Origin of the sequence: Micromonospora sp. URMC 105, assembly GCF_051386295.1 — a bacterium.
In the GTDB taxonomy this organism is placed as follows: domain Bacteria; phylum Actinomycetota; class Actinomycetes; order Mycobacteriales; family Micromonosporaceae; genus Micromonospora.
The window spans coordinates 1-56365 of sequence record NZ_JBPQTL010000015.1 but is presented as its reverse complement, the minus strand read 5'-3'; the positions used below and the strand labels follow the sequence as shown (position 1 = coordinate 56365).

The following is a 56365-nucleotide window of genomic DNA, read 5'->3' as shown; positions in this document are numbered from 1 at the left end:
CGACCAGGTCCCGCCAGTCGGTGGTGTACGCGTCCCAGCCGAGCCGGTCGGCCGCGTCGGCGACCTTTCCGGCATTCCGGCCGCAGATCCGCGCCATCCGGACCCGTGCCGGCAGCTCGAACACCCGGTTCACGGTGCGCCACGCCTGCGAGTGCGCCGCGCCCATGAACTCGTAGCCGACCATGCCGACCCGCAGTTCACTGTGCTGTGTGGACAAGGTGGGTCTCCCCCCGTGTGTCAGAACCCGAGCTTGAGGTAGTTGCCCGCGTTCTCCTTGGTGATCGTCTCGGAGGCGAGCACGATCTCCTTGGGCACCTGGAGTTCCACCAGGTCGGACATGCCCTTGCCCTGGCCGATCAGGCGAGCCAGGGAGATGGCCGAGGAGGCCATCGACGGGCTGTAGGTGACGGTGGCCTTGAGGACCGTGTTGTCGGACTGGATGTCCTCCATCGCCTTCTTCGAGCCGGCGCCGCCGACCATGAAGAACTCCTTGCGGTTGGCCTGGTTGACCGCCGCGAGGACACCGATGCCCTGATCGTCGTCGTGGTTCCAGAGCGCGTCGATCTTCGGCAGCGCCTGGAACAGGCCGCTCGCCTCCTGCTGCCCGGAGTCGGCGGTGAACCGCGCCGCCCGCCGGTTGGCGACCTTGAGGCCGTTCGCCGCGAGGGTGTCGGCGAAGCCCTTCGACCGCTCCTGGGTCAGCTCCAGCTCGTCCATGCCGGCGATCTCGCCGATCACCGGGTTGCTGACGCCCTTGGCCTTGAGCTGCGCCACGATGTACGTCGCGGCGGCCACCCCCATGCCGTAGTTGTCGCCCTTGATCTGCAGCCGGTAGGCGCGCGCGTCGGGGAAGGCCCGGTCCAGGTTGACCACCGGGATGCCGGCCTTCATCGCCTCCAGGCCGAAGGCGTTGAGCTCCTTGCCGTCGTGCGGCAGCAGCACGATGACGTCGGGCTTCTGCGAGATCAGCGTGGACAGCGCGGCCCGCTGCGCCGCCGCGTCCGCGCCGGCCTCGACCGACTTGAACTCCACGTCGGAGTACGCCTGGGCCTGCGCCTTGGCGTTGTTGGTGATGGCGGCGATCCATCCGTGGTCGGCGGCCGGGGCGGAGAAGCCGACGACCACCTTCTTGCCCGGTTCGGCGTTGCCGCCGGCCGCCGCCGCCTTGGTCTGCGCGGCGGTGGGCTCGGACTCGTTGCTGGTGCAACCGGCCAGGAACACGCCGGCGCCGACGGCGGCCCCGCCGAGCAGCAACCGGCGGCGGGACAGGTCACGACTGTGCTGGGTCATGACGACCTCCAAGAGTGACAGTGGTGTGGCGAAATTGGGTGTGCGGATCCCGGCCACCGTTGAAAGGTGGCCGCCGGGGTGCGGTGGGTCGGGAGGAGGGCGGCGCGTCGCCGCGCCGCGGACTCCTCAGGAGGTGGTGGCCCGGTTGCGGCCGAGGAACTGGGTGAGACTGCGGAACTGCACCTGCTGGACCAGGACGGCCACCACGATGATGCCGCCCTTGACCATGTTCTGGGCCTCGGTGGTGAGGCCGTTGATGGCGAAGAGATTGGTGATCGTCGAGAAGATGATCACGCCGAGCAGAGAGCCGATGATCGTCCCCCGCCCGCCGCTGAGCAGCGTGCCACCGATGATCGCGGCGGCGATCGCGTCCAGCTCGTACAGGTTGGCCATGGCGGCCTGGGCGGAGTTGGCCTGCGCGGTGAGCATCACCGCGGCGATGCCGCAGCAGAGGCCGGAGAGCGCGTAGAGCAGCAGGGTGTGCCGGCGGACGTTGATGCCGGCCAGCCGGGCCGCCTCCGGGTTGCCGCCGACGGCGACCGTGCGCCGGCCGAAGGTGGTGCGGTTGAGCAGCACCCAACCGGCGGCGACCACGGCGGCCAGGATGTAGACCAGCAGCGGGATGCCGAGCAGCCGGTTGCTGGCGATGTCGTTGATGAAGGTGTTGTTCGAGACCTGGGTCTGCTTCTCGGAGATCTCCGCGGCCAGACCACGCGCCGCGACCAGCATCGCCAGCGTGGCGATGAAGGGAACCAGCCGCCCGTACGAGATGAGCAGGCCGTTGACCAGCCCGACCGCCAGGCCCACGGTGAGCGCGCTGAAGATCATGCCGCCGGCGCCGTAGCTCTGGGTGGCGACCGTGGTGCACCAGACCCCGGCGAGCGCGACGATCGCGCCGACCGAGAGGTCGATGCCCCCGCCGATGATCACGAAGGTCATCCCGACGGTCACCACGCCGACCACCGAGGCCAGCTTGAGGATGGTCAGGGTGTTGTCCCACACCCAGTCCGGGTTCGAGTAGAGGTCCGAGCGGGTGGCGGCACCGATGGCCACCAGCACCACCAGCACCGCGATCAGGCCGAGGTTGCGCTTCGCGCCCTCGCCGCCGTCGCCGTGCCACCAGGACAGCCGGCCCGGTGCGGCGGCCTGGTGGGTCGCCGCCGCCGTCTCGGCCGGGTCGACCGGCGGGGACTGCGCCGGCAGGTCCGCCCGGCTCTCGGGCGTCGCGGTCTCGCTCATGCCGCCACCTCGCTCCGCTGTATGCGCTCGTTCATGCCGGCGCGCCTTCCATCAGGGACCCCGCCATGACGAGGTCGAGCACGGTGTTCTCGTCCAGTTCGCCGGCGGGCGCCTCGCGCACCATCCGGCCCTCGCGCATGACCAGCACCCGGTCGGCCAGGCCGAGCACCTCGGGCACCTCGCTGGAGACCAGCAGCACCCCGACCCCCTGCGCGGCCAGGTCGCGGATCACCCGGTAGAGCTCGGCCCGGGCACCGACGTCCACCCCGCGGGTGGGCTCGTCGAGCAGCAGCAGCCGGGTGTCGCCGAGCAGCCAGCGCCCGACCACCACCTTCTGCTGGTTGCCGCCGGAGAGCGTGCGGACCGGGCGGCGCACGTCCCGGGGACGCAGTTGGAGGCTGTCGGCGATCCGCTCCGCCTCGGCCCGCTCCCGTCCCGCGTCGGTGAAGCCGAGGCGGGCGTACCGGGTGAAGGTGGAGAGGGTGACGTTGCGGTGGATCGGCTCGCCCAGCAGCAGCGCCTGGCTCTTGCGCTCCTCGGGCGCCATCCCCATGCCGGCCCGGACGGCCGCGCCGACGCTGCCCGGGCGCAGCACCCGCCCGTCCACCCGGACGGTGCCGGTGTCCGCGCGGCGGGCGCCGAAGATGGTCTCCAGCAGCTCGGAGCGGCCGGAGCCGACCAGACCGGCGATGCCGACGATCTCGCCGGCCCGCACCCGCAGCGACACGTCGGCGAACTCACCGGCGCGGCCGAGCCCGTCGACGCGCAGCAGCTCCGGGCCGGTGTCGGTGCCGGCCGGGCGGTCCGGGAAGACGTACTCGATGGTGCGGCCGGTCATCTTCGAGACCAGGTCGCGGGTCGGCGTCTCGCGCGCCGGCAGGTTCGCCGCGGTGGTCCGGCCGTCCTTGAGTACGGTCACCCGGTCGCCGATCTCGCGGATCTCCTCCATCCGGTGCGAGATGTAGATGACCGCGATGCCCTGCGCGGTGAGCTCCCGGATGATCCGGAACAGGTTGCCGACCTCGTCGTGGGCCAGCACCGCGCTCGGCTCGTCCATGATGATCAGTCGCGCCTCGTGGGAGAGCGCCCGGGCCATGCTGACCACCTGCTTGCCGGCGGCCGGCAGGGCGCGGACCATCCGCCCGGGCGGGATCTCGCCGTGGCCGAGCCGGCCCAGGATCTCCCGGGTACGGCGGGCCATCAGCCCGCGCCGGACGAAGCCGAACCGGCGCGGCTCGTGCCCGAGGAACGCGTTCTCCGCCACCGAGAGGTCCTCGACCAGGTCGAGTTCCTGGTAGATGGTGGCGATCCCGGCGCGCATGGCGGCCTGCGGGTCGGCGAAGGCGGCGGGCTGGCCGCACCACTCGACGTGCCCGGAGTCCGGCCGGTGCACCCCGGCGAGCACCTTGATCAGGGTGGACTTGCCGGCGCCGTTCTGCCCGAGCAGGCAGTGCACCTCGCCGGCCCGCACCTCCAGCTGCACCCCGTCCAGCGCCCGTACGCCGGGGAAGGTCTTCACCACGTCGGTGAGGCGCAGGACCACCTCGCCCGCAACGGTGTCGGCGGGCGGCGTCACCAGCGGCCCCTGCTCACTCGTCGCACTCATGGCGCCACCTCGATCGGGGGCTGCGGGGCTCGCACCACCGGCTCACTCCTCGCGTTCATGACGCCTCCCCGAAGGCGACGTCGCTGGCCAGTACCGCGGCGCCGGCGACGCCGGCGCGGGGGCCCAGCTCGGACAGGACGACCGGCAGGTTGCCGGTGGCCAGCGGCAGCGACCGGCGGTAGACCACGCTGCGGATCTCGGCGAGCAGGATGTGGCCGAGCTGGGCCAGCCCGCCGCCGATCACGATCATCGACGGGTTGGTGAAGCTGACCAGGCCGGCGAGCACCTGGCCGACCCGCCGGCCGCCGTCGCGGATCAGCTGGATGCAGGCGACGTCCCCCTCCACCGCGCCCTCGGCGACGTCGCGGGCGGTGACCACGCCCCGCGCGGCGAGCCGCTCGGCGAGCGCCGGGGAGGTGCCGGCCCGGGCGGCGGCGATGGCCTCGCGGGCCAGCGCGGCGCCGCTGAAGACCGCCTCCAGACAGCCGACGTTGCCGCAGGAGCAGACCGCGCCGTGCGCGTCGACCTGGATGTGGCCGATGTCCCCGGCACAGCCGTCGGTGCCCCGGTAGACCTCGCCGCTGAGGTAGATCCCGCACCCTATTCCGGTGCCGATCTTGACGAACAGGAAGTCGTCGATCGAGTGGGCGACCCCGCCGTGCCGTTCCCCGATGGCCATGATGTTGACGTCGTTGTCGACCACCGCCGGGCAGCCGTGCTCCCGGGTGAGCAGCTCACGCACCGGGAACCGGTCCCAGCCGGGCATGATGGGCGGCGAGACGGGCACCCCGTCGCGGAAGCTCACCGGCCCGGGGACCCCGACGCCGACGCCGTCCAGCTTCTCGTACGCCCCGTCGACCCGGGCCTTGTGCAGCAGCTCGTTGACCCGGTGCAGGATCACCTTCGGGCCGGAGCGGATGTCGGCCGGCTCGGCGTACGCGGCGACCGGCTCCAGCCGGCCGTTGACCACCTCGACGTCGATCGAGCTCGCACCGAGGTCGACCGCGGCGAAACGGAGCCGCGGGTCCAGTTCGACCAGGGTCGAGCGGCGCCCGCCCCGGGAGGCGGCCAGTCCCGCCTCGGCCACCAGGCCGAGGCCGACCAGTCGCTCCAGTTCGGCCAGCAGCCGGGGCCGGGGCATCTGGAGGCGGTCACCCAGCTCGGCCCGGGAGGCCGGCCCCGCGTCGCGGAGCAGCCGTAACAGCCGTAGGTGCAGGGGTTCTGCCGTCCGCACGGGATCCACCTCCGCGTCGGGGTTCACATCGATGCAACGTCGATGTGTTGTGTCCGACACAGTAGGAGCCTTCCGTGGCCCCTGTCCATAGCTTCAGTCAATCTGCCGCCAACTTTTGTCCGTTAGGACAAAAGCTATGAGTGGATCAAGAAAAGGGGTCGGCCCCGCCGCGCTGGAGCGTGACGGGGCCGACCTCGAGGTCGTTGCGGGAACTAGCGCTTCCCGGCGTTGCGCTTCTTCCTGAGCTTGCGGTCGTCGCGCAGCTCGACGTAGGGCTCCTCGTCCGGCGAGTGGCCCGCCGAGATGGCCCGGCCGCGCTCCAGCTCCGCGTCGAACTCGGCGCCGAGCAGGATGGCGATGTTGCTCAGCCAGAGCCAGACCAGGAAGACGATCACACCGGCCAGCGCCCCGTAGGTCTTGTTGTAGGAGGCGAAGTTGCTGACGTACAGCGCGAAGAGGCCGGAGATCACCAGCCAGATCACCACGGCCAGCACCCCGCCCGGGCTCACCCAGCGGAACCCGCCGTGCCGGGCGTTCGGCGAGGCCCAGTAGAGGATGGCGAACATCAGGCTGACCAGGAGCAGCAGCACCGGCCACTTGGCGATGTTCCACACCGTCACCGCGGTGGAGCCCAGGCCGATGGCGCTCCCCACCTGCTCGGCGAAACCGCCCGTGAAGACCACGATCACCGCGCAGGCCAGCAGCATCACGCCGACCACGGCGGTCACCGCGAGCCGGATCGGCAGCGTCTTCCAGATCGGCCGGCCCTCGGGCACGTCGTAGATGCTGTTCGAGGCGCGCATGAAGGCGGCGATGTAGCCGGAGGCGGACCAGAAGGCCGCCAGCAGACCGACGATCGCGGCGATGCTGGCCAACCCGCCCGAGGCGCCCGCCTGCTCGATGGCGCCCTCGATGATCGTCCGGATGTTCTCCTCCGGCACCGCCTGGTTGACGGTGTCCTTGACCCCCTGGGTGGCGCGGTCGCCGAGCAGACCGAGCAGGGAGATCAGCACCAGCAGCCCGGGGAAGATGGAGAGCACCCCGTAGTAGGTCAGGGCGGCGGCCCAGTCGGTGAGGCTGTCGTCCTGGAACTCCTTGACGGTGCGCTTCAGGGCCGCCACCCAGCCGGAGCCGGGCAGCTCGGTCGGGCTGTCCGGCCCGTCGTCGGGGCCGACCGGCCGGCTGCCCCGCGCGTCGCGGTCGCCCCGGTCGTGCGTACGGGCCCGGGCGGCGGACGCGCCGCCCGGCTCGTCGCGGTCGCGCCCGGCCCGGGCGGACGTGTCGTCGGAGGCCATTCGCCCCTCCTCGTGGTCAACGGGTTGTCCCCCTCGACATGCCCCGGGGAAGGTGCCCGTTAACCCCTCACTTGTACAACAGGCCCACCATCCGGCGGGACGCCACGGCCAGCCCGATCCCGGTCAGCGCCAGCAGGTAGAGCACGTCCAGCAGCCACAGCCCACCCGATCCACCGACGCAGATGTCGCGGACCAGGTGCACCGAGCGGTAGAGCGGGGTCACCTCCACCGCCCAGCGCAGCAGCGCCGGGTAGTCCTCGGCCGGCACGAAGGTGCCCGAGAAGAGGAAAAGGGCGAACTGCGCCGAGCCCATCAGGTCGAAGTCCTGCCAGCTGCGCATGAAGGTGGACAGCGCCATGCCGATCGCGCCGAAGGTGAAGCCGACCAGCACCGCCGCCGGGAACGCCAGCACCGCCCGGCCGACGGTGGTCAGGTCCATCGCCACCATCACCGCCAGGAAGGCCGCCGAGTAGGCCGAGCCGCGCACCATCGCCCACCCCAGCTCCCCCAGCGCGATCTCGAAGGGCCGGACCGGGGTGGCGATGATGCCGTCGTAGAGCTTGAGGTACTTCATCTTGCCGAAGAAGTTGAAGGTGGTCTCGGCGAGCGCCCCGGTCATCGCCGACGCGGCGAGCATGGCCGGGGCGACGAACGCGGCGTACTGCACCACCCGGCCGTCGGGCAGGGTGAACCCGTCGATCAGCCGGCCCACCCCGACACCGATGGAGAAGAGGTAGAGCACCGGTTCGACGAACCCGGAGAGCAGCAGCAGCCAGTAGACCGACTTGAGGGCCGCCACGTTGCGCTCGACGACCGAGGCCGACCGGCGGGAAGTGCCGGAGACGTCGAGCAGCCGGGGCAGGACCAGAGTGACCACCGGATCCTCCTAGACCACGAGCCGGCGACGGAAGAGCCGGGCGGCCAGCAGCCAGCCGCCCACCGCCCAGGCCGCGAGGTAGAGCAGGTGGCCGGCGACCGACCACTGCGGAGCCACGCCGAGGGTGGCCGCCCGGCACAGGTCGACGGCGTGCCAGAGCGGCGTCGCGTACGCCAGCCAGCGCAGCACGCCGGGCAGCGTCTCGACCGGGAAGAAGATCCCGGCGAAGAGCGTCATCGGGATCACCGCGAAGCGGAACAGCATGGCCAGCCAGCTGTCGCTGTCCACCGCCGCCGCGTAGGCGAAGGTCGGCGCGGCGACCGCCAGGCAGAGCAGCGCCACCACCGGCAGGGCGGCCACCGCCCAGCCCGAGTGCAGCGCCCCGAACAGCGCCGTCACCAGCAGGAACGCGGCACTGGCGGTGAGCGCCCGGAACAGCACGAAGGCCAGGTGCCCGGCGAGGATGTCGACGATCCGCAGCGGCGCGGCGCTCTGCGCGGAGTAGGTCTTGATCCATTGGAAGTTGCTGAACACCGGCCAGGTCGACTCGCCGATCGTGACCTGGAGCGCGGTCGAGGCGAGCAGCCCGGGCACGATCCAGTCGAGGTAGCGCACCCCGTCGACGCCCTGGTCGACGTAGGCCCCGACGCCGAGGCCGAAGCCGACCACGGTCAGCGTCGGCAGCAGGAAGGACGAGAAGACCCCGGCCCGCCAGGTGCGGCGGTAGCCGGTCAGGTAGTGCGCCAGCACCGCCAGCGCCGGCACCCTCGGCAACGCCGGCCGGGGCCGTTGCGCCACGCTCACGCCATCACCCCCGTCGTCGCCGTCCACCACGGCCTTCCTACCCCGGGGGTACGACAGGCCGTGGCCACCCTACGACCCGGGTCAGCCCGTGTCGTGCCAGTTTCGGCGCCGTCGTGAGCGTGGTACCGCCGGGCGACGCCGGAGACGAAGGCGCGCCAGGCGTCCGGGCCGAAGGTCAGCGCCGGACCACCGGGGTCCTTGGAATCGCGTACGGCCACCACGCCGGGCAGGTTGTCGGCGACTTCCACGCAGTTGCCGCCATCGGGGCCGCTACGGATGCTCTTGCGCCACCGGGCACCGGTCAAATCCATGTCTCCGCCACCTCCGCCATTACGCCAACGGGGAGGGCCACTACCGCCGGTCGGCGGCGTACGCGACGAAGGCGCGCCAGGCGTCCGGGCCGAAGGTCAGCGCCGGACCATCGGGGTCCTTGGAATCGCGTACGGCCACCACGCCGGGCAGGTTGTCGGCGACTTCCACGCAGTTGCCGCCCTGGCCGTTGCTACGGCTGCTCTTGCGCCACCGGGGGCCGGTCAGATCCATGTCTCCGCCACTTCCGCCATCAACTCAAGGGACTGCTGCTGCGATAGTGCCTCACCACGGATCGACTCCCACACCTCGACCATCTGCCGCACGTACTCGGCGCGGTCGATCACCTGCCCGTGGAGTTGCCCCTCCTGGTAGACGACATCCTCGCCCTGCGACGAAGTACCGATCACGAAGGGACCGTTGATCCCAGGGTATGCACCGGCAGTCAGCGGCACGATCTGGATTCGAACCCTAGGGAGGGCCGAGCCGATCTTCATCAGGTGTCGCGATTGCTCGCGCATCACCTCCGGCCCGCCGATCCTGCGGCGTAGTACGTACTCGTCGATGACGGCGGTAAGCAGCGGTGGTCGGTCCCGGGTGAGCAGCGCTTGACGGTCGAGCCGGGTAGCCACCTGCTGCTCGATCTCGTCCGGCGCGAAGAGCCCGCCGCCGGCCAGCAGCGCCCGGGCGTAACCCTCGGTCTGCAACAGGCCGGGCACGCACAACGGCTCGAACGTGCGCAGCGCGGTGGCCTCCTGCTCGATGCCGGCCCAGTCGCGGAACCAGGGCACCACGGTCTCCCGGCTGATCCGCCGCTGGATGCGCTCGAACCGTCCGTCCGCCCCGAACACCGCGTCGCACCGGCGGGCGAAGTCGAGGCTCGGCCGGCGCTCGCACGTCTCCACCTTGGCGACCAGGGCACCCGAATAGCTCAGCGCCTCGGCCAGCGCGGTCTGGGACATGGCACTGGTGGCCCGGGCGAGCCGCAACTCCTCCGCGAAGTGGTCCAGTATGGACGAGCGTTCCACGGACAGCCTCCGTACATCCTCGTACCGCCGGGGAGCGGCCGCCGTACGCCCTGGTCGTCGGCGCGCGGAGTCTCCCACCGTAGTCGCGTCCTCACCAGACTGTCACGCAGCGGAACCGCTCACGGGATCGGACGGCGGGCGGAACCAGGCCGGGGGCGCCCGGCGACGGCGAGGTCCAGGGCGCCCCCTTCCCACCTCGACGGAGGCTCCCCCATGCGACTCAGGTTCCGGCCCGGCCACCGCCCGACGCCACCCGCCGCGCTCCCCCGGCGTACCCCCGACGCGGAGCCGGCGTGGCCGACCCCACCCACGACGGCCGCCCCGGCCACCCCGACGAGTGGAACACCATGGCTGCATCCGACCCCTGGAGACACCCATGGTGTTCCACTCGTCGCCACATACCCGTCGATCATGGAGTTGGCGGTGGCGTCGGAGATCAACGCCGCCGCTAACTTCATGATCAACGCATGGGGGCCGGCCGAAGCCAGATCCCTGGCGAACGATCCAGGGACCGACGGCGCGGGAGGCCCGGGGCGGCTGACGCGCGCGCAGGAACGGCGGGCCGACGGCGGCCACCGGCTGCCGTCGCCGCGCAGGGCCGGGGAGGGCCTGCGCTGATGCCGCGCTACCGCCCGCACGTCGCGGCCCGCCCGTCCTGGCGCTGCCGGGTCTGCGGCGCCGCGTGGCCCTGCTCCCCGGCCCGGCTGGCGCTGCTCGGCGAGTACCGCGAGAACCGGACGAATCTGCTGATCTACCTCGGCACGCTGATGCACGAGGCCATGGCCGACCTCGCCGCACTGTCCGGGCAGGACGCGCCGGAAGGGCTGCCCGACCGCTTCCTGAGCTGGGCGAGGGCGCGTTGACGCGACAGGCCGCCCGGCAACCGGACGAGAGCCTCGGACTGGGGTTGCCGCGATCTTCGCGTCGCGAGGGGCGCGCTGATCAGTCGACGAGGGTGCGCCCGGTCAGGTGCAGGAAGACGTCCTCCAGGCTGCTGCGCCGGACCAGTACGTTGGCCGGGGTGAGCCCGAGCGCGTTGATCTCGGCCACCGCGGCGTCGCCGTCGGCGACGTAGAGCAGGATCCGGTCGGGCAGCACCTCGACCCGTTCCCCCAGCCCGTCGAGCTTGCCGGCGAACGCCTCCTGCGACTCGGCCGCGAAGCGCAGCTCCACCACCTCCCGGGTGGAGTGCCGCTCGATCAGCGCGCGGGGCGAGCCCTCGGCGACGATCCGCCCGCCGTCCATCACCACGAGGCGGTCGCAGAGCTGCTCGGCCTCGTCCATGTAGTGGGTGGTCAGCACCAGCGTCACCCCCTGCTGCTTGAGCCGGAACAGCCGCTCCCACACCAGGTGCCGGGCCTGCGGGTCGAGCCCGGTGGTCGGCTCGTCGAGCAGCACGATCTCCGGCTCGTTGACCAGCGCGCGGGCGATGGTCAGCCGGCGCTTCATGCCGCCGGAGAGCGGCTCGACCTTGCTGTCGGCCCGCTCGGTGAGCTGCACGAAGTCGAGCAGCTCGGCGGCGCGCGCCCGGGCCACCGCGCGGGACACGCCGAAGTAGCGGGCGTAGGTGGTCAGGTTCTCCCGGACGGTCAGCTCGGGATCGAGATTGTCGAGCTGGGGGCAGACCCCGAGCCGGGCCCGGATGGCCGGGCCGTCGCGTACCGGGTCCATGCCGAGGATGCACAGCTCGCCGCCGCTGGGCGGGGAGATGCAGCCGATCATGCGCATGGTGGAGGACTTGCCGGCGCCGTTGGGGCCGAGGAACCCGAACGCCTCGCCGGGGCGTACCTCGACGTCGATGCCGTCGACGGCCGTGAAGTCGCCGAACCGCTTCACCAGCCCCCGGGCCTGGATGAGTGGTTGAGCACTGGTCACCGGCCGACCCTACCGGCGACGTCCGACACCTTTCGACCGGTTTCCGGCCCCGCCACGAGGGGCGCGGATCCGGCTACGTAAAGTAGTTCACACTACGGAAAGTGACCGGCCGGTGCGTTCTGGCGCACCGGGCCGCCGCGCCGCCGGCCGGGCGACGAGCGGGGCGATGTGGGCCATAGTGGACAGAGCGTTTTCGGACACCCCCCGACCACCCACGCCTGTCAACAGTTCGGCCCCAGCTCTTTGTTAAATCCTTCTTTATTCAGCTTCCTCTGAGTAATGGAAATGGATCGCCATTACCCACTGCAATGATAAGCGGCAATGTTCCATGGTCTAGATAATTGGCGTATCGTGCCCCCTCGTGTCGTCCGTACGCTTCTCCGACGGTCCCACCCCACAGTCGCCGCAGGCCGGCTCCAGCGGGGCGGGAACCGCCCTGGAGGACGCTCCGGCACCCCTGTCTTCGCAGGTGAAGACGGGTCTGCCGACCCGCGTCGAGGTGCCGGACACCCGCGAACTCGCCGCGCAATTCGAGGACGAGAAACCGGGGCGTGCGCTCACCGGACCGGTCGGGCTTCTGGTCACCGGCACCACCGTGGCGATCGCGCTGCTCGCATTCCTCCAGGTCGTCCAGCCGTTCGCGCAGGGCAGCAAGTACTACCTGATCATTTTCCTGGCCGGCGTACTGCCGATGGTGTTCCTGGCGTACCCGGCGGACCTCCCGACGCGACCCCGGACGCGACCCGCGCCGACCCTCGCCGACCGGAGCGGTCCAGCCGGTCGGGCCCGCTCGGCCGGGCCGACCCTGCCGGACTGGGCGCTGGCCGGGACCGCCCTGGTCGTCTGCCTGTACCCCGTGCTGCCGTTCACCGTCGGCGGCGGTGGCGGCGGATACGACGCCTTCCTCGACCGCCAGGGTCTGCTCGTCGGGCTCGACCTGGCGATGGGCACCGTGCTGCTGCTCCTGCTGCTGGAGGCCTGCCGGCGCACCACCGGCTGGGTCCTGCCCGCCGTCTGCCTGCTGTTCCTCGGCTACGGCTACTACGGCGGGCTGCTGCCGCAGTCCTGGCCGGTGGCGCACGCCGGGCTCGACTTCGGCCAGCTGGTAGACGCGTTCTACAACTCCGACAACGGGTTCTACGGCACCCCGCTCGACGTCGCGGCCTCGTACATCGTGCTGTTCACCATCTACGGCGCGGTGCTGGACCTCTCCGGCGCCGGACGGTTCTTCGTGGAGCTCTCCGCGGCCGCGTTCCGCCGCTCCCGAACGGCCGCCGGGCGCACGGCGGTCGCCTCCGGCTTCCTGCTCGGCACCGTCTCCGGCTCGGGCGCGGCGACGACGATCGGCATCGGCGCGGTCACCTGGCCGGTGCTGCGCCGGGCCGGCTACCCGGCCGAGCGCGCGGGCGGGATGCTCGCCGCCGCCGGGGTCGGGGCGATCCTGTCCCCGCCCACCCTCGGCGCGGCCGCCTTCATCATCGCCGAGTACCTGGGGGTGTCGTACCTCCAGGTGCTCGGCTGGGCGATCGTCCCGACCGTCCTGTACTACCTCGGCATCCTGCTCTCGGTGGAGATCGACGCGCGGCGCTCCGGCGTGCGGCCGGTGGTCCTGGAGACCGGGTCGCCCTGGCGGCTGCTGGGCCGCTTCGGCTACCACTTCCTGTCGCTGCTGGTGATCACCGGGCTGCTCGCGCTGGGCGTCTCGGCGACGAAGGCGGTGGTGGGCGCGACCGTGCTGGCCGCCGCGCTGTCCTTCCTGGACCGCCGGTACCGGCTCACCCCGGCCCGGCTGGTCGAGGCGCTCGGCACCGGCGTGCGCGGCGTGCTCGCGGTCAGCGCGGTCTGCGCCGCGGCCGGCATCATCACGGCGACCACCACCAAGACCGGGCTCGGCCCGCAGGCCGCGGCGCTGTTGATCTCCGCCGCGCAGGCGGTCACCTCCGACCCGGCCCTGGTGCTGGCGCTCACCGCGCTGCTGGCCGCCGTCGCGCTCACCCTGCTGGGGCTGGCCGTGCCGGTCACCGCCTCCTTCGTGATCGGCTGGGTGATCATCGGCCCGGCCCTGCTGGACCTGGGCGTCGCCGCACCGGCCGCGGCGATGTTCGTCTTCTACTTCGCGGTCCTGTCCGAGGTCTCGCCGCCGACCGCCCTCGCCGCGGTGGCCGCCGCCGCGGTCACCGGCGGCCGGCTGGTGCCGACCATGTGGCAGACCCTGCGGTACGCCCTGCCGGCCTACCTGATCCCGATCGCCTTCGTGATCACCCCGACCGGTCTGGGGCTGCTCGGCATCGGCGGGCCACAGCGCATCGCCGTGGCCGCGGCGGTCTGCGCGCTCAGCGTCGCGGTGCTGGCCGTGGCGGCGGGCGGCTGGCTGCCCGGCGTCGGGCCGGTCGGCGTACCCGAGCGGATCCTCGGCGCACTGGCCGGGCTGACGCTGCTCTGGCTCGAACCCGTACCCGTCACGGTCGGCGCGGTCCTGGCCGCCGCCGGGGTGGCGGGTGTGCTCGTACGACGCGGCTCCGCCGGCCGGACCGGCGAGCCGTCCGCAACGCCAACGGTGCACCATGGGGAGGAAAAACAGTGAGACGGATCAACGTGCGGATCGCCGCGGGAGTGGGCGCGCTCGCCCTCGTCGCGACCGGCGCCGCCGGTTGCGGGGGCCAGCAGGACGGCGCGGCGAAGGACGACGCCGCCAGCGAGGTCACCTGCAAGGTCACCGACAACACCCGGGTCGGCATCGCCACCGGCAACGCCACCGGCGTCTACTACCCGGTCGGCAACGCCCTCGCCGGCCAGCTCTCCGCGACCACCGAGGGCAAGCTCACCGGCACCGCCGCCGAGACCGGCGCCTCGGTGCAGAACGTCGAGCAGCTCGTCGCCGGCCAGTACGACGTCGCCTTCTCGCTCTTCGACACCGCCGTCAACGCGGTGCAGGGCAAGGGCAGCTTCACCTCGCCGCAGCCGGTCCAGGCGCTGGCCCGGATCTACGACAACTACACCCAGGTGGTCGTGCGGGCCGACTCCGGCATCGCCTCGGTCGCCGACATGAAGGGCAAGAAGATCTCCACCGGCTCCCCGAAGTCCGGCACCGAGGTCATCGCCAACCGCCTGCTCATCGCCGCCGGCCTCGACCCGGCCAAGGACGTCCAGGCCCAGCGGCTGGACCTGACCAAGACCGTCGAGGGGGTCAAGGACGGCAGCGTCGACGGCTTCTTCTGGTCCGGCGGGGTGCCCACCGGCGGGATCACCGACCTGTTCACCACGGCCGGCGACAAGGTGAAGTTCCTCGACATCACCCCGTTGCTGCCCAAGATGACCGAGCAGAACGCCGCGTACCAGGCCGGGACGATCCGCGCGGACGCCTACCGGACGGCGACCGACACCCCGACCATCGTGGTGCCCAACGTGCTGCTGGTCCGCAAGGACCTCAACGCGAATGTCGCCTGCGCGGTCGCCCGCACGGTCTTCGAGAAGAAGGACGCCCTGGCGCAGGCCAACCCGGCCGCCAAGGGCATCAGCCTGGACAACGCCCGCAAGACCGATCCGGTACCGCTGCACCGCGGCGCGGCCAAGGCCCTGCAGGACCTCGGCGCGAGCTGACCGACGGCGCCGGGTCCGGGCCAGCGCCCGGGCCCGGCGTCCCCGACCACCCCGGGAGACCCGCGTGCCGCTCCCCAGCCCCGCCCGCGTACGCCGGCACAACCGGCCGACGGACCACACCGACCGGCTCTGGTCGGTCCGCACCCAACTGCTCGCGCCCATCCTGGTCGCCACCGTGGGCCTGGTGGTGCTGGGCGCCACCCAGACCGGCACCGCGCTGGACGCCTCCGCCGACGCCGACCGGGCCCGGGTGCTCGCCGGCACCGCCACCGCCACCGTGCGCCTGGTGCACGAGCTGGAGCGGGAACTCGGCGAGACGGCCGCCCTGCGCCAGCGGGGCGGCTCGACCGGCCGGCCGCTGGTGGACGCCCAGCGGCGGCGGGTGGACACCGCCGTCGACCGGTTCCGCACCGCCAGCCGGGAGGCCCGCCGGGCCGCCCCGAACCTCGGGCGGGTGCTCGACACCGCCGACGAGCAGCTGTACCAGCTCAGCCCAGCCCGCCGGTCGGCGCCCGAGTCGGAAGGGGCCGACCCGACCTACGTGGCGCTGGTCGAGTCGCTGCTCACCGTCGCGGACGCGCTGCCGGCCCAGCTGCGCGACACGGAGCTGGCCAACGCCGCGCGGGAGGTGGCTGCGGTCGCCAGCCAGGAACACCTGGCCTCGCTGGAACGCGACCTGCTGCGGACGGTCTTCGTCCGGGGTGAGCTGGCCCAGGGGGAACTGGTCCGGCTCGGCCAGCTGCGGGGTGCGCGGGAGCAGCGCCAGGCCGAGTTCTCTCGGATCGCCGACGCGGACGCGGAGGCCGCGTACGCCCGGCTGGTCGCCGGCGCGGACGTCGCGACCGCGCAGCGGATGCGGGACACCGCGGTGAAGGGCGAGACGCTGCCCGCCGCGCTCAAGATCGACGGTGACGCCTGGTACGTGGCGCAGAGCGGGACGATCCGGCGGTACAACCTCCTCGGCCGGGAACTCTCCGAGGACCTGGACCAGCAGGCCGCCCGGCTGGCCCGGGACGCCCGGCGGCGGGCGCTGGTCACCGGCGGGGCCACCACCGCCGTGGCGGCGGCCTCGCTGCTCGCCGCCGCGCTGCTCGCCGTGCGCACCAGCCGCCGGCTGCGCCGGCTGCGGGTGGCGGCGCTCACCATGGCCAACTCGGAGCTGCCCGAGCGGATCACCGCGGTCGCGGCGGGCGAGGACGCGCCGGCCGAGGGCGCGGCCACCCGGCTCACCGACAGCATCCGGCACGGGCGCGACGAGGTCGCGCAGGTGGCCGAGGCGTTCGACACGGTGAACCGGGCGGCGCTGCGGCTCGCCGGCGAGCAGGCCGAGCTGCGGCTGGACGTCACCCGGATGGCCGAGGCGCTGGCCCGCCGGATCCGGACGCTGATCACCCGGCAGCTGCGACTGCTCGACGACTTCGAACGCGACGAGACCGACCCGGACGCGCTGGCCCGGCTCTTCGCGCTGGACCACCTCGCCGCGCGGATGCGCCGCAACGGGGAGAACCTGCTGGTCCTCGCCGGTGGCGAACCCGGCCGGGCGTACGAGGGGGACCACCTGCTGGCCGACGTGGTGCGCGCCGCCTCCTCCGAGATCGAGGACTACACCCGGGTGGAGATCGACGTGCCGGACGCCACCGTGCACGGGTCGGCGGTCGGCTACCTGGTCCACCTCCTCGCCGAGCTGCTGGAGAACGCCACCAACTACTCGCCGCCGCAGTCCCCGGTGCAGGTCGACGGCCGCCGTACCGTCGACGGGCTCACGCTGCGGGTGCACGACCACGGCATCGGCATCAGCGATGCCCGGCTCGCCGCGATCAACGAACGGCTGCTCGCCCCGGCGGTGCTCTCCAGCGCCGCGGCCGGCAGCATGGGCCTGCACGTGGTGGCCCACCTGGCGGCCCGGTACGGCATCCGGGTGCAGCTGCACAACACCGGCACCGGCACGGTGGCCCAGGTCGAGGTGCCCGAGTCGGCGCTCACCCGGGTCGAGACGGTGGCCCGCCGCCCCGTCCCGGCCCGCCAGCCCTCCTCGGCGACGGCCTGGTTCCGGCCCCACGCGAATGCGCCGGCCCTGGCGACGGTCGTGCCGAACGGCGCGCCCGCGCCCCGGGTGACGACGACCTACGGCGGCAGCCTGTTCCGGCCCGACCCGACCGACGTCCACCACGCGCCCACGGTGACGTTGCCGGTCCTCAGCCCCGGTCCGCGCGTTCCGGCCGCCGGCCGAGGGCCGGTGACCCGGGGCCCCGAGACGCTCGAGGCCGGCACCGGCCTGTCATCGACCGGCCCGGTGGTGGCCACCGGCACCGGGCTGCCGCGCCGGACCCGGGGCAGCCAGTTGCCGACCGGGCTGGCGCACACCCCACCGGCCCCGACGGCGGACGACCTGCTCGACCCGGAGGTGGTGCGGACCCGGCTGTCCGCGCTCGCCGAGGGGGTGGCCAGCGCGATGCGACGCAACCAGCAGACGAGACCCATTGGGAGACACCGATGACCGCACCCCTGACCGCCGGCCTGGACTGGCTGCTGACGAACTTCGCCGAACAGATCCCGGACGTGTCGCACGCCGTGGCCGTCTCCGAGGACGGGCTCCGGCTGGCCTCCTCACCCCACCTCTCCCCCGACCAGGTGGACCAGCTCGCCGCCGTGATCAGCGGCCTGGCCAGCCTGACCGTCGGCGCCGCGCGGCTGATGTCGGCGGGCCGGGTACGCCAGCAGATCGTCGACATGGACGGCGGGGTGATGCTGGTGATGGCGGTCGGCGAACGGGCCCTGCTCGGGGTGCTGGCCGCGCCGGGCTGCGACCTGGGTCAGATCGGCTTCGAGACGGCGACGCTGGTGCAGCGGGTGGCGGAGGCGCTGGAACCGGCGGTCCGGGCGTGACCGGCCGGCCGCCCCGGTGGCTGGCCGTCCTGCTGGTCACGCTCCTCGTCGCCGGTTGCGGCGAGTCGCCCGCGCCGCCGCAGTCCTGGCACGGTGGGCGGATCTTCCTGGCCACCGGCAACACCACCGGCGTGTACTACCAGCTCGGCGGGGGCTACGCCGACGTGATCAGCCGCCACCTGCCCGGGTACGAGGCGCGGGCCGAGCCGACCGGCGCCTCGGTGGAGAACGTCACCCGGCTGGCCAGCGGGGACATGGAGATCGCCTTCAGCCTCGCCGACACCGCGGCCGACGCGGTCACCGGGCAGGGCGCCTTCGCCGGGCAGCCCCAGCCGGTCCGGGCGCTGGCCCGGGTCTACAGCAACTACACGCACGTGATCGTCCGGGTCGACGCCAAGGTGACCGACTTCGCCGGGCTGCGCGACAAGCGGGTCTCCACGGGTTCACCGAAGTCCGGCACGGACATCATCGCCGGGCGGCTGCTGACCGCCGCGGGGATGGACCCGGACCGGGACGTCCGCCGGTTCACGCTGTCGCTGCCGGAGACGGTCAAGCGGATGCGGGCCGGCACGCTGGACGCGATGTTCTTCTCCGGCGGCCTGCCCACCCCGGGCATCGCCGACCTGCTCTCCAGCGCGCCGGGGAGGTTCGCGCTGCTGCCGATCGGCGATCTGATCGAGCCGCTGAACGCCCGGTACGGCTCGGTCTACACCACCGCCGAGCTGCCGAAGGACGCCTACGGCACGCCGACCGGCACGCCCACGGTGACGGTGTCGAACATGATCCTAGTCAACGCGGACATGCCGGACGGGCTGGCGTACGACCTGACCCGGTTGCTCTTCGCGTACCAGGGCGACCTGATCGGGGTGCACCCGGAGGCGGGCAACTTCACCCGGCAGAGCGCGTCGAGCACCGACCCGATCCCGCTGCATCCCGGCGCGGCGCGCTTCTACCAGGGCGGGTGAGCGGAGTTCAGGCGTCCGCGGGGGCGGTCGCCGCGCGGGCGGCCGCGACCAGCCGGTCGGTCTCGGCCAGCACGGCGTCGTCGTCGGCGGGGGTGCCGGGGTCGAGGCGGACCGTCCAGTGCAGCCCGTCCACGCCGGCCACCCGCCGGGCCGCGACCCGGCCCGCGCCGCCGGGCACCGGGTGGTGCGCGGAGTACGCCACCGAGCGGGTGACCCGGGCCCGTACCTGGTGCGGCAGGTCACCCGGGTCGGCGAGCAGGTACGTCTCGGCCGGGCAGTCCGCCACCACCTGGTAGCCGTCCCGCTCGGCGACCTGCTCGGCCGGGGTGACGGTCAGCTCGCGGCCGGACCAGACGGCCTTGAGGATGTCGTGCCAGCCCAGGCGGTGGCCCCGGCCGGGCAGCCAGAGCCCGAGGTTGCTCGCCACCACCACGCCGTCGCCCTCGCCGTTGCCGGCGACGGCCCAGGCGAGCACCCGTTCGCCGTCGGCGAGCGGGGGCCGGGCGGCGGGCGGCAGCTTCGGCTTGCGGCTGAACAGTCCCATCACAGTCCTCCCGCGGCCTGCTCGCGCAGCGCCCGCGCGTGCTGCTCCAGCGAGAGCAGTTCCCCGAAGAGGGCGAAGTACTCGTCCTTGTTGTTCACCGGGTTGACCCGTTGGATCTTGGATTTCAGGTCCCGGATCCGGGCGGTGACCGAGCCCCACTGCAACCGGGCCATGGTGATCGAGACGTACCGGGGGTCGGGCTCGCCGTCGATGCGCAGCGGCTCCACGGCCAGCTCGCCGACGAGTGCCCGGGCGGCGAGATCCTCGCAGGCGTCGCGGACCGACTCGATCCAGACCGCGCCGCCGGCGGCGGCCGCGGCGCCGCCCGCCGCGGCGATCGCCGCGCGGACCGCAGCGTGCACCGGGTGCCGGTACTCCGGGGCCTCGACCGCGTCGAACATCGGCCCGGCCAGCACCGGCTCCTGCAGCGCCAGCTTCAACGCCTCGCGCTCGACCATCGACTGCGGGCTGTCCACCGCCGGCTCGGGCGGGGCCGCCGACCGGGCCGGCGCGGGCGCGCGTCGCTCGGCGGTCGGGGCCGCGTCGGCGGCGAGCACAGCGCGCTGCACCGGCTCGATCTCCATGCCGAGGTCACCGGCGAGCTTGCGGACGTACTCGGGGCGCTTCTCCCGGTCCTTGATCTTCGCCACCAGCGGGGCGGCGCGGCGCATCGCCTCCACCCGGCCGTCGACGGTGTCCAGGTCGTACCGGTTGAGCACGTGGCGCAGCGCGAAGTCGACCAGCGGCTCGCGGCGGGCGACCAGGTCGCGCACCGCCAGGTCGCCCTTGGCCAGGCGCAGCTCGCACGGGTCCATGTTGTCGGGGCTGACCGCGATGAAGGTACGCCCGACGAAGCGCTGGTCGTCCTCGAAGGCGCGCAGCGCGGCCTTCTGGCCGGCGGCGTCCCCGTCGAAGGTGAAGATGATCTCGCCGGCCACCGCGTCGGTGTCCAGCAGGAGCCGGCGCAGCACCCCGATGTGGTCGGCGCCGAAGGCGGTGCCGCAGGTCGCCACGGCCGTCGGCACGCCGGCCAGGTGGCAGGCCATCACGTCGGTGTAGCCCTCGACGACGACCACCTTGCCCTGCTTGGCGATCTCCCGCTTGGCCTGGTCGATGCCGTAGAGGACGTGCGACTTCTTGTAGATCGGCGTCTCGGGGGTGTTCAGGTACTTCGGGCCGTCGTCGTCCTCGAAGAGCTTGCGGGCGCCGAAGCCGATCACGTCGCCGGCCAGGTCGCGGATCGGCCAGAGCAGCCGGCGGCGGAACCGGTCGATCAGCGAGCCGGAGCGGGCCGGCCGGGACAGCCCGGCGGTGACCAGCTCGTCGTGGGTGAAGCCCTGCTGGCGCAGGTGCTTGGTGAGCAGGTCCCAGCCGTCCGGGGCGAAGCCGCAGCCGTACCGCTCGGCGGCGGCCCGGTCGAAGCCCCGCTGGGCCAGGAACTCCCGGGCCGGCCGGGCGCCGGCGGTGGTGAGCTGCGCCCGGTAGAACTCGACGGCGGCGGCGTGCGCGGCCACCAGCCGCTGCTTCTGCCCCTGCTGCGGGCGGGGGCGCGGGGCCGAGTTGTCGTTCTCGACGTAGCGCAGCTGGATGCCGGCGCGGGCGGCGAGCCGCTCGACGGACTCGACGAAGCTGAGGTGCTCGGCGTCCATCAGGAACTTGATCGCGTCGCCGCCGGCCCCGCAGCCGAAGCAGTACCAGACGTTGCGGGCGGGCGAGACGTTGAACGACGGGCTCTTCTCGTCGTGGAACGGGCAGAGGCCCTTGAGGTTGCCGCCACCGGCGGACTTGAGGGTCACCGCGTCGGAGATGACCTCGGCGATCGAGGTGCGTTCCCGGACCAGCGCGATGTCCTCGTCCCGGATCCGCCCAGCCATGTGCCACCCCCTCGGCGTACATCCTGCCCTGCCGGGCCGACGATCCACCGCCGGGGGCACGGGCGTGTGGCGAACGACGCCACCGCCCGAGCGCCCCCGCCGGAGAGGGGGTCAGGCGGCCGGAACGGCCTGCACGGCCTCCTCGGCCTCGACCTGGCGGTTCCAGTCCGCCTTGGTGGAGCGCCAGCCCTCGTCGTCCATGCCGCGACGCCAGTAGCCGGAGATGGAGAGCGCCTCGCGGGGCACCCCGCGCTCGACGCGCAGCAGCCGGCGCAGCTCCTTGACGAAGGTGGCCTCGCCGTGGACGAACGCGTGCACCCGGCCGGGCGGGAACTCCAGCGCCCGGACCGCCTCGACCAGCGCCGCGCCGACCGGCCGGTCGCCCCGGTGCAGCCAGGTCAGCGCCACCGCGCCCGCGCTGGCCAGGCGCTGCTCGTCGGCCGGCCCGTCGACCTCGACGAAGACGGCCGCCGGGGCGCCGGCCGGCAGCCGCTCCAGCGCCGCGCCGATCGCCGGCAGGGCGCTCTCGTCGCCCACCAGCAGGTGCCAGTCCGCCGTCGGGTCCGGCGCGTACGCTCCGCCGGGGCCGGTGAAGAGCACCTCGTCGCCGGGGCGCAGGCGGGCCGCCCAGGGCCCGGCCAGCCCCTCGTCGCCGTGGTGCACCACGTCCACGGTGAGCTCGCCGGCCCGTGGGTCCCAGGCGCGCACGGTGTACGCGCGCAGCCGGGGCCACTGCTCCCGGGGCAGCTGCTGACGGATCGCGGCCAGGTCCAGCGGCCTCGGATGGTCGACCCCGGGCGACAGGAAGACGATCTTGATGTAGTGGTCGGTGTACTCCCCGACCGGCAGCCCGGTCAGCTCCTCCCCGCCGAGGATCAGGCGGATCAGGTGCGGGGTGGGCCGCTCGGTTCGCAGGACCCGGGCGGACGTGACCTTCTTGGGGCGCTCCGTCATGTCACTTAGGCTAGCCTAAGTTCATTCCTGGCACCCGGGCGGGCCGACCGCCTCAGGTCCGGACGAGCCGATCGTGCCAGGCCACCGCCGCCGGATCGGTGAGCGACGCCACCTGGTCGACCACCACCCGCAGCCGGGCCGCGTCGTCTCCGGCCGCCCGCCACAGCGGCGCGAAGACCGGGTCGAGCGCGTCCGGCGCCCGGTCACCCAGCACGCCGACCAGCTGGGTCAGGATCTCCCGCTGCCGGTCGTACCGGGCACCGGCGCCCGGCCGGTTCATCACGTAGCGCCAGGCGATCCCCTTCAGCAGCGCGCACTGGGCCCGGATGCGACGCGGCACCACCAGGTCGGCGGCGTACCGGCGGTGCGGGCCCGGGCCGAAGCGCTCCCGGGTGGCGCTCACCACGGTGGAGACGAACCGGCCGGTCAGCACGCTGGTGGTGGCCTTCAGCGCGACCTGCGACCGGTGACTGCCGTCGTAGCCGGCGAGCGCGGCGAGCACCGGCTCGTCGAGCAGGTCGACCAGCACCTCGCCGAGGTCGGCCGGGGACTCCCCGGAGTAGACGTCGGCCACGTCCACGCAGAGGGCGGCCCGCTCGTCCGGGTCGTCGAGCAGGGGGCGCAGCGAGAGGTACCCGCCGTGGATGCCGTCCTCCACGTCGTGCACCGAGTAGGCGACGTCGTCGGCCCAGTCCATCACCTGGGCCTCCAGGCAGCGCCGCGCCCCGCCCGGCGGGCCGCCGCCGAGGTCGGGCTCCCCCCGCGGTACGCCCTCGCGCAGCCAGTCGAAGACCGGCCGGTCGTCGGCGTACACCCCGAACTTGCGCCGCCCCGGCTGCCGGGGCCACGGGTACTTGCCGACCGCGTCGAGCGAGGCCCGGGTGAGGTTGAGCCCGGCCGGTGCGCCGTCCGGGCCGATCACCTTGGCCTCCAGCCGGGTCAGCACGCGCAACGTCTGGGCGTTGCCCTCGAACCCTCCGCACGACGCGGCGAGCCGATCGAGGGCGTCCTCGCCGTTGTGCCCGAAGGGCGGGTGGCCCAGGTCGTGGGCGAGCCCGGCGGTGTCCACCACGTCCGGATCGCAGCCCAGCCGGGCGCCCATCTCCCGGGCGATCTGGGCCACCTCCAGCGAGTGCGTCAGCCGGGTACGCAGGAAGTCGTCGGTGCCGGCGACGTGCACCTGGGTCTTGGCGGCGAGCCGCCGGAAGGCCGCCGAGTGCAGCACCCGGGCCCGGTCCCGCTCGTACGGCGACCGGCCGTAGCCGGTGTCCTTCGGCGCCTCGTCGACCCGACGCCGCGCGTCGGCCGCGTCCCAGGGGCCGGCCCGGTCGGCGTCCCGCACCCCTCAGCCCTGCTGCCGCAGCACGCAGAACTCGTTGCCCTCCGGGTCGGCGAGCACCGTCCACGAGGCGTCGCCCTGGCCGACGTCGACGTGCCGGGCCCCCATGTCGACCAGCCGCTCGACCTCGGCCTCCTGGTCGGCCGGGCGCAGGTCGAGGTGGAGGCGGTTCTTGGTCTCCTTGCCCTCGGCGACCGGGACGAAGACGATGCCGGGCAGCCGGTCGCGGGACTGGCGGATCTCCACCTCGTCCGGTTTCTCCGCGACCACCTGGTAGCCCAGCGCCTCGGCCCACCAGTGGGCCAGCCGGGACGGGTCCCGGGCATCGACGGTCACGCTCTCCCAGACGCTGGTCATGCGGTCACCCTTCGCCGGTCGTACGCAATTCCCCGCGGGAGCTCAGGTTACGCCGGACCCGGCCGGCAGGCGCGGCGGCGAAGGGCGGATCGCGGGTCCGCAACCGCCGATCAGTCGACAGTTGTCGGCCGATCGCCGACGGTCACGGGATCGCGGGGGCGGCGTGGCCTTCGGTAACGTGCCGGGAGCGGTACGTGACACCGCCGACCGGTACGCGACGAACGGGGAGACGCTCGTGCACGTTGACACGGTGCTGGACACGGAGCTGCGGGGGCTGCGCCGACGCCGCCCGGAGGTCACCGGGACGGTGCTGGCCGGGCGGGACGGGATGCTCATCTCCAGCGACCTGCCGGCCACGGACGCCACCCACCTGGCCGCCCTCGCCGCGGTGGGCTTCGGGGTCGGGCAGCAGGTCGCCCAGACGGTGCGCGGCGGCGGCTTCCGGGAGTCGGTGGTGCGCACCGCGACCGGCTGCGTGGTCACCTACCCGGCCGGGCGGCACGCGCTGCTCACCCTGGTCACCGGGGCGGGCACCGACCTGGACGCGCTGCACGAGGAGGCACGGGCGGTGGCCGAGCGGGCCGGCTCGGCGTTCGACTCGCAGCGGGTCGGCGTGGGCGCGACCCCGGTGCCGACGGTGCACGGCGCGCTCGCCGCGCGTACCCCGCTGCCGGCGCTGGCCCGCCGGCGGCCGGGATCGACCTGGCGGCGCCCGCCGCGGTAGGGCGCGCCCCACACCCACCGACGACGACGGCGGCTCCGGGGGACACCCCGGAGCCGCCGTCGGTGGTGCGGTCAGCGGCTGTCGGAGCCGTCGGTCTCGACGGCCGCCCGGCCGGCCTCCAGCCGGGCCACCGGCACCCGGAACGGCGAGCAGGAGACGTAGTCCAGGCCCACCTCGTGGAAGAAGTGCACCGAGTCGGGGTCGCCGCCGTGCTCGCCGCAGACGCCGAGCTTCAGCTCCGGCCGGGCCGCCCGGCCCTCCTCCGCGGCGATCCGGACCAGCCGGCCCACGCCGTCACGGTCGATGGACTCGAACGGCGAGATGCCGAAGATGCCCAGCTCCAGGTAGCGCCAGAAGAAGGCGCCCTCGACGTCGTCGCGCGAGAAGCCCCAGGCCATCTGGGTCAGGTCGTTGGTGCCGAAGGAGAAGAACTGCGCCGCCTCGGCGATCTGACCGGCGGTCAGCGCGGCCCGGGGCACCTCGATCATGGTGCCGATCAGCACCTCGACGCCGCTGTCCCCGACCACCTCCGCGATGATCTTCTCGGCCTCGGCGCGTACCGTCTCCAGCTCCTGCACCGCGCCGACCAGCGGGACCATGATCTCCGGCTTGGCGACCGCCCCGTCGCGGGTGACCGATACGGCGGCCTCCGCGATGGCCCGCACCTGCATGGCGAAGAGACCGGGGATGACCAGGCCGAGGCGGACGCCGCGCAGGCCCAGCATCGGGTTCTCCTCGTGCATCCGCCGCACGGCGGCGAGCAGCGCCTCCTCCTTGGCCACGTCCTCGCCGCGCTCCTGCGCGACGGCGACGTTGACCGCGAGCTGCTCCAGCGGGGGCAGGAACTCGTGCAGCGGCGGGTCGATCAGCCGGACGGTGACCGGCAGGCCGTCCATCTCCCGGAAGATCTCCTTGAAGTCGTCGCGCTGCAGGGGCAGCAGCGCGGCGAGCGCCGACTCCCGCTCGTCGTCGGTGCGGGCCAGGATCAGCTTCTCGACCAGCTCCCGCCGGTCGCCGAGGAACATGTGTTCGGTGCGGCACAGGCCGATGCCCTCGGCGCCGAAGCGCCGCGCCCGCGCCGCGTCGGCCCCGGTGTCGGCGTTCGTGCGGACCGCCAGCTGCCGCTTGGCGTCGGCGTGGGACATGATCCGGTGTACGGCCCGGACCAGCGCGTTGTCGACGTGCTCCGGGTCGAGGCTGCCCTCGAAGTACTGCACCACCTCGGACGGCATGACCGGCACCTCGCCGAGGTAGACCTTGCCGGTGGTGCCGTCGATGGATACGACGTCGCCCTCGGTCACGGTCTGCCCGGCCACGGTGAACCGCTTCGCCGGCACGTTCACCTCGATGTCGTCGGCGCCGGAGACACAGGTCTTGCCCATGCCCCGGGCCACCACGGCGGCGTGGCTGGTCTTGCCGCCCCGGGAGGTAAGGATGCCCTGGGCGGCGATCATGCCGTTGAGGTCGTCGGGGTTGGTCTCCCGGCGGACCAGGATCACCGACTCTCCCTCGGCGGCCAGCTCGACCGCGCGGGCGGAGGTGAAGACCACCTTGCCGGACGCCGCGCCGGGCGATGCGCCGATGCCCTTGGCCACCGGCTCGAACTCGTGGTCGAGCCGGAACCGGGGGAACATCAGCTGCGCCAGCTGCGCGCCGTTGACCCGGTGCAGCGCCTCGTCCAGGTCGATCAGGCCCTCGTCGACGAGCTGACCGGCGATGACGAACGCGGCGGCGGCGGTGCGCTTGCCGACCCGGGTCTGGAGCATCCAGAGCTTGCCGCGCTCGATGGTGAACTCGATGTCGCAGAGGTCCTTGTAGTGCTCCTCCAGCCGGGCCATGATGCCGAGCAGCTCGTCGTAGGACTTCTTGTCCAGCCGCTCCAGCTCCTGCAACGGAACGGTGTTGCGGATGCCGGCGACGACGTCCTCGCCCTGGGCGTTGGCCAGGTAGTCGCCGTAGATGCCCTGCGCGCCGCTGCCCGGGTCGCGGGTGAAGGCGACACCGGTGCCGGAGTCGGGGCCGAGGTTGCCGAAGACCATGGTCACCACGTTGACCGCGGTGCCGAGGTCGGCCGGGATGCGCTCCTGGCGGCGGTAGAGCACGGCCCGCTCGGCGTTCCACGACTCGAAGACCGCGCGGATAGCCAGGTCGAGCTGCTCGCGCGGCTCCTGGGGGAAGTCCCGGCCGGTGTGCTTGAGGAAGATGCTCTTGTACGCGTCGACCAGCCCGCGCAGGTCGTCGGCGTCGAGGTCCAGGTCGTTGGTGGTGCCCTTGGCGCGCTTGGCCTCGTCGAGGGCGTGTTCGAACTCCTCGCCGGGCACCTCGCAGACCGTCTTGCCGAACATCTGGATCAGCCGGCGGTACGAGTCCCAGGCGAACCGGTCGTTGCCGCCGGCCTGGTTGGAGAGTCCGACGACGCTGCGGTCGTTGAGGCCGACGTTGAGGACGGTCTCCATCATGCCGGGCATGGAGAACTTGGCACCGGAGCGTACGGAGACCAGCAGCGGGTCCTGCGGGTCGCCGAGCCGGCGGCCCATCTGGCGCTCCAGCGACTCCAGGTGGGTCTCGATCTGGTCCGCCAGCCCGTCCGGCTCGCGGCCGGTGGCCAGGTACGCCTTGCACGCCTCGGTGGTGATGGTGAAGCCGGGCGGGACCGGCAGCCCGAGATTGGTCATCTCGGCGAGGTTGGCCCCCTTGCCGCCCAGCAGCTCCTTGAGCTCCTTGTTGCCCTCGGCGAAGTCGTAGACGTACTTGTGATCGACCGTCTCTTGCGCTGCCACCAGAGCCTCCCACGCGCGCCGGAATTGACACTTAACGAAGGTTCAGTTGCCTCTTACCCCGGGGCGGACCGCCGGTAATCCCGGTGTCAGCACCGATCGGTGGGCGAAGGTTAAGCGAACATCGGGTGGCCTGGGACCGTTCGGTGACAATAGGCACAGCTATCACGACTATCCGCGTTCGTGGCGGTTTCTGGGAACGCTTCCACGCGCACGATCACGCAATTCCGGCCCCTCCTCTACTCTTGAACGGCACCGGTTCTGCTCAACCTGACCTTTGCCATATCCGCCGCAAATACACCCCGGAGCCGCCGCCGTGCCGCCCACCCCGTCCACCAGCCCGGAGCGCGGCTCCACCAGCGCCGCGACCGGCCCGGAACCGCTCGGCCACGTCGGCCTCCCCACCCACCGCCCGGCCGCCGCCGAGCTGGCCCGGGCCGCCGAACTGACCGCCGGAGAGCTACTCGCCCCGCCCGCACCGGTCCGGCTCGCCGACGTGGTGCCGGCCCCGGAGCAGGTCCGGCCGGATCCGGCGGCCGATTTCACTCTCCCCGCCGACGCGGCCGTCCGGGTCGGCCCGGACCCGGACGCCCGGGACGTGGCCGAACAGCTCGCCGAACTGCTGCGACCGGCCACCGGATACCCGCTGCCGGTCGTGGTCGAGGCCACCGCGACCGACGGCCCGCTGGTGCTCACCCTGGCCGCCGCGGTGGCACCCGCCGGCGTACCCCGTCCGCGGGACGCCGCGCACGACGCGGTGGGCGCGGACGCGCTCGCCGACGAGGGCTACCGCCTGACCGTCACCCCCACCGAGGTGCGGATCAGCGCCGAGCGGGCCGCCGGCCTGTTCCACGGGGTGCAGACGCTGCGGCAACTGCTGCCGGCGGCGATCGAGAGCGCGTCCCCGGTGGCCGCGCGCTGGGTGGTGCCCGGCGGCGAGATCGTCGACCGTCCGCGCTTCACGTACCGGGGCGCGATGCTCGACGTCTCCCGGCACTTCTTCGGCGTCGCCGACGTACTGCGCGTGATCGACCACCTGGCCCGGTACAAGCTCAACCACCTGCACCTGCACCTCACCGACGACCAGGGCTGGCGGATCGCCGTCGACTCCTGGCCCGCGCTCGCCACCGTCGGCGGCGCCACCGAGGTGGGCGGCGGCGCGGGCGGTTTCTACACCGCCGCGGACTACCGGCGGATCGTCCGGTACGCCGCCCGCCGGCACGTGACCGTCGTGCCGGAGATCGACCTGCCCGGCCACACCAACGCGGCGCTGACCGCGTACCCGGAGCTGGCGCCGGACCGCGTCGCACCGCCGCCGTACACCGGCACCGAGGTCGGCTTCAGCTACGTCGACCCGGCCGGCGAGCGGACGTACGACTTCGTCGCCGACGTGCTCGGCGAGGTGGCCGCCCTGACTCCCGGCCCGTGGCTGCACATCGGCGGCGACGAGGCGTTCAAGGTGAAGGGCGAGGCGTACACCGGGTTCGTGGAGCGGGCCCAGCGGATCGTCGCCGACACCGGCAAGAGGGTCGTCGGGTGGCACCAGATCGCTCCGGCCGGGCACGCCGACGGGCGGGTGCTCCAGTGGTGGGGCACCGACGGCACGGACCCGGTGACCGCCGAGGCGGTACGCCGGGGTGCCCGCCTGATCCTCTCCCCCGGCAACCACGCCTACCTGGACATGAAGTACGCCCCGGACACCCCTATCGGGCACGACTGGGCCGGGCTGATCGACGTGCGGCGCGCGTACGACTGGGACCCGGGCACGCACGTCACCGGCGTACCGGCCGACGCCGTGCTGGGCGTCGAGGCGCCGCTCTGGACCGAGTCGGTGACCACGCTGGCGGAGATCGAGTTCATGCTCCTTCCCCGACTGCCCGCCATCGCCGAGCTGGGCTGGTCGCCCCGGACCACGCACGACTGGACCGGATTCCGGGAGCGCCTCGCCGGCCACGGTCCGCGCTGGGCCACCGCCGGCATCACCTACCACCGCGCCCCGGAGATCCCCTGGCCGGCCGAGCCGGACGGCGCCGACACCCCGCCTGGAGGTGGCAGCGGAGCCGGTGATCCATCCCGCTCCGGCACCCCAAACCCGGACGATCCGCCCTCCGGGTGCTAGACCCCTGCAGATCTTGGACAGTTGCCGTTCCGCTCGAACGGCAACTGTCCAAGATCTCCCCTATCGACCTCCTACCAGCCCCGCCGGGCCGGATCTTCCTCCCCGCCAGGCCCCCCTGGCCGGATCGGCCTCCCAACAAGCCCGCCTCGGCCGGTGATCAAGAAGTTTGCGTCTGTGCGGCGCGTGTTTCTGACGCAAACTTCTTGATCACCGAGGCGGAGGGGGCGGGGCCAGGCCGTCGGGTTGGGGCCGGTGGGCGGTATGTCCGGTTGGGGCTGGCGTGACCTGTGCTGGCGCGGTGGGCGGTTCCGGTGGCGGAATGGGTGGTGGGGGTGGGGGCGTTGTAACTCGCGTGCGTTCGGCGCTCCCCCGCGCCGGAACGGTCTCGGGCCGGCCCGATGGAATGCCTGGCGGCCGGGGCCGGTTGCATTCCGCCGGACGCCCGAGCAGGTCCCGCTGATCGCCGGGTCAATCTCTGCTGACTTCCCCTGCGGCACCGCGCCCTCCGCGCTGCGCCGCGTACCCCCGACCAGAGAGGCAGCACCGATCATGCGTACCGATCTGATCCGCAAGACCGCCCTGACCGCTGCCGGCCTCATCTGCACCGGCGCCGTCGCCGGCCAGCTCGCCACCGCCGGTGCCGAGTCGCCCACCACCGGCCAGGCCACCGCGTCGGCGAAGAACGACCGCCCGTCGCACGGCGAGCGCGAGCTGAACATGCGCTACGCGGCCCAGCCGAACTTCTACTACTGCGGCCCCTCGGCCACCCGCAACGCCCTGTCCGTGCAGGGCAAGGACGTCGACGTCCACGCCATGGCCAGGGAGATGGGCACCACCGAGGCGGGCACCGACTCCATCCACGACATCACCCCGGTGCTGAACAGGGAGACCGGCAAGAAGGTCTACCGCAGCGTCGAGATCCGCGAGAACCGGGCCGATCGGGAGCAGACCGACAAGCTGCGTACCGACATCGTCCGCACCGTCGACGACGGCCGGGCCGTGGTCGCCAACGTCGCCGGCACCGCCACCGACACCGACGGCCTCACCCACTCCTTCGAAAACGGCCACTACATCAGCGTCATCGGCTACCGCGAGGGCGGGAACGTCGTCACCATCGCCGACTCGGCCGACGCCGCCCAGGCGTCCTACCGGATGAGCGTGGACAACCTGGCCGACTGGATCGCCACCCGCGGCTACGCCGCCGTGGCGGCCTGACCCGTCCGCCGACGACGAGAAGGGCCGGCCCCCACCCGGGGGCCGGCCCTTCGTCGTGTCCGCGTCCGGGCGGCTTCGGCGGAGCAGCGGCGGTCAGCCGCCGGAGTCGGCCAGCTCGGCGCCCTCGGGCACGGTGTCGTCGTCCCGGCTGGCCAGCCAGCCGTCGGGCAGGAACACCTTGCCCGGCGAGTTCGTCCGGCCCCGCGGCTGCCCGAGCGTGGCCACCGGGAACGGCTCGGTCGGGTCCAGCTTGCCGAGCAGGTCGTCGAGCTGCGCCAGGCTCTCGATCATCGCCAGGTCGCGGCGCAGCTCGCTGCCGACGGGGAAGCCCTTGAGGTACCAGGCGACGTGCTTGCGGAAATCGGTGCAGCCGTCCCGCTCGCCCCGCGCCGGGGTACGCGAACCGGCGGTGAACTGGTCCACCAGCAGCTCGGCGTGCCGGCGCATGGTCTGCGCGACCTCGCCGAGGGTGGGCAGCCGCCGCTCGGGGCGGCCGTCGAAGGCGGCCTCCAGGTCCGCGAAGAGCCAGGGCCGGCCCAGGCAGCCCCGGCCGATCACCACCCCGTCCACGCCGGTGTGCGACACCATCCGCAGCGCGTCGTCAGCCTCCCAGATGTCGCCGTTGCCGAGCACCGGCACGTCGAGGGCCTGCTTCAGGGTGGCGATGGCGTCCCAGTCGGCGGTGCCCGAGTAGCGCTGCGCGGCCGTACGCCCGTGCAGGGCCACCGCCGCCACCCCCGCGTCCTGCGCGGCCAGGCCGGCCTCCACGTACGTCAGGTGGTCGTCGTCGATGCCCTTGCGCATCTTCACGGTGACCGGCACGCCGGCGGGCGCGGCGGCGTCCACCGCGGCCTTCACCAGCCGGGCGAAGAGCCGCCGCCGCCACGGCAGCGCGGCGCCCCCGCCCCTGCGGGTCACCTTGGGCACGGGACAGCCGAAGTTGAGGTCGATGTGGTCGGCGAGGTTCTTCTCGACCACGATCCGCACCGCCGCGGCGGTCGTCTCCGGGTCGGTGCCGTAGAGCTGGAGGCTGCGCGGCTGCTCGTCCGCCCCGAAGGCGATCATGCGCAGCGTCTTCGGGTTCCGCTCGACCAGCGCGACGGTGGTGATCATCTCGCAGACGTAGATGCCGCCGCCCTGCTCCCGGCAGAGCTGCCGGAAGCCGACATTGGTGATGCCGGCCATCGGGGCGAGCACCACCGGCGGCCACACCTGGTATCGCCCGAGGGTGAGCGGGCGGAGCGCGACGGAGGTAGCGGGACTGGTCACGTACCCAAGAATCCCATGCCCGGCGCGGTGGCCCGGCCTCCGGTGGCCGGTCGCCGCCGCGATGGTGAGCGAACTCGCACCGCGACGGCGACCGACGTCCGGGTCAGTACGTGCCCGGGCTGGCCAGGATCAGGCCCGAGACGTCCACGATCACCGACGTCGCGCTGCTGACGTGCAGGGCGAACGCGAGCTGGTTGCCGTTGTAGGACCCGAGCTGCACCTCGACCAGGTTGGAGAGGATCTGGTTGGGCCCCCACCAGTTCAGCGACGAGGTCTGCGGCTTGGCGATCGACGAGCTGTACGCGGTCAGCACCCCGGCGGAGACCGTGCCGGCCACGGTGATGTTGACGTACGCCGCGGTGGCCCGCTCGGCCAGCGCCGGCGGCACGTTCTTGACCGTCAGGTGGATGACCTGGTTGGCGTTCAGCTTGCCCGAGGTCACCACCGAGGTGGCGCTGACCACGTGGGCGCTGTAGCTGGAGATCGAACGGGTGTCCAGGATCCGCTTCGGCGCGACGGCCATGGTCCGGTTCGCCCACCGCGAGGTGTTGACGTACGCGCGGGTCCCGCCCTTGCCGCCGATCACCAGTTCGCCGGAGGGGGTGACCGCGAGGGAGCCGGTCGGCAGCTCCTGCGGGATGTCCGCGGACGGGGTGGGGGTCAGCACCAGCGGCGGCCGGGTGCTCGGCGCGTCGACGGTCAGCGCCGGGGCCAGCGCGGAACCGCCGCGCAGCACGGTCTCGGTGGCCCCCGCATCGTTGGTGGCCCCGATGAGCACCGGCTGCCCCGGATCGGCGGCGGCCGGGGTGGCCACGACGGCCGCCGCGCCGACGCCGGCGCCCGCGGCGACACCGGCCTTGATGATCCGGCGGCGGGTGGTCGACGACGTCTCGTCGGTGCTCATGCTGGTGGTCTCCTCGGTCTCACGCACGGGGCTGCACCTCCCGGTCAGCGCGCTCGGCGGTGGCCTTGATCGCGTCGGCGCGGACGCCGCTGGTGCCCGAGTCGGCGGTCAGGCGCCTCGGGTTGTTGATGACGGCGGACTCCGGGTGGAACACCAGCAGACCGGTCACGTCGAGGATGATCGCGCTGGCGCTCTTCTGCACCCAGATGGCGACGGTGTCCGGGTAGAAGTCGCCGTTCGCGGTCGACCAGGCGCCGACCTGGGTGATCACGCCGTTGGAGAGCAGCTGGCCGGCCCCCCACCAGTTGATGGTGGAGGCGGCCGGAGCGGGGTCACGGCCGTAGACGGTGGCGAAGCCGCCCTTCTCGGTCTTGGCCACGGTCACGTTGCCGATCAGGCCGTCGCCGTACTCGACGATGCCGTCGAGGTGCACCAGCAGCCAGGCGCCGGCGACCGCGCGGCCCTGCGAGTCGATCTGCCCGGCGCCTTCGAGGAGCCGGGCCCGGCCGGCGGCGGTGCGGGTGTCGAGCACCCGGGTCGGCGGGATCGGCACCAGCATGGTGGCGTTCGCCGTGGTGAAGGTCTCGTAGCGGCGCACCACGCCGCCGGAGTCGGTGCCGGCGGCCCCGAGGCCGAGGGTGGTCGACTCCAGCGAGCCGGGCAGCACCGGCAGCTTCGACTCCGAGCGCTTCAGCAGGAGCGCGGGGCCGGCGTCGTTCTGCACGACGAGGGTGGCCGCGCCGTTGCCGGCGGTGCTGGTCACCGTGGTGCTGCCGCCGCTGTTCGGCGCGCCCAGCACGACCGGTTCACCGGGGGCGGCGCTGGCCGGGGCGGCGTTCGCCGCGGCGACGGCGGTGGCGGCGACGGCCGCCCCGCCGGTCACGGCGGCCCGCCGCAGCAGGGTACGCCGCGAGGCGGAGCGGTCGGGTTCGGACGAAGTCATCTCATTCCCCCGTGTCATGGGTTGGCGGTCTGCGACGAACGGCGGTCGGGGCGGGCCGGCAGCGGCCGGGTCACCTACGCCCCGCCGCCGAGCAGGACCTGGCTCGGGTGGCCGACCAGCAGGCTGGTCATGTCGACGATCGCGTGGGTCGGCGACGAGGTGGCCTGGAGGGTCAGCACGCTGCGGTACGCCCCGAAGGCGCCCAGCTCGGTGAAGAGGAAGTTGGACAGGATCGTGCCGGCGGTCGCCCAGTTGACCGTGGAGGCGGTGGGCTTGGTGCCGCTGCCCCAGACGGTGAGCACGCCGGCGCCGGTCATCCCGACCACCGTGACGTTGCCCTTGATGGCGTAGCCGTCGCGGACGTACGAGTCGAGGGCGAGCACGATCGGCACGCCCGGCTGGAGCCGGCTGAGCGAGTCCAGCGAGCCGGAGACGATGTTGCGCCGCAGGTTGGCGTCGCGGGTGTCGAGGATCCGGGTCGGCGGAACGGCGACCGAGGTGGTGGCCCACTCGCTGGTCCACGCCCAGCCGTTGCTGGGGTTGGCGCCGGTGCCCGCCCGGACGAAGAGGTCGCCCTGGTCGTCCATCGCCACGGTGCCGGGCTCGGAGTCGAGCACGTGCGGGTAGAGGCCGGAGCTCGGCACCAGCCGCAGCGGCGCGCCGGCCGGGTTGGCCAGCACCAGCGGGGTGTCGGTGTGAGTGAGGGTGGTGCTGGCCCCGCCGGCCTCGTTCGTCGTACCCATGATCAGGCTGTCGCCCGCCGCGGCCTGGGCGGTGCCGGGCGCGGCCACCGCGGCGACGACGCCGGCGCCGGCCGTGGTGGCGGCGACCGTGGCGGCGCGGCGCAGCAGGCGGCGCCGCTTCGGGTCGTGGTCGTTGTCCTGTTGCGACGCGCGCGTCATGCAGACACCCCCGTGATGAGATTCAACGCCGGGAATGCTCGCACGAGATCATGCCCGGCTCAACCACCGGGTGGGCGCAACCGCCGGCCGAGGGGCCATCGACGGCGACGGCCCCGCCCCTGGTCGGGGGCGGGGCCGTCGGCGCGGTCGGTTCAGCAGCCCGGCAGGCGCTCGATCAGGTAGCGCTCGACCTGGTCCAGCGCGACCCGCTCCTGGGCCATGGTGTCCCGGTTCCGCACGGTCACCGCGTCGTCGTCGAGGGTGTCGAAGTCGACGGTCACGCAGAACGGGGTGCCGATCTCGTCCTGGCGGCGGTAGCGGCGGCCGATCGCCTGCGAGTCGTCGAACTCGACCACCCAGCGCTTGCGCAGCTGCGCGGCGAGGCCCTTCGCCTTCGGCGAGAGCGCCTCGTTGCGGGACAGCGGCAGCACCGCCACCTTGACCGGCGCCAGCCGCGGGTCGAAGCGCATCACGGTGCGCTTGTCCACGCCGCCCTTGGTGTTCGGCGCCTCGTCCTCGTCGTACGCCTCGAGCAGGAACGCCAGCACCGCGCGGGTGAGGCCGGCGGCCGGCTCGATGACGTACGGCATCCAGCGCTCCTGCTTCGTCTGGTCGAAGTAGGACAGGTCGACGCCGGAGTGCTTGCTGTGCGTGGAGAGGTCGAAGTCGGTCCGGTTGGCGATGCCCTCCAGCTCGGCGAACTCGCTGCCGCCGAACTGGAACCGGTACTCGATGTCGACGGTGCGCTTCGAGTAGTGGGAGAGCTTCTCCTTGGGGTGCTCGTACAGGCGCAGGTTGTCCGCCGACAGGCCCAGGTCGAGGTACCAGTTCCAGCGCTCCTGGAGCCAGTACTCGTGCCACTGCTCGTCGGAGCCCGGCTCGACGAAGAACTCCATCTCCATCTGCTCGAACTCGCGGGTGCGGAAGATGAAGTTGCCCGGGGTGATCTCGTTGCGGAACGACTTGCCGGTCTGCGCGATGCCGAACGGCGGCTTCTTGCGGGCGACCGTCTCCACGTTCTTGTAGTTGACGAAGATGCCCTGGGCGGTCTCCGGACGCAGGTAGTGCAGGCCCTCGTCGCTCTCCACCGGGCCGAGGTAGGTCTTCATCAGGCCGTTGAACATCTTCGGCTCGGTGAAGGTGCCCTTGTTGCCGCAGTTCGGGCAGTTCAGCTCGGACAGCGAGGTCAGCGGCTTGCCGTGCTTCTCGGCGTACGCCTCCTCCAGGTGGTCGGCGCGGAACCGCTTGTGGCACGACTGGCACTCGGTGAGCGGGTCGACGAACTCGGCGATGTGGCCGGAGGCCTCCCAGACCTTGCGGGCCAGGATGACCGCGGAGTCCAGGCCGACGACGTCGTCGCGCTGCTGCACCATGGTCTTCCACCACTGCCGGCGGACGTTCTCCTTGAGCTCCACGCCGAGCGGACCGTAGTCCCACGCCGAGCGGGTGCCCCCGTAGATCTCGCTGGAGGGGAAGACGAAGCCTCGGCGCTTGGCGAGGCTGACAACGGCGTCGATACGGTCGGCTGGCATGTTTCCTCCTACGCCGGCTGGCGGTCGGCGGGGACGTGATGTGGACGGAACGAACAGTTCGGGACAACGGTACGACCAGCGGCGTCCCGAGCCCAGCAGAATACTCGCCACGGGTCAGTTGACCCCGCAGACCTCCATGCCGCCGGTCTGCTGGTCCGGCGCGAGGGTGACCTGCTGGGTGTCCCGGAAGCCACCGCTGAAGGTGACGTCCACCGGCACGGTCAGCGCGTTGGGATCGACGTCACCCACCCGGTAGGTGGCGACCGCCGGCTCGTCGGCGACCCGCTGGGCGAACTCCGCCCGGGACTCGCGTCGCTGCGCGTCGTCGCAGAGCTTGTCGTACGCCGCGCCGTACTCCTTGCGCACCAGCGCCCGGTAGTAGGCGTCGCGGGGTACGGCGGTGGGGCTGCCGGGCCGGGTGCGGTCATGACTGCAGGGTAGTGCCCGCCGGTTCAGCGGTGCGGACTCGCGGCCCGATCACTGGTGGCCACCACCACCTCGCCGCCGGGAGCGGCGGCGGCCAGCGTCTCGTACGCGGACGGCTCGTCGAGCGACTCGGCCAGCAGCGGCACCGCGGCGATCTTGACGTCGAACCCGCCCAGCGCCCGCCGGTACGCCCCGACCGACTCCCACTCGGTGAGCAGGCACCAGTGGGCCGGGTCGTCGAGGGCGCGCAGCAGCTCGCCGCGCAGGTAGCCGGGGCGGGCGGCGAGCGCGGCGAGGGCGGCGTGCGCCCGGGCGACGAAGTCGTCGGCGACATCCACCTCGACCACGAACCGGTTGGTCACCAGCACCGGCGTCCTCCTCGTAGAGTCTGTGGGATGCAGCGTACGCAGAGCCCTCTGCTGGTCCGGCTGGCCCGGGTCAACCCGACGTCGGTGTTCCTCGCCACGCTGGCGGTGGTGCTGGTGGCGCTCTTCGCGCCCGGGCCGGTGGGCGGGGTGCTGCTGCTGGTCCTCGCCGCGGGGCTGACCTGGCTGCTGGCCACCACCTGGCCGGTGCAGGCGCCGCAGACCCGGATGATCCGGCTGGTGATGTTGACCCTGCTGGTCGCGGTCGCGCTGGCCAAGCTGATCTGACATGCACTCATGCGTTTTTGACAATCATTTCCGTTGTCACGGACAGTTAATGACATGACCATCCGCTCCGCTCCGCGCGCCCTGGCCGCCGCCACCGCCCTGCTCGCCCTCGGCGGCCTCGCCGCCTGCTCGCCCGGCGGGGCGGACGCCGACCCGCAGCGGGTCGACGTGGTGGCCGCCTTCTACCCGCTGCAGTTCCTCGCCCAGCGGATCGGCGGCGACGCGGTCACCGTGACCAACCTGGCCAAGCCGGGCGCCGAGCCGCACGACCTGGAGCTCAACCCGCGCCAGGTCGGGCAGGTCACCGAGGCGGAGCTGGTCGTCTACCTCAAGGGCTTCCAGCCGAACGTGGACGAGGCGGTGGACCAGAACGCCGCCGACCGCGCCTTCGACGTGGCGACCGTCCAGCCGCTGCTGACCGCCGCAGCCGGCGGCCACGAGCACGAGGGTGAGGCCGGTCACGCCGAGGAGCCGGCCGGCGCTCTCGACCCCCACCTCTGGCTCGACCCGACCCGGCTGGCCGCCGTCGGCGACCAGCTCGCCCAGCGGCTCGGCCGGGCCGATCCGGACCGGGCCGCGGACTACACCGCCCGGGCCGGGGCGCTCCGCGGCGAACTGGAGAAGCTCGACGCCGAGTTCGCCGCCGGGCTGAAGACCTGCCAGCGGCGGGAGATCGTGGTGAGCCACACCGCGTTCGGCTACCTCACCGAGCGCTACCAGCTGGAGCAGGTCGGCATCACCGGTCTCAGCCCGGAGAACGAGCCCAGCCCGCAGCGGCTGGCCGAGGTCGCCGAGGAGGCCCGGGAGCACAAGGCCACCACGATCTTCTTCGAGACGCTGGTCAGCCCGAAGGTCGCCGAGACCATCGCCGCGGAGGTCGGCGCGAAGACCGCGGTGCTGGACCCGATCGAAGGGCTGTCGAGCGACTCCGGCGGGGACTACCTTTCGGTGATGCGTACCAACCTGCAGACCCTGCGGACGGCGTTGAGCTGCTCGTGAACGCACCTGTCATCGGCGTCACGCACGGGGTGGTCGGCTACGACGGCCGGCCCGTGCTGCGGGACGTCTCGCTCACCGTCACCGCCGGCGAGGTGGTCGCCGTCCTGGGGGCCAACGGCTCCGGCAAGTCCACCCTGATCCGCGCCGCGCTCGGACTGGTCCCCCTGACCGCCGGTGCCGTCGAGCTGTTCGGCACCCCGCTGCGCCGGTTCCGGCAGTGGCGGCGCATCGGGTACGTCCCGCAGCGGCTCGGTGCGGGCGGCGGCGTACCGGCCACGGTCGGCGAGGTGGTCGCCTCCGGCCGGCTGGCCCGCCGGGGCGTGCTCCGCCCGCCGGGGCGCGCCGACCGGGAGGCGGTCGAGGCGGCGCTGCGCGCGGTAGGGCTCGCCGACCGGGCCGCCGACCCGGTCGCCACCCTCTCCGGCGGCCAGCAGCAGCGCACCCTGATCGCCCGGGCCCTCGCCGGCCGACCGGAGCTGCTGGTGCTCGACGAGCCGACCGCCGGGGTCGACGCCGCCAGCCAGGAGGCGTTCGCCACCGCGCTGCGCGGATTCGTCGCCGACGGCGGCACCGTGCTGCTCGTCGCCCACGAGCTGGGGCCGCTGCGCCCGCTGATCAGCCGGGCGGTGGTCGTGCACGAGGGTGGGATCTGCCACGACGGCCCGGTGCCCGAGCCCGCCGGCCACCACGCGGAGCCCGACCACGACCACGTGCACCCGCACGGTCCCGACGAGCCCGCCGGGCTGTGGAGCAGCTGACCATGGAACTCTTCCAGTACCCGTACATGCAGCGTGCGCTGATCGGCGCACTGATCATCGGCCTGGCCGCCCCGGCGCTCGGCATCTACCTGGTGCAGCGGCGGCTGACCCTGATCGGCGACGGCATCGGCCACGTGGCGCTGACCGGCGTCGGCGCCGGGCTGCTGCTCAACCGCTCCCCCGTGCTGGTGGCGGTGATCGTGGCGACCCTCGGCGCGATCACCATCGAGCTGGTCCGGGCCCGCGGGCGCACCTCCGGCGACCTGGCGCTGGCGCTGCTCTTCTACGGCGGCATCGCCGGCGGGGTGATGCTGGTCGGGCTCTCCGACGCCACCAGCGCCAACCTCACCGCGTACCTCTTCGGCTCGCTGACCACCATCTCGCCGCAGGACCTGATCACCATCGCGGTGCTCGGGGTGGCCGTCGGCGTCACCATGCTGGCGCTGCGCCCGGCGCTCTTCGCGGTCTGCCACGACGAGGAGTACGCCCGGGTCTCCGGGCTGCCCGTCCGGACGCTGAACCTGCTGCTGGCCGTGGCCACCGCGGTCACCGTCACCATCGCCATGCGGGCGGTGGGGGTGCTGCTGATCAGCGCCCTGATGGTGGTGCCGGTGGCCACCGCGCAGCAGGTGACCCGGGGCTTCCGCAGCACCATGACGGCGGCCATGGCACTCGGCGTCTTCGCGGCCGGCTCCGGGGTCTGGGTGGCGGCCACCGCGGACACCGCCCCGGGGGCGTCGGTGGTGCTGCTGGCGATCGCCTCGTTCCTGGTGATCGCGCTCGGCGCCGCCGGCTGGCGGCGGCTGCGCCGGCGGGCCGTCCCGGCCGCCACGCCCGCGCCCGAACCGCACGAGGTGGTGCTGCGGTGACGCTGCCCGGCCACCTGTCGGTGGTGTTGGTTACCGTTGCAGGGTGACCGGCACGAACGGGTACGAGGCCTACGAGGGCGCGGGCGATCTGCTCCGTGCCCTCTCCGCCCCGATCCGGCTGGCGATCGTGAGCGAGCTGGCGCAGGGTGAACGGTGTGTGCACGAGCTGGTGGAGAAGCTCGGCGCCCCACAGCCGCTGGTCTCCCAGCACCTGCGGGTGCTGCGCGGCGCGGGGGTGGTCCGCGGCTCGCGGCGCGGCCGCGAGATCGCGTACACCCTGGTCGACGAGCACGTCGCGCACATCGTGGCGGACGCGGTGAGCCACGCCGGGGAGGGATCATGAGCGAGGGGACGCTGCGCAACACGCGGCAGCGCACGGCGGTGAGTGCCCTGCTCGCCGAGATGGAGGGCTTCCACAGCGCGCAGGACCTGCACGCGATGCTCCGCGACCGGGGCGAGCGGGTCGGGCTGACCACCGTCTACCGCACCCTGCAGGGCCTCGCGGACGCCGGTGAGATCGACGTGATGCGCCCGCCCGGCGGGGAGCACCTCTACCGCCGGTGCAGCCAGGGACACCACCACCACCTGGTCTGCCGGGCCTGCGGCCGTACGGTCGAGGTGGCCGGGCCGGCGGTGGAGAGCTGGGCCGAGCGGGTCGCCGCCCAGCACGGGTACGCCGACGTCAGCCACACCCTGGAGATCTTCGGCACCTGCCCGGGGTGCGCCGGCTGACGCCGGTGTTTCAGGGGGTGCCCCCCGCGCGACGCCGTGGCACGCTGTCCGGCGTGAAGATCTACGCAGATCGCTTCCCCGTCGCCCTCCGTCAGCTCCTCACCGACCTGCTCGTCGTCGTCTGGGTGTACGCGGCGATCCGCTTCGCCCAGTGGGTGTACGACCTGGTGCAGAAGCTCGCCGTACCCGGGCGGAAGCTGGAGGGGGCCGGCGGTGGCCTCGCCGACAACCTGGCCGACGCCGGTGGCAAGGTCGGCCGGGTGCCGCTGGTCGGCGACGAGCTGACCGCGCCGTTCGAGCGCGCGGCCGAGGCGGCCCGCTCGGTCGCCGACGCCGGCCGGGACCAGCAGGAGCTGGTCGGCCAGCTCGCCCTGGCGCTCGCCATCGCCGTACTGATCTTCCCGCTGGGTCTGGTGCTCTTCGGCTGGCTGCCGCTGCGGCTGCGCTGGATGCGCCGGGCCGCCTCGGCGCAGGCGCTCGCCCACGCCCCGGCCGGGCGGGACCTGCTGGCGCTGCGCGCACTCGCCGGGCAGCCGCTGCGCAAGCTGACGAAGATCGATCCGGACGTGGCCGAGGCGTGGCGGCGGGGCGACGACGCCACCGTCGACGCGCTCGCCGCACTGGAGCTGCGCCGACTCGGCCTGCGCAGCGGCCGCTAGGGTGTGGCGGTGCTGTACTTCCTGATCGTCGTCGCCGTGCTGCTGCTCGGGTACGCCGCCGTCCTGGTGAGCTTCGTCCGCAAGGGTCGCAAGATCCCGCCGCAGGCGTACCTGGTGCTCGCTCTGCTCAACGGGCTGATCCTCGCGGCCGTGCTGGCCTGGGCCATCGCCCGCTGACCGCGGTGGGAGCGCCCGGGCCGCCCGGCCGGCCCCGCGCCCGCAGGTCGGGGTGGCCGGGCGGCCGGCGCGCGACAGGCCGCAGTTGGTGGCGAGCCGAGGGCGTCAGCCCTGCCGGGGGATGCGGCGGCGGACGTCCGGCGTGGCCGACGGGCCGGGTGACCAGTGTGCCACCCAGGGAGCGTCGGCCGGCGGGGTGAGCACGCCGGACTCCAACGCGGCGTACCGGCCGGCGAGGATCCGCTTCGCCGCCGCCACGTCGACCGAGTCGGTGTTCTCCCACAGCGCGGTGAACAGCTGCTCCACCCGGACCCGCGCCTGCCGGCAGAACAGGTCCGCCAGCTCGACGTTCTCCGGGCGGGTGTCCCGCTCCGCGTACGCCCGCACGCAGACCGCGGACATCGCGAACAGCTCCGCGCCGATGTCCACCACCCGGCCCAGGAACGCCTGCTTGCGTTCCATCTTCCCCTGCCAGCGGGACATCGCGTAGAACGTCGAGCGGGCCAGCTTGCGGGAGTACCGCTCCACCTGCCGCAGGTGGCCGGCGAGCGGGCCGAACTCGCCGTACGCGTTCGGGCTCTGCCCCTTGCCCACGGCGAGGGTGGGCAGCCACCGGGCGTAGAAGGCCCCGGCTCGCGCTCCCGCCTTCGCCTTGCGGCCGAGGCCCGCGTCCGGGTCGATGATGTCGCCGGCCACCGAGAGGTGCGCGTCGACCGCCTCCCGGGCGATGAGCAGGTGCATGATCTCGGTCGAGCCCTCGAAGATCCGGTTGATCCGCAGGTCCCGCAGCAACTGCTCGACCGCGGCCGGGCGTTCGCCCCGGGCGGCGAGCGAGTCGGCCGTCTCGTAGCCGCGCCCGCCCCGGATCTGGATCAGCTCGTCGGCGATCTTCCAGGCCATCTCGCTGGCGTAGAGCTTGACCAGGGCCGCCTCGATCCGGATGTCGTTGCGGTCGTCGTCGGCGAGCAGGCAGCAGAGGTCGAGCATGGTCTCCATGCCGTACGTGGTGGCGGCGATGAAGGAGAGCTTCTGGGCGACCGCCTCGTGCTCGCCGACCGGCCGGCCCCACTGCACCCGGTCGGCGGCCCACTCCCGGGCCACGTTCAGCGACCACTTGCCCGCGCCGACGCACATCGCCGGCAGCGACAGCCGGCCGGTGTTCAGCGTGGTCAGGGCGATCTTCAACCCCTTGCCCTCGCCGCCGATGACGTTCTCCCGGGGCACGAAGACGTCGTGGAACCGGGTGACGCTGTTCTCCAGGCCGCGCAGGCCGAGGAAGGCGTTGCGCCGTTCGACGGTGATGCCCTCGCTGTCGCCGTCGACCACGAACGCGGTGATGCCGCCGCGCCGCCCCTCGCCGGCCGGCACCCGCGCCATCACCACCAGCAGGGTGGCGACGGTGCCGTTGGTGGCCCAGAGCTTCACCCCGTTGAGCCGGTAGCCCGTCCCGTCCGCGGTCGGCTCGGCGGTGGTGCCCAGCCGGGCCGGGTCGGAGCCGACGTCCGGCTCGGTGAGCAGGAACGCGGAGACCTCTCCGGCGGCGAGCCGGGGCAGGAAGGCTTGTTTCTGCTCGGCGGTGCCGAACATCTTCAGCGGCTGCGGCACGCCGATCGACTGGTGGGCGGAGAGCAGCGCGCCGATCGCCGGGCTGACCGAACCGGCCAGCATCAGCGCCCGGCAGTAGTGCAGGTTGCTCAGCCCGAGACCGCCGTACTTCCGGTCGATCTTCATGCCGAACGCGCCGAGGCGGGCCAGCCCCTGGAAGACCTCGTCCGGAATGGACGCGTCGCGCTCGATGGCGGCCCCGTCCACCTCGGAGCGCAGGTACGCCCCGAGCTCACCCAGGAACCGCTCGGCGCGCGCGTCGTCCTCCGGGTCGGAGCGGGGCCAGGGGTGGATCAGGTCGAGCCGGAACCGGCCGAGGAAGAGTTCCTTGCCGAAGCTGGGCCGGTCCCAGGCGGTCTCCCGGGCCGCCTCGGCGACCTGTCGGGCCTCCTTCTCGGAGACCTGGCCCGCCTCGGCCGGCAGCGGTCCGGCGCCGTCCCCGGCGGGTCGGCTGTTGTGCGTCGTGGTCACGGCTGCCCCCTCGAACCTCGGTCCGGATGCGTCGACGTGCTCGACACGAGCAACGCTACCCCCGGGTGTTACCCAGGGGTAGCGTTGCGTGTACGTCCGATTTTCGCCGCCGGTGACCGGCGCGCAGGGCTCAGCCGCCGGTCAGCGACTGCGGCTCGGCATCGTCGTCGTCGATGTCGTCCTCGCCCCAGTTGCGCCGGGCGAACGGCAGGATCATCCAGAAGGTCAGGAACCACAGCGCGGTGAGCGCGCTGAGCAGGAGCGCGATCGGCCGGCTCAGGACGAAGTCGGTGATCAGCAGCACCGCGCTGACCATCGAGATCAGCATGAAGGCGAGGCCGCCGCTGGCCATCCGGTGTGCGAAGCGCACCAGCTCCGGCTTGCGGCCCTGGCGGAACAGCGCACGGTGGAAGGCGACCGGCGAGATGATCAACGCGGTCGCGGCGGCCGCCGACAGCAGCGCGATGATGTAGACGTCCTTTTGGAAACTGCTGGTCCGGCCGAAGCCGTTGCTGAACGGCAGGGTGAGCAGGAACGCGAAGAGGATCTGCACCCCGGTCTGTGCGACCCGCAGCTCCTGGAGCAGATCGGCGAAGTTGCGCTGCCAGCGCTGCTTCTCGGATTCCTTCGACACGCGCTACCTCCGGAAGAGACGGTACTGCCGACGGGGCTCACCCCGCCGGCAGCAACGCCAATGCCCGAACCGAAGGCGCGCGAAACCACTTCATGATCCCCGGCGGATGCGGCCGGCGTACCGGGCCTCCAGCGCGGCGTTGTGCTCGTCGCCGCCGGTGATGTTGGCCGACAGGTAGACCGGGGGCCGCTCCCCCGCCGCGATCAGCCGGGCCACCGTCTCGGCCACGATCTGCTGGGCGAGCAGCGCCGCCGTGATCGAGGAGACCGCGCCGACCGCGCCGCCGTCCGGCAGCGGCAGGGTGGCGTCGCCGTACGGGGCGCCGTTGTCGAGCACCACGTCGGCGAAGTCGGCGAGCTTGCGCCCGGACGGGTGGCGCGAGGCCATCCGGCCGGAGTGCTCCGCCGAGGTGATCGCCACCAGCCGGTGCCCACGCTCGACGACCAGGGAGGCGAACTCGACCATCGCGCCGTTGACCCCGGAGTTGGAGGCGAGCACGAAGATGTCCGACGGGCGGACCGGGGCCAGCTCGTAGAGCCGGTGCGCCACGGCCGGATCGCGCTCCAGGTGCGGCCCGAGGATGCTCGCCGGCTCCCCGCCGACCAGCACGAGGTCGCGCAGCGCGATCCGATTGGTCGGCACCAGCCCACCGGCCCGGCCGGCGATCTCCATCGCCAGCGCCTCGGAGTGGCCGGTGCCGAAGGCGTGCACCACCCCGTCGGCCCGCAACGCCTCGGCGATCAGGTCGGCCGCCCGGCCCACCGCCTCCCGCTGGCTCGCCGCCACCCGGCCGATCGTCTCGGTCACCACCGCCAGGTATGCCTCGGCGCTCACCGTCATGCGTTCCTCTCCTTCGTCGTCCTGCTCGTCGTTCGCCGGGCCGGCCCGCTGGGCGGGCTCAGGCCAGGCCGCGTACCCGGGCCAGGATCGCCTCGGCCAGCGGAGCCGGCGCCTCGTCGGGGATCCAGTGGGTGACGCCGGGGAGCACGACGAACCGGTACGGCCCGGTCACGTGGCCGGCGCAGGCGTCGGCGGCGGTCCGGCCGATCGCGACGTCCTTGTCGCTCCAGACGAAGGTGGTCGGCACCGCGACCGGTCCGGTCTGCGCCAGGTCGGCCCGGGACATGGCCCGGTACCAGTTCAGCGCGCCGGTCAGCGCGCCCGGCTGGCGCAGCGGCTCGGCGTACCGGGCCACCCGCCCGGCGTCGCCCACCGCGGAGAGCATCCGGCGCAGCACGGCCGCGTCGAAGGCCAGCAGCACCTTCTCCGCCAGGCCCGCCTGACGGAACAGCAGCATGTACGACGAGCGCGCCTGCTGCCGGCGGTCGTTGCCCAGCGCGTACGACATCGCGGCCGGGTGCGGCACGGAGACTGCGGTCAACGTGCGGACCCGTTCCGGATGGTGCGCGGCGAGCCGCCAGGCGACGGCGGCGCCCCAGTCGTGCCCGACGACGTGAGCCGCCTCGACCCCCAGCGCGTCGAGCAGCGCCACCGCGTCCGCGACCAGCTCCGGCATCCGGTAGGCGCGTACCTCGGCGGGCCGGGCGCCCGGCGAGTAGCCCCGCTGGTCCGGCGCGTACGTGCGCAGGCCGGCGGCGTGCAGCGCCGGCACCACCTCGTCCCACTCGCCACCGTGCTGCGGGAAACCGTGCAGCAGGAGGACGGGATCACCGCCCTCCGGGCCGCCGGTGCGTACCTCGAACGTCAGTCCTCGCGCCTCGACCCGCATGATCGGCAGCCTACCCAGGCCGGCGCTCGCGCACCCGGGCCGACGGTGGCCGGGTCCGAGCTGTTAGCGTCGACGAGACAACTTCACATCCGACAGGGGAGCGCACAGCGCTGAGAGTGCGGGCACCGCCCGCAGACCCTCGAACCTGATCTGGGTAATGCCAGCGCAGGGAGTTCGGTCGACCTCCAGCCGCGCCGCCGTCCGGTCCCAACCGGGCGCGGCGTGCGTCTTCTCCTGGTTCGATCATTTGGACTGGGAGCACACATGAACATCACCCACAACAGGCGGTGGCGCACCATCGACATCGTCATCGCGGCGGTCCTCGGGGTGGCCTTCGGCATCATCTTCTGGGCCTGGGGCCTGCTCTGGAACGGCCCCGCCGACGCCATCCCGCTGCCCGGCCGGGCGGTCATCTACGGCGTCTGGCTGGTCCCCGCCGTGCTGGGCGGGCTGATCATCCGCAAGCCGGGTGCCGCCTTCTTCACGCTCACCGTCGCCGCGCTGGTCTCGGTGGCGCTGGGCAGCAGCTGGGGCTGGACGCTGGTCATCCAGGGTCCGCTGGAGGCCGCCGCGGCGGAACTGGCCTTCGCAGCGTTCGGGTACCGCGTCTTCCGGCTGCCCGTCGCCCTGCTGGCCGCCACGCTGGCCGGCCTGGCGGCGGCGATCTACGACGTCTTCGTCTGGTACCCGGGCACCGCGTGGGGCAGCTTCCGCCTCCCCTACATCCTGATCACCGCGGCCAGCTCCCTGGTCATCGCCGGCCTGGGCGCCGTAGCCCTCACCCACGCGCTCGCCCGCACCGGCGTCCTGGACCGCTTCCCCGTCGCCCGCAACCGCCCCGCCATCTGACCACCGACCCACCCGACCTGGTTGATCATGAAGTTGACGGCGATGTGGATCTCGGCAACTGCCGGCAACTTCATGATCACCGGGGCAGGGTGGAAGGCGAGGGGGTGCGGGTGAGCGGGGTGGAGGTGCGGGGATTCGGGTGGCGGCACGCGGGGCGGAAGGCGTGGGCCGTACGCGGGGTGGACCTGAAGATCGAGGCCGGGGAGCGGGTGCTGCTGCTCGGGCCGTCCGGGGCGGGCAAGAGCACCCTGCTGGCCGCGCTGGCCGGGTTGCTGGCCGAGGACTCCGGCGAGCAGGAGGGCACCGTCGAGGTCGACGGGCTCGATCCGCGCAAGGACCGGGACCGGGTCGGCATCGTCTTCCAGGATCCGGAGACCCAGCTGGTGATGGCCCGCTGCGGCGACGACGTCGCGTTCGGGCTGGAGAACCGGGGGGTACCGGCCGGGGAGATCTGGCCGCGGGTGGACGAGGCGCTGCGCCGGGTCGGTTTCCCGTACCACCGGGACCGGCCCACGGCGGCGCTCTCCGGCGGTGAGCAGCAGCGCCTCGCCCTGGCCGGGGCGCTGGCCCTGCGCCCCGGCCTGCTGCTGCTCGACGAGCCGACCGCCAACCTCGACCCGGCCGGGGCCGACCTGGTCCGCCGGGCGGTCGCCGGGGCGCTGACCGCCGACACCACGCTCATCCTGGTCGAACACCGGGTCGCCGAGGCGCTGCCGCTGGTCGACCGGGTGGTGGTGCTGGAGCCCGGCGGCGGCGTCCGCGCGGACGGCCCGCCGGAGGCGGTCTTCGCCGCGCACGGCGACACCCTCGCGGCCGAGGGCGTCTGGGTGCCGGGCCGGACCATCCCGCCCCGGCACGCCGCCACCTCCCCCGGCGACGAGTTGCTCACCGCCGACCGGCTCGGCCTGCCGCCCCGGCTGGCCGCCACCGATCTGCGGGTACGCGCCGGCGAGGCGCTCGCCGTACGCGGGCCCAACGGCGCCGGCAAGTCGACCCTGGCCCTGCTCCTCGGCGGCCTGCTCCGCCCCGGCGCCGGCCGGGTCACCGCCACCGCAGCACTGGCCGGTGCGGACGAGCGCACTCCCCCGCACCGCTGGCGGGCGCCCGCGCTGGCCCGCCGGATCGGCTCGGTCTTCCAGGACCCGGAGCACCAGTTCGTCACCGCCACCGTCTTCGACGAGCTGGCGCTCGGCCCCCGCCGGACCGGCCAGTCCGAGCCGGCCGTACGCGCCACCGTCGACGCCCTGCTCGACCGGCTGCGGCTGACCAGGCTGGCCGCGGCGAACCCGTACACCCTGTCGGGCGGGGAGGCGCGGCGGCTGAGCGTGGCGACCGCGCTGGCCACCGCGCCCCGCCTGTTGATCTGCGACGAGCCGACCTTCGGCCAGGACCGGCGCACCTGGCTGGAGCTGGTCGACCTCTTCGCCGACCTGCGCGACGCCGGGCACGGCGTCGTCACCGTCACCCACGACGCGGACTTCGTCGCCGCGCTCGCCGACCGCACCGTCACCCTGGCGCGGCGGCCCGCCGTCGAGGCGGCCGACGATGCTCCCGGGCGGCGCCCGTGATCAGCCTCGAACCGGTCGCCTCGCCGGGCGCACCGCTGGCCCGGCGCAACCCGGTCGCCAAGCTGGCCGCCGCGCTGGTCTTCTCGGCCGCCCTGATCGCCACGCTGGACCCGGTCGCGCCGGCCATCGCGATCGCGATCGAGCTGGCGGTGCTGCCGCTGTTCGGGATCCGGCTGCGGGTGCTGGCCCGGCGGGCACTGCCGCTGCTGGCCGGCGGGGCCGGCATCCTGGTCACCCTGGTGCTCTTCGCCGCCGACCGGTCCGGCCGGGTGCTGCTGGACGCCGGAGGGCTGCTGGTCACCTCGGGGGTGCTGCTGGCCGCGCTCGGGCTGGTGCTGCGGATGTTCGCGGTGGCCCTGCCCGGCCTGATCGTCTTCGCCACCACCGACCCGACGGACCTGGCCGACGCCCTGGTCCAGAACGCGAAGGCACCGGCCCGCTTTGCGATCGGGACGCTGGCCGCGTTCCGGCTGGTCCCGCTGCTCGGGCAGGAGTGGCAGATGATCTCGATGGCCCGCCGGGCGCGCGGGGTGGACGCCGGGCGCAACCCGGTGGCGAAGCTGCGGCTGTTCGTGTCGACCGCGTTCGCCCTGCTGGTCGGGGCGATCCGCCGGGGCACCCGGCTGGCGGTGGCGATGGACGCCCGGGGTTTCGACGCCGGCATTCCGCGTACGGTCGCCCGCCGGCAGCGGTTCGGCTGGGCCGACGGGCTGCTCGTCGCCGGGGCGGCCGTGCTGGCCGGCGCGGCGATCGCGGTCAGCGTCGCGCTCGGCACCTTCCGCCCGCTGCTGGGCTGACCCGGCGGCCGGTTAGCGACCGGCGGCCGGCGTGGCCGGGGCCGGCCGTGGTGCTCAGGGACGCCGGCGGTTCCTCCGGCCGGGCCGCGCCCGGAGCGAGGGTGCCGGGTGAGCGTGATACCTCCGAGGCATCAAGATGCCCCAGAGGTATCACGCTCGTCGCGGTCATGCTGCCGCGCCGCGACACGCCGCGTCGGGAGCGCCGGCATCGGTACGCGGCCGCCCGGCAGCGCCGATCAGCTGCGGCGGAACGCGTACCGGCGGGTGTGGCCGCGGGCGGCGGTGGAGCCGCCACGCACCGGCGCGCCGGTCCACGGCGGCGGGGTCGGGGCGGGCCGGGCGGCGGTGGGCGCGGACGCCGTCTCCTCGGGCAGGGTGACCGGGGCGGCCGGCGTCACGGTGAGCGCGTCGGCGTCCGGCGGGCTCACCGCCACCGTGGACGTGGCCTGCGGGCGGGACTTCTTCGGACTGCGCTTGGCGGGCATACGCTGCCTCCTTCGGATGCGGGGACCGCACCGCGCGGCGGGGCGGTCGACGGGCAGGGAACGGCCCGGGCGACCCGACCACGGAGACACCACCGGAAAGAGGGTGGGGATGCGGACGCCCGGCGCGGCCGGACCCGCAACGGCGGCGGGCCCGACTGGCTGAAGGTGGGGCGTCAGATACGCATGCCGTAAGGCTAACCCGCCGACGGCGGCGGCCGCAGCCCATTTACTGGCACCATCGGCGGCATGCTGATCGCGTTCTCGATTACTCCGCTGGGCGTCGGCGAGTCCGTCGGCGACCTGGTCGCCGAGGCGGTCCGGGTGGTCCGCGCCTCCGGCCTGCCCAACCGCACCGACGCCATGTTCACCACGGTCGAGGGTGAGTGGGACGAGGTGATGGCGGTGCTCAAGCAGGCGGTCGACGTGGTGGCCGAACGGGCGCCCCGGGTCAGCGTGGTGCTCAAGGCCGACGTGCGGCCCGGGGTCACCGACGCGCTGACCGGCAAGGTCGCCCACGTCGAGGCCCGCCTGGCCGAGGGCTGACGCCGGCGCCGCCGCCCGTCTCGCCCGGCCCCGCAGCCGGGTGCCGGCGACGCCGCGCACCGCGCCGCTCACCCAGCGTCGACGTCCGCGCCCGGGCCGCCACCTGCCGCGATACGGTCGCAGCACGGCAGGCCGACGAGAGGTGGCGGGACGGATGGCTCAGCAGGCGACGGCGCAGATCGGGGTGACCGGGCTGGCGGTGATGGGGCGCAACCTGGCCCGCAACCTGGCCCGCAACGGCTTCACCGTGGCGGTGCACAACCGCTCTTCGGAGCGCACCCGCAGCCTGGTCGCCGAGCACGGCGACGAGGGCACCTTCGTCGCGTCGGAGTCGCTGGCCGACTTCGTCGCCAGCCTGGAGCGGCCCCGCGCGGTGATCGTCATGGTGAAGGCCGGTGGCCCGACCGACGCGGTGATCGACGAGCTGATCCCTCTGCTGGAGGAGGGCGACATCGTCGTCGACTGCGGCAACGCGCACTTCGCCGACACCCGCCGCCGGGAGGAGGCGCTGCGCGGGCACGGCCTGCACTTCGTCGGCACCGGTGTCTCCGGTGGCGAGGAGGGCGCGCTGCGCGGGCCGAGCATCATGCCCGGCGGCTCCGCCGAGTCGTACGCGAAGCTCGGGCCGATCTTCGAGAAGATCGCCGCGCAGGTGGACGGCACCCCGTGCTGCCGGCACATCGGCCCGGACGGCGCGGGCCACTTCGTGAAGATGGTGCACAACGGCATCGAGTACGCCGACATGCAGCTCATCGCCGAGGCGTACGACCTGCTGCGGGCGGGGCTGTCGGCGAGCCCGGCGGAGATCGCCGACATCTTCCGGGAGTGGAACACCGGCGAGCTGGAGTCCTTCCTCATCGAGATCACCGCCGACGTGCTGGCGCACACCGACGCGGCGACCGGCCGGGCCTTCGTCGACGTGGTGCTCGACCAGGCCGAGCAGAAGGGCACCGGCCGCTGGACCGTGCAGAGCGCCCTCGACCTCGGCATCCCGATCACGGGTATCGCCGAGGCCACGTTCGCCCGGTCGCTCTCCGGCCACGCCGGCCAGCGCGAGGCAGCCCGCCGGGCCTTCCCGGACGCCGGCGAGAAGTGGCAGGTCGAGCAGCGGGAGACCTTCGTCGAGGACGTCCGGCGGGCGCTGCTGGCCAGCAAGATCGTCGCGTACGCGCAGGGCTTCGACCAGATCCGCGGCGGCAGCCGCGAGTACGACTGGGGCATCGACCTGGGCGGCACCGCCACCATCTGGCGGGGCGGCTGCATCATCCGGGCCCGCTTCCTCGACCGCATCCGGGAGGCGTACGACGCCCAGCCGGACCTGTCGACGCTGCTGGTGGCCCCGTACTTCGCCGAGGCGGTCGCCGCCGGGGTGCCGAGCTGGCGGCGGGTGGTCGCCGACGCGGCCCGGGCCGGCGTGCCCACCCCGGCGTTCTCCTCGTCGCTGGCCTACTTCGACGCGCTGCGCGCGGAGCGGCTGCCCGCGGCGCTGATCCAGGGGCTGCGGGACAACTTCGGCGCGCACACCTACCACCGGGTCGACCGGGACGGAACGTTCCACACCGTCTGGGCCGGCGACCGCGCCGAGGTGGCCGGCTGACCGATCGACCGACCGACCCCGTTTGCGGCGTGTCGGGGTGTCGCCACCCGGGGACACCCCGACACGCCGCAAACCGGCGCGGACGGCAGGCGGCGCGGACGGCAGGCGGCGCGCGCGGCGCGGGCGGTCGGTGGAGAGGGCCGGGTCAGGCGAGGGTGGCGTGCATCTCCCAGACCAGGATCTCGGCGGCCTCGGTGGCGGCGACCCGGTGGCCGCCGGTCATGGTGATCCGGGCGGCGTCGCCCTGGCCGAGCCGGCCGGCGCCCTCCAGCGTCACCGCGCCGGTGGGCACGTAGAGGTGCAGGTAGGGCGCGTCCGGCAGGGTCACCTCGTCGCCGGGGGCGAGCCGGGCGGCGTGCAGGGTGGCGTACCGGTTGCGGATCCGGATCGCCGACGCGCCTTTGTAGCGGTCCATCCCGGAGGCAACCGGCACCAGCCCGCCGCGCAGCAGCTCGTCACCAATCTCCAGCTGCTCGTAGCCGGGGTCGACGCCGCTGGTGTCGGGCACCACCCACATCTGTACGAAGTGGACCGGTTCGGTGTGCGGGTCGCGCCCCTCCAGCCGCCAGGAGTCGTTCTTCTCCGAGTGCAGGATGCCGGTGCCGGCGCTCATCCGCTGGGCCAGCCCCGGATAGATGACCCCGCTGTGACCGGTGGAGTCCTGGTGCACCAGCGAGCCGCGCAGCACCCAGGTCACGATCTCCATGTCCTCGTGCGGGTGGGTCTCGAACCCGGTGCCCGGGTGGACGATGTCGTCGTTGTTGACCAGCAGCAGCCCGTGGTGGGTGTTGGCCGGGTCGTAGTGCCGGGAGAACGAGAAGGAGTGCTTCGAGTCGAGCCAGGACAGCCGGGTCTTGAACCGGTCCTCGGCCCGGCGGACGTCCACCGCCGGGCTCGGCGCCAGCGCGGTCACCAGGCCCGCTGCCCGGTCTCGTTCGGCGCCCAGGTCAGCGCCGGTTCACCCGTGGCCAGCTCGGCGATCTCGCCGGAGCGCACGCTCGGGGCGTGCCCCTGCTCGGCGCAGTGCTGCACGGCAATCTCGGCGCAGATGCCGGCCACCTGCTCGCAGATCGGGCTGCCCAGGTCGGCGGCGTTCAGCGCCATGATCATCTTGTACCGGAGATCCGGCATCCCCACCCCCGTGGCCGACGCGCCCGGGCGGCGCGCCCTGCGCTGATCGTACGCGCGCGGGCCGCGCCGACCGGCCGGAACGCGTCAGCGCCGCCCCCGAGGGAGCGGCGCCGACGGCGTACCGGGCGTCGAGGTTCACCAGAACCGGCGACGCTTGGCCTTCTGCGGACGCAGCATGTCCGCGCCCTTGCTGAGCAGTCGGCTCACGCCGGTCGGGCCCCGGCGGGCCTCCAGCGTGTGGCTGAGCCGGCGCGCGCCGGCCGCCGCCAGCGGCACGGCGACCGCCATGACCGCCCACTGGGCAATCCGCTTCTGAATCATGTGGGTTCACCTCCGCGTCGTGTCTGTCGAAGAGGCATACCCACGCGACCGCCTCGCTAAGCGTGACCTCTACAGCTGCGGTGCGACCGGGTTCGGCAGCGCGCCGCCGAAGCGGCGGTCCCGCTGCGCGTACAGCTCGCAGGCGTACCAGAGGTGCCGGCGGTCGAAGTCCGGCCAGAGGGTGTCGAGGAACACCAGCTCCGCGTACGCGGTCTGCCAGAGCAGGAAGTTGGAGATCCGCTCCTCACCGGACGGACGCAGGAACAGGTCCACCTCCGGGATCTCCGGGTGGTAGAGGTACTTCGCCACCGTCTTCTCGGTGACCTTCTCCGGGTCGAGCCGGCCGGCGGCCACGTCGCGGGCGATCGCGGCGGCGGCGTCGGCGATCTCCGCCTGCCCGCCGTAGTTCACACAGAACTGCAGGGTCAGCGTCGAGTTGCCCCGGGACATCTCCTCGGCGGTCTGCAGCTCGGAGATGACGCTCTTCCACAGCCGCCCCGCCCGGCCCGACCAGACCACCCGCACGCCCAGGTCGACGAGCTGGTCGCGGCGGCGGCGGATCACGTCCCGGTTGAAGCCCATCAGGAACCGGACCTCGTCGGGCGAGCGCCGCCAGTTCTCGGTGGAGAACGCGTACGCCGAGAGGTAGGGAATGCCCAGCTCGATCGCGCCCTCGATGGTGTCGAAGAGGCTGAACTCCCCCGCCTCGTGACCCTTGGTGCGGGGCAGGCCGCGCTCCTTGGCCCACCGGCCGTTGCCGTCCATCACCACGGCCACGTGCTTCGGCACCGCCTCGGCGGGCAGCGCCGGCGGCCGGGCGCCCGACGGGTGCGGGGTCGGCGGCACCGGCGCACGGCGGCCGGCCCTCAACGATCGGATCACTCGGTCATCTCCCTGTCCACGCCGTCCACGCCGGCCCCGACGCCGGGCGGCGGCGGGACCGGACCGGCCACGTCACCGCCGGGTGACGGGACCGCACCGGTCGCCGGGACACCCCGATCGACCAGCGGCAGCGAGCGTAGCGCGCGCTCCAGGTGCCACTGCAGGTGCGCCGCGACCAGGCCGCTGCACTCCCGGCGTACGCCGGTCGGGGTGGCGTCGGCGACCCGCCAGTCGCCACTGGTCAGCGCGGACATCAGGTCGATGGTGGCCGGCGCCGGGTGGGCCGCGCCGGGCGGCCGGCAGTCCGGGCAGACCGCGCCGCCGGCCGGCACGGAGAAGGCACGGTGCCGCCCCGGCGTGCCGCAGACCGCGCAGGCGGTCAGCGCGGGCGCCCAGCCGGCCAGCGCCATCCCGCGCAGCAGGTACGCGTCGAGCACCAGCGTGGTGGCGTGCTCGCCCCGCGAGAGGGCCTTGAGCGCCCCGAGGGTGAGCTGGAACAGTCGCAGCGACGGCTCCCGTTCGACCGGGGTGAGGCGCTCCGCGGTCTCGGCGATCGCGCTGGCCGCGGTGTAGCGGGGATAGTCGCCGAGGAACCGCTTGCCGTAGAGGTCGATCCCCTCGACCTGGCTGACCGTGTGCAGCGAGCTGCCCTGGTTGCCCTTCGGGTCACCGGCGAGTTGGAGGTCGACGTGGCCGAAGGGCTCCAGCCGGGCACCGAACTTGCTGGTGGTGCGCCGGATGCCCCGGGCCACCGCGCGCAGCCGGCCGTGCCGGCGGGTCAGCAGCGTGATGATCCGGTCCGACTCGCCCAGCTTCTGCACACGCAGGACCACCGCGTCGTCGCGGTAGAGCTGTCGGCGGTACCCGGGCATCAGGCCATTCTCCCTCGGGGTGGGAAATCAGGGTCGGTTCGGGGTGGACCGGCGCCGCGTCCCGGATGTGCGGCGGGCGGGGCCGGTCGTAGGTTGCTGACCATGGCCCTTCCCCGCACCGCCGTCGCCCTGGGCGCGACCGCCATCGTCATCCTCGCCGCCGGGTGCGACACGCTCTCCTTCCGGCGGCTGGACTTCGACCACACCGAGACGGTGCGGATCAGCACCGTCACCGTACGGCCGGGCGCGGGTGACGTGGTGGTCCGGGCCACCGGCCCGGCCACCGAGGTACGCATCCAGCGGGTGCTGCGCTACCAGGGCGACCAGCCCCGCACGACGTACGAGGTGCGGGGCGACGAGCTGGTGCTGGACGCGGAGTGCGGCCCCCGCTGCTCGGTGTCGTACGAGGTGACCGCCCCGGAGGGGGTCCGGGTACGGGGCGAGACCGGCTCCGGCAACGTGGAGCTGAGCCGGGTCGGCCCGGTGGAGTTCACCCTCGGCTCCGGCAACATCCGGGTCGTCGGCGCCACCGGCGCGGTACGCGCCGAGACCGGCTCCGGCAACATCGAGGTGGAGGACGTGGGCGCCCCGGTCGACCTGCACGCCTCGTCCGGCGACATCACCGGCCTGCGGCTGCGCGGCGAGGTGAACGCCGAGGCCGAGTCCGGCAACGTCACGATCGAGCTGGAGGAGCCCGCCTCGGCGCGGGCGCACGCCTCCAGCGGCGACGTGGAGCTGAGGGTGCCGGCCGGCCGGTACCGGGTGCGGGCCAGCACCGGCTCGGGCGACAGCGACCTGGGCGTGGTGAACGACCCGGCGGCGTCGCTGGTGCTCGACCTGAGCACCGGCAGCGGGAACGTGCGGGTCAGCCAGCGCTGATCTCGACGGTGGCCACCTCGGCCATCCGCGGGGCGGGGACCACGGCCCGTCCGGCGGCGCCGACCGTCGACCGGTGCGGCGCGCGCCGTCTCCCGCCGGGCCCGGCGACCGGCCACCCGCCCGTACCGGCCGGAACGCCGAGCGTCCGGACCGGGCGGGCCGGCGGCGCGCCGCCCGCCGGCACCCGGCCGACCGGTGTCCGGGGCCGCTGGACGGGGGGAACGTGGACCTCCGCGGGCGCGAGCGGCGACGGCGGGGCGGCGGGGGC

56 protein-coding genes, 4 pseudogenes and 1 riboswitch (1 of these 61 cut by a window edge) are annotated in these 56365 nt (G+C 73.4%); of the genes and pseudogenes, 24 read left to right on the top strand and 36 right to left on the bottom strand.

Annotation, left to right across the window (positions count from 1 at the left end; all coding sequences use genetic code 11):
* From ACSNN7_RS07990 to ACSNN7_RS07940, 11 genes and pseudogenes are all read right to left on the bottom strand, one after another.
* Positions 1–184, bottom strand: the 5' end (the start) of a protein-coding gene (locus tag ACSNN7_RS07990) for a Gfo/Idh/MocA family protein (protein WP_436680043.1). 1064 nt of this gene lie to the left of the window's left edge; only the first 184 of its 1248 coding nucleotides appear in the window; its start codon is at positions 182–184; the stop codon falls past the left edge of the window.
* A 53-nt stretch (positions 185–237) separates the two neighbouring features.
* Positions 238–1290, bottom strand: a complete 1053-nt coding sequence (locus ACSNN7_RS07985) for a substrate-binding domain-containing protein (RefSeq protein WP_436680024.1) — start codon at positions 1288–1290, stop codon at positions 238–240.
* Between the two features lie 126 nt (positions 1291–1416).
* Positions 1417–2529, bottom strand: coding sequence for an ABC transporter permease (locus tag ACSNN7_RS07980; protein ID WP_436680023.1), 1113 nt, complete (start codon positions 2527–2529; stop codon positions 1417–1419).
* A 31-nt stretch (positions 2530–2560) separates the two neighbouring features.
* On the bottom strand, positions 2561–4135 hold the full coding sequence (locus ACSNN7_RS07975) for a sugar ABC transporter ATP-binding protein (RefSeq protein WP_436680021.1): 1575 nt from the start codon (positions 4133–4135) through the stop codon (positions 2561–2563).
* Positions 4136–4190: 55 nt separating this feature from the next.
* A complete protein-coding gene (locus ACSNN7_RS07970) occupies positions 4191–5369 on the bottom strand; it encodes an ROK family protein (protein ID WP_436680020.1) in 1179 nt (392 codons plus the stop codon).
* A gap of 212 nt (positions 5370–5581) precedes the next feature.
* Complete coding sequence (locus ACSNN7_RS07965; protein ID WP_436680018.1) at positions 5582–6664, bottom strand: YihY/virulence factor BrkB family protein; 1083 nt, start codon at positions 6662–6664, stop codon at positions 5582–5584.
* Between the two features lie 67 nt (positions 6665–6731).
* Entirely contained in the window at positions 6732–7541 is an 810-nt protein-coding gene (locus ACSNN7_RS07960; RefSeq protein WP_436680016.1) for an ABC transporter permease, read from the bottom strand.
* Between the two features lie 9 nt (positions 7542–7550).
* The gene (locus tag ACSNN7_RS07955) at positions 7551–8339 is read right to left on the bottom strand and encodes an ABC transporter permease (protein WP_436680042.1); all 789 of its coding nucleotides are present in this window, start codon (positions 8337–8339) and stop codon (positions 7551–7553) included.
* 131 nt (positions 8340–8470) lie between these two features.
* A pseudogene (locus tag ACSNN7_RS07950) lies at positions 8471–8656 on the bottom strand (DUF397 domain-containing protein); the annotation flags it as partial.
* A 40-nt stretch (positions 8657–8696) separates the two neighbouring features.
* On the bottom strand, positions 8697–8888 hold the full coding sequence (locus tag ACSNN7_RS07945) for a DUF397 domain-containing protein (protein ID WP_436680014.1): 192 nt from the start codon (positions 8886–8888) through the stop codon (positions 8697–8699).
* Positions 8879–9682: a helix-turn-helix domain-containing protein gene (locus ACSNN7_RS07940; protein WP_436680013.1), complete on the bottom strand. Its 804-nt coding sequence runs from the start codon at positions 9680–9682 to the stop codon at positions 8879–8881. The genes ACSNN7_RS07945 and ACSNN7_RS07940 overlap by 10 nt, the downstream gene beginning before the upstream one ends.
* Positions 9683–10093: 411 nt before the next feature.
* Here ACSNN7_RS07940 and ACSNN7_RS07935 point away from each other — a divergent pair, with 411 nt between their 5' ends.
* Together ACSNN7_RS07935 and ACSNN7_RS07930 are read left to right on the top strand one after the other, a co-directional pair.
* On the top strand, positions 10094–10300 hold the full coding sequence (locus tag ACSNN7_RS07935; RefSeq protein ID WP_436680012.1) for a hypothetical protein: 207 nt from the start codon (positions 10094–10096) through the stop codon (positions 10298–10300).
* Positions 10300–10545 carry a flavin reductase gene (locus ACSNN7_RS07930; RefSeq protein ID WP_436680011.1) on the top strand — a complete coding sequence of 82 codons (246 nt, stop codon included), beginning with the start codon at positions 10300–10302 and terminating at the stop codon, positions 10543–10545. Before ACSNN7_RS07935 ends, ACSNN7_RS07930 begins: the two co-directional genes overlap by 1 nt.
* A 79-nt stretch (positions 10546–10624) precedes the next feature.
* On the opposite strand, the gene ACSNN7_RS07925 is transcribed toward ACSNN7_RS07930, so the two are convergent.
* The gene (locus tag ACSNN7_RS07925; protein ID WP_436680010.1) at positions 10625–11557 is read right to left on the bottom strand and encodes an ABC transporter ATP-binding protein; all 933 of its coding nucleotides are present in this window, start codon (positions 11555–11557) and stop codon (positions 10625–10627) included.
* A 361-nt stretch (positions 11558–11918) separates the two neighbouring features.
* Here ACSNN7_RS07925 and ACSNN7_RS07920 point away from each other — a divergent pair, with 361 nt between their 5' ends.
* The 5 genes from ACSNN7_RS07920 (at position 11919) to ACSNN7_RS07900 (ending at position 19008) form a co-directional block, all read left to right on the top strand.
* Entirely contained in the window at positions 11919–14141 is a 2223-nt protein-coding gene (locus ACSNN7_RS07920) for a TRAP transporter permease (protein ID WP_436680009.1), read from the top strand.
* Positions 14138–15157 (top strand): TAXI family TRAP transporter solute-binding subunit, encoded by a 1020-nt coding sequence (locus ACSNN7_RS07915; protein ID WP_436680008.1) that lies wholly within the window; start codon positions 14138–14140, stop codon positions 15155–15157. The genes ACSNN7_RS07920 and ACSNN7_RS07915 overlap by 4 nt, the downstream gene beginning before the upstream one ends.
* Before the next feature lie 64 nt (positions 15158–15221).
* A complete protein-coding gene (locus ACSNN7_RS07910; protein WP_436680007.1) occupies positions 15222–17654 on the top strand; it encodes a sensor histidine kinase in 2433 nt (810 codons plus the stop codon).
* Positions 17651–18043, top strand: coding sequence for a roadblock/LC7 domain-containing protein (locus ACSNN7_RS07905; RefSeq protein WP_436680006.1), 393 nt, complete (start codon positions 17651–17653; stop codon positions 18041–18043). Before ACSNN7_RS07910 ends, ACSNN7_RS07905 begins: the two co-directional genes overlap by 4 nt.
* Positions 18040–19008: a TAXI family TRAP transporter solute-binding subunit gene (locus ACSNN7_RS07900; RefSeq protein ID WP_436680005.1), complete on the top strand. Its 969-nt coding sequence runs from the start codon at positions 18040–18042 to the stop codon at positions 19006–19008. The genes ACSNN7_RS07905 and ACSNN7_RS07900 overlap by 4 nt, the downstream gene beginning before the upstream one ends.
* 7 nt (positions 19009–19015) lie before the next feature.
* On the opposite strand, the gene ACSNN7_RS07895 is transcribed toward ACSNN7_RS07900, so the two are convergent.
* The 5 genes and pseudogenes from ACSNN7_RS07895 to ACSNN7_RS07875 form a co-directional block, all read right to left on the bottom strand.
* Positions 19016–19552: a hypothetical protein gene (locus ACSNN7_RS07895; RefSeq protein ID WP_436680004.1), complete on the bottom strand. Its 537-nt coding sequence runs from the start codon at positions 19550–19552 to the stop codon at positions 19016–19018.
* Positions 19552–21448: pseudogene (gene dnaG, locus ACSNN7_RS07890) on the bottom strand (DNA primase). Before dnaG ends, ACSNN7_RS07895 begins: the two are co-directional and overlap by 1 nt.
* A gap of 89 nt (positions 21449–21537) precedes the next feature.
* Positions 21538–22380, bottom strand: coding sequence for a siderophore-interacting protein (locus ACSNN7_RS07885; RefSeq protein WP_436680003.1), 843 nt, complete (start codon positions 22378–22380; stop codon positions 21538–21540).
* A gap of 52 nt (positions 22381–22432) precedes the next feature.
* The gene (locus ACSNN7_RS07880) at positions 22433–23722 is read right to left on the bottom strand and encodes a deoxyguanosinetriphosphate triphosphohydrolase (RefSeq protein WP_436680002.1); all 1290 of its coding nucleotides are present in this window, start codon (positions 23720–23722) and stop codon (positions 22433–22435) included.
* A gap of 3 nt (positions 23723–23725) precedes the next feature.
* Complete coding sequence (locus tag ACSNN7_RS07875; protein WP_334455165.1) at positions 23726–24076, bottom strand: VOC family protein; 351 nt, start codon at positions 24074–24076, stop codon at positions 23726–23728.
* 235 nt (positions 24077–24311) lie between these two features.
* On the opposite strand from ACSNN7_RS07875, the gene ACSNN7_RS07870 reads away from it, so the two are divergent.
* Positions 24312–24800, top strand: coding sequence for a roadblock/LC7 domain-containing protein (locus ACSNN7_RS07870; protein ID WP_436680000.1), 489 nt, complete (start codon positions 24312–24314; stop codon positions 24798–24800).
* Positions 24801–24871: 71 nt separating this feature from the next.
* Here ACSNN7_RS07870 and ppdK read toward each other — a convergent pair whose 3' ends face one another.
* Positions 24872–27580, bottom strand: a complete 2709-nt coding sequence (gene ppdK / locus ACSNN7_RS07865; protein ID WP_436679998.1) for a pyruvate, phosphate dikinase — start codon at positions 27578–27580, stop codon at positions 24872–24874.
* A 313-nt stretch (positions 27581–27893) separates the two neighbouring features.
* Here ppdK and ACSNN7_RS07860 point away from each other — a divergent pair, with 313 nt between their 5' ends.
* Both ACSNN7_RS07860 and ACSNN7_RS07855 read left to right on the top strand, forming a co-directional pair.
* The gene (locus ACSNN7_RS07860; RefSeq protein WP_436679997.1) at positions 27894–29696 is read left to right on the top strand and encodes a beta-N-acetylhexosaminidase; all 1803 of its coding nucleotides are present in this window, start codon (positions 27894–27896) and stop codon (positions 29694–29696) included.
* A 549-nt stretch (positions 29697–30245) separates the two neighbouring features.
* On the top strand, positions 30246–30911 hold the full coding sequence (locus ACSNN7_RS07855; protein WP_436679996.1) for a C39 family peptidase: 666 nt from the start codon (positions 30246–30248) through the stop codon (positions 30909–30911).
* 93 nt (positions 30912–31004) lie between these two features.
* Here the strand turns inward: ACSNN7_RS07855 and dusB are convergent, their stop codons facing one another.
* The 7 genes and pseudogenes from dusB to ACSNN7_RS07820 all read right to left on the bottom strand — a co-directional run bounded on the left by dusB (position 31005) and on the right by ACSNN7_RS07820 (position 37255).
* Positions 31005–32180, bottom strand: coding sequence for a tRNA dihydrouridine synthase DusB (gene dusB, locus ACSNN7_RS07850; protein WP_436679995.1), 1176 nt, complete (start codon positions 32178–32180; stop codon positions 31005–31007).
* Positions 32181–32283: 103 nt separating this feature from the next.
* Positions 32284–33111 carry a hypothetical protein gene (locus ACSNN7_RS07845; protein ID WP_436679994.1) on the bottom strand — a complete coding sequence of 276 codons (828 nt, stop codon included), beginning with the start codon at positions 33109–33111 and terminating at the stop codon, positions 32284–32286.
* A complete protein-coding gene (locus ACSNN7_RS07840; protein ID WP_436679992.1) occupies positions 33104–34027 on the bottom strand; it encodes a hypothetical protein in 924 nt (307 codons plus the stop codon). The genes ACSNN7_RS07845 and ACSNN7_RS07840 overlap by 8 nt, the downstream gene beginning before the upstream one ends.
* 74 nt (positions 34028–34101) lie before the next feature.
* Positions 34102–34929, bottom strand: a complete 828-nt coding sequence (locus ACSNN7_RS07835; RefSeq protein ID WP_436679991.1) for a hypothetical protein — start codon at positions 34927–34929, stop codon at positions 34102–34104.
* Between the two features lie 152 nt (positions 34930–35081).
* Positions 35082–36461, bottom strand: a complete 1380-nt coding sequence (locus ACSNN7_RS07830) for a glycine--tRNA ligase (RefSeq protein WP_436679989.1) — start codon at positions 36459–36461, stop codon at positions 35082–35084.
* A gap of 114 nt (positions 36462–36575) precedes the next feature.
* Positions 36576–36842: pseudogene (locus ACSNN7_RS07825) on the bottom strand (hypothetical protein); the annotation flags it as partial.
* 71 nt (positions 36843–36913) lie between these two features.
* Positions 36914–37255, bottom strand: coding sequence for an antibiotic biosynthesis monooxygenase family protein (locus ACSNN7_RS07820; protein WP_436679988.1), 342 nt, complete (start codon positions 37253–37255; stop codon positions 36914–36916).
* Between the two features lie 27 nt (positions 37256–37282).
* Between ACSNN7_RS07820 and ACSNN7_RS07815 the strand changes: the two genes are divergently transcribed.
* From ACSNN7_RS07815 to ACSNN7_RS07780, 8 genes are read left to right on the top strand one after another with little or no spacing between them, the layout of a single operon-like run.
* Positions 37283–37540 carry a DUF6703 family protein gene (locus ACSNN7_RS07815; protein WP_436679987.1) on the top strand — a complete coding sequence of 86 codons (258 nt, stop codon included), beginning with the start codon at positions 37283–37285 and terminating at the stop codon, positions 37538–37540.
* A 54-nt stretch (positions 37541–37594) separates the two neighbouring features.
* The gene (locus ACSNN7_RS07810; RefSeq protein WP_436679986.1) at positions 37595–38539 is read left to right on the top strand and encodes a metal ABC transporter substrate-binding protein; all 945 of its coding nucleotides are present in this window, start codon (positions 37595–37597) and stop codon (positions 38537–38539) included.
* The gene (locus ACSNN7_RS07805) at positions 38536–39297 is read left to right on the top strand and encodes a metal ABC transporter ATP-binding protein (protein ID WP_436679985.1); all 762 of its coding nucleotides are present in this window, start codon (positions 38536–38538) and stop codon (positions 39295–39297) included. The genes ACSNN7_RS07810 and ACSNN7_RS07805 overlap by 4 nt, the downstream gene beginning before the upstream one ends.
* A 2-nt stretch (positions 39298–39299) precedes the next feature.
* Positions 39300–40166, top strand: a complete 867-nt coding sequence (locus ACSNN7_RS07800) for a metal ABC transporter permease (RefSeq protein WP_436680041.1) — start codon at positions 39300–39302, stop codon at positions 40164–40166.
* A gap of 43 nt (positions 40167–40209) precedes the next feature.
* The gene (locus tag ACSNN7_RS07795; protein ID WP_436679984.1) at positions 40210–40509 is read left to right on the top strand and encodes an ArsR/SmtB family transcription factor; all 300 of its coding nucleotides are present in this window, start codon (positions 40210–40212) and stop codon (positions 40507–40509) included.
* Entirely contained in the window at positions 40506–40898 is a 393-nt protein-coding gene (locus ACSNN7_RS07790) for a Fur family transcriptional regulator (RefSeq protein ID WP_436679983.1), read from the top strand. The genes ACSNN7_RS07795 and ACSNN7_RS07790 overlap by 4 nt, the downstream gene beginning before the upstream one ends.
* Before the next feature lie 53 nt (positions 40899–40951).
* A complete protein-coding gene (locus ACSNN7_RS07785) occupies positions 40952–41557 on the top strand; it encodes a hypothetical protein (protein ID WP_436679982.1) in 606 nt (201 codons plus the stop codon).
* A gap of 9 nt (positions 41558–41566) precedes the next feature.
* Positions 41567–41734, top strand: a complete 168-nt coding sequence (locus ACSNN7_RS07780; protein ID WP_436679981.1) for a hypothetical protein — start codon at positions 41567–41569, stop codon at positions 41732–41734.
* A 105-nt stretch (positions 41735–41839) separates the two neighbouring features.
* Here ACSNN7_RS07780 and ACSNN7_RS07775 read toward each other — a convergent pair whose 3' ends face one another.
* From ACSNN7_RS07775 to ACSNN7_RS07760, 4 genes are all read right to left on the bottom strand, one after another.
* Positions 41840–43810 carry an acyl-CoA dehydrogenase family protein gene (locus ACSNN7_RS07775; protein ID WP_436679980.1) on the bottom strand — a complete coding sequence of 657 codons (1971 nt, stop codon included), beginning with the start codon at positions 43808–43810 and terminating at the stop codon, positions 41840–41842.
* A gap of 130 nt (positions 43811–43940) precedes the next feature.
* Positions 43941–44444 (bottom strand): DUF6328 family protein, encoded by a 504-nt coding sequence (locus tag ACSNN7_RS07770; protein ID WP_436679979.1) that lies wholly within the window; start codon positions 44442–44444, stop codon positions 43941–43943.
* Between the two features lie 90 nt (positions 44445–44534).
* Positions 44535–45284 (bottom strand): sugar isomerase domain-containing protein, encoded by a 750-nt coding sequence (locus tag ACSNN7_RS07765; protein WP_436679978.1) that lies wholly within the window; start codon positions 45282–45284, stop codon positions 44535–44537.
* Positions 45285–45342: 58 nt separating this feature from the next.
* Complete coding sequence (locus ACSNN7_RS07760) at positions 45343–46173, bottom strand: alpha/beta fold hydrolase (protein ID WP_436679977.1); 831 nt, start codon at positions 46171–46173, stop codon at positions 45343–45345.
* Between the two features lie 84 nt (positions 46174–46257).
* Positions 46258–46363, top strand: a riboswitch (TPP riboswitch).
* A gap of 74 nt (positions 46364–46437) precedes the next feature.
* Between ACSNN7_RS07760 and ACSNN7_RS07755 the strand changes: the two genes are divergently transcribed.
* From ACSNN7_RS07755 to ACSNN7_RS07745, 3 genes are all read left to right on the top strand, one after another.
* Positions 46438–47022 carry an ECF transporter S component gene (locus ACSNN7_RS07755; RefSeq protein ID WP_436679976.1) on the top strand — a complete coding sequence of 195 codons (585 nt, stop codon included), beginning with the start codon at positions 46438–46440 and terminating at the stop codon, positions 47020–47022.
* A gap of 110 nt (positions 47023–47132) precedes the next feature.
* Entirely contained in the window at positions 47133–48590 is a 1458-nt protein-coding gene (locus ACSNN7_RS07750; RefSeq protein WP_436679974.1) for an ABC transporter ATP-binding protein, read from the top strand.
* The gene (locus ACSNN7_RS07745) at positions 48587–49387 is read left to right on the top strand and encodes an energy-coupling factor transporter transmembrane component T family protein (protein ID WP_436679973.1); all 801 of its coding nucleotides are present in this window, start codon (positions 48587–48589) and stop codon (positions 49385–49387) included. Before ACSNN7_RS07750 ends, ACSNN7_RS07745 begins: the two co-directional genes overlap by 4 nt.
* 236 nt (positions 49388–49623) lie before the next feature.
* On the opposite strand, the gene ACSNN7_RS07740 is transcribed toward ACSNN7_RS07745, so the two are convergent.
* Positions 49624–49872 (bottom strand): hypothetical protein, encoded by a 249-nt coding sequence (locus ACSNN7_RS07740; RefSeq protein WP_436679971.1) that lies wholly within the window; start codon positions 49870–49872, stop codon positions 49624–49626.
* 246 nt (positions 49873–50118) lie between these two features.
* Here ACSNN7_RS07740 and ACSNN7_RS07735 point away from each other — a divergent pair, with 246 nt between their 5' ends.
* Together ACSNN7_RS07735 and gndA are read left to right on the top strand one after the other, a co-directional pair.
* Positions 50119–50415, top strand: a complete 297-nt coding sequence (locus tag ACSNN7_RS07735) for an MTH1187 family thiamine-binding protein (protein WP_334455218.1) — start codon at positions 50119–50121, stop codon at positions 50413–50415.
* Positions 50416–50569: 154 nt separating this feature from the next.
* Positions 50570–52012, top strand: coding sequence for an NADP-dependent phosphogluconate dehydrogenase (gene gndA / locus ACSNN7_RS07730; RefSeq protein WP_436679970.1), 1443 nt, complete (start codon positions 50570–50572; stop codon positions 52010–52012).
* A gap of 145 nt (positions 52013–52157) precedes the next feature.
* On the opposite strand, the gene ACSNN7_RS07725 is transcribed toward gndA, so the two are convergent.
* The 5 genes from ACSNN7_RS07725 to recO form a co-directional block, all read right to left on the bottom strand.
* A complete protein-coding gene (locus tag ACSNN7_RS07725; protein ID WP_436679968.1) occupies positions 52158–52925 on the bottom strand; it encodes a pirin family protein in 768 nt (255 codons plus the stop codon).
* Positions 52922–53143: a thioredoxin reductase gene (locus ACSNN7_RS07720; protein WP_436679966.1), complete on the bottom strand. Its 222-nt coding sequence runs from the start codon at positions 53141–53143 to the stop codon at positions 52922–52924. The genes ACSNN7_RS07725 and ACSNN7_RS07720 overlap by 4 nt, the downstream gene beginning before the upstream one ends.
* 135 nt (positions 53144–53278) lie before the next feature.
* Complete coding sequence (locus ACSNN7_RS07715; protein WP_088960799.1) at positions 53279–53464, bottom strand: hypothetical protein; 186 nt, start codon at positions 53462–53464, stop codon at positions 53279–53281.
* Positions 53465–53533: 69 nt separating this feature from the next.
* Positions 53534–54310, bottom strand: coding sequence for an isoprenyl transferase (locus ACSNN7_RS07710; protein WP_334455217.1), 777 nt, complete (start codon positions 54308–54310; stop codon positions 53534–53536).
* A gap of 32 nt (positions 54311–54342) precedes the next feature.
* On the bottom strand, positions 54343–55218 hold the full coding sequence (gene recO, locus ACSNN7_RS07705) for a DNA repair protein RecO (protein ID WP_436679965.1): 876 nt from the start codon (positions 55216–55218) through the stop codon (positions 54343–54345).
* A 102-nt stretch (positions 55219–55320) separates the two neighbouring features.
* Here recO and ACSNN7_RS07700 point away from each other — a divergent pair, with 102 nt between their 5' ends.
* Positions 55321–56097 (top strand): DUF4097 family beta strand repeat-containing protein, encoded by a 777-nt coding sequence (locus tag ACSNN7_RS07700; protein ID WP_436679964.1) that lies wholly within the window; start codon positions 55321–55323, stop codon positions 56095–56097.
* Here ACSNN7_RS07700 and ACSNN7_RS07695 read toward each other — a convergent pair.
* A pseudogene (locus tag ACSNN7_RS07695) lies at positions 56084–56365 on the bottom strand (hypothetical protein); the annotation flags it as partial. The gene ACSNN7_RS07700 and the pseudogene ACSNN7_RS07695 overlap by 14 nt on opposite strands.

Coding starts and splice junctions, on each gene's coding strand:
- ACSNN7_RS07965 (WP_436680018.1), bottom strand. CDS start 6,664: ATGGCCTCCGACGACACGTCCGCCCGGGCCGGGCGCGACCGCGACGAG.
- ACSNN7_RS07810 (WP_436679986.1), top strand. CDS start 37,595: ATGACCATCCGCTCCGCTCCGCGCGCCCTGGCCGCCGCCACCGCCCTG.
- ACSNN7_RS07875 (WP_334455165.1), bottom strand. CDS start 24,076: ATGACCAGCGTCTGGGAGAGCGTGACCGTCGATGCCCGGGACCCGTCC.
- ACSNN7_RS07985 (WP_436680024.1), bottom strand. CDS start 1,290: ATGACCCAGCACAGTCGTGACCTGTCCCGCCGCCGGTTGCTGCTCGGC.
- ACSNN7_RS07715 (WP_088960799.1), bottom strand. CDS start 53,464: ATGATTCAGAAGCGGATTGCCCAGTGGGCGGTCATGGCGGTCGCCGTG.
- recO (WP_436679965.1), bottom strand. CDS start 55,218: ATGCCCGGGTACCGCCGACAGCTCTACCGCGACGACGCGGTGGTCCTG.
- ACSNN7_RS07840 (WP_436679992.1), bottom strand. CDS start 34,027: ATGACTTCGTCCGAACCCGACCGCTCCGCCTCGCGGCGTACCCTGCTG.
- ACSNN7_RS07790 (WP_436679983.1), top strand. CDS start 40,506: ATGAGCGAGGGGACGCTGCGCAACACGCGGCAGCGCACGGCGGTGAGT.
- ACSNN7_RS07720 (WP_436679966.1), bottom strand. CDS start 53,143: ATGCCGGATCTCCGGTACAAGATGATCATGGCGCTGAACGCCGCCGAC.
- ACSNN7_RS07765 (WP_436679978.1), bottom strand. CDS start 45,284: ATGACGGTGAGCGCCGAGGCATACCTGGCGGTGGTGACCGAGACGATC.
- gndA (WP_436679970.1), top strand. CDS start 50,570: ATGGCTCAGCAGGCGACGGCGCAGATCGGGGTGACCGGGCTGGCGGTG.
- ACSNN7_RS07755 (WP_436679976.1), top strand. CDS start 46,438: ATGAACATCACCCACAACAGGCGGTGGCGCACCATCGACATCGTCATC.
- ACSNN7_RS07800 (WP_436680041.1), top strand. CDS start 39,300: ATGGAACTCTTCCAGTACCCGTACATGCAGCGTGCGCTGATCGGCGCA.
- ACSNN7_RS07855 (WP_436679996.1), top strand. CDS start 30,246: ATGCGTACCGATCTGATCCGCAAGACCGCCCTGACCGCTGCCGGCCTC.
- ACSNN7_RS07980 (WP_436680023.1), bottom strand. CDS start 2,529: ATGAGCGAGACCGCGACGCCCGAGAGCCGGGCGGACCTGCCGGCGCAG.
- ACSNN7_RS07740 (WP_436679971.1), bottom strand. CDS start 49,872: ATGCCCGCCAAGCGCAGTCCGAAGAAGTCCCGCCCGCAGGCCACGTCC.
- ACSNN7_RS07700 (WP_436679964.1), top strand. CDS start 55,321: ATGGCCCTTCCCCGCACCGCCGTCGCCCTGGGCGCGACCGCCATCGTC.
- ACSNN7_RS07975 (WP_436680021.1), bottom strand. CDS start 4,135: ATGAGTGCGACGAGTGAGCAGGGGCCGCTGGTGACGCCGCCCGCCGAC.
- ACSNN7_RS07760 (WP_436679977.1), bottom strand. CDS start 46,173: ATGCGGGTCGAGGCGCGAGGACTGACGTTCGAGGTACGCACCGGCGGC.
- ACSNN7_RS07930 (WP_436680011.1), top strand. CDS start 10,300: ATGCCGCGCTACCGCCCGCACGTCGCGGCCCGCCCGTCCTGGCGCTGC.
- ACSNN7_RS07945 (WP_436680014.1), bottom strand. CDS start 8,888: ATGGATCTGACCGGCCCCCGGTGGCGCAAGAGCAGCCGTAGCAACGGC.
- ACSNN7_RS07905 (WP_436680006.1), top strand. CDS start 17,651: ATGACCGCACCCCTGACCGCCGGCCTGGACTGGCTGCTGACGAACTTC.
- ACSNN7_RS07835 (WP_436679991.1), bottom strand. CDS start 34,929: ATGACGCGCGCGTCGCAACAGGACAACGACCACGACCCGAAGCGGCGC.
- ACSNN7_RS07895 (WP_436680004.1), bottom strand. CDS start 19,552: ATGGGACTGTTCAGCCGCAAGCCGAAGCTGCCGCCCGCCGCCCGGCCC.
- ACSNN7_RS07830 (WP_436679989.1), bottom strand. CDS start 36,461: ATGCCAGCCGACCGTATCGACGCCGTTGTCAGCCTCGCCAAGCGCCGA.
- ACSNN7_RS07815 (WP_436679987.1), top strand. CDS start 37,283: ATGCAGCGTACGCAGAGCCCTCTGCTGGTCCGGCTGGCCCGGGTCAAC.
- ACSNN7_RS07935 (WP_436680012.1), top strand. CDS start 10,094: ATGGAGTTGGCGGTGGCGTCGGAGATCAACGCCGCCGCTAACTTCATG.
- ACSNN7_RS07885 (WP_436680003.1), bottom strand. CDS start 22,380: ATGACGGAGCGCCCCAAGAAGGTCACGTCCGCCCGGGTCCTGCGAACC.
- ACSNN7_RS07735 (WP_334455218.1), top strand. CDS start 50,119: ATGCTGATCGCGTTCTCGATTACTCCGCTGGGCGTCGGCGAGTCCGTC.